The sequence below is a fragment of the Rathayibacter sp. Leaf299 genome, assembly GCF_001423055.1.
Lineage (GTDB): Bacteria > Actinomycetota > Actinomycetes > Actinomycetales > Microbacteriaceae > Rathayibacter > Rathayibacter caricis.
Genome location: NZ_LMNT01000001.1, coordinates 1,183,678 through 1,237,501, shown reverse-complemented (window position 1 = coordinate 1,237,501; position 53,824 = coordinate 1,183,678). Strand labels below are relative to the sequence as shown.

The window sequence follows — 53,824 nt, the reverse complement described above, 5'->3', positions numbered from 1 at the left end:
CGTCTTCCGCCGCGGCGAGGCCGCCCTGCCCGACTACTACGTGGTGCTCGAGCCGGAGTCGGCGCCGGCGAACTGGAAGCACTGGTGGCTGGGCGTGCTCCCGCACGCGGCGCCCGCGCGAGTGCTGCCGAGCTCGTCCGATCCCGGGGCCGTCCGCCGGCTGCTGGGCCGGCTCCCCCAGGGGCGGCCGTTCCCGGACCCGGCGTCGTGGCTCCCGGACGTGCGCTTCAGCGTTCCGGACCGCATCGGGCTCGTCTGACCGTTGCCCGCCTCCGCCGCCGGGTATTGACTGATCGCGATCGCACCCCGAGCAGGAAGAAGGACACCGTGGCCACCAGTCTCAGCCCCTACATCGGCTTCGCCGGCAACGCCCGCGAAGCGATGGAGTTCTACCGCTCCGTGTTCGGAGGCGAGCTGCAGGCCAGCACGTACGCCGACTTCCAGGCGAGCGAGGACCCCGCCGACCAGGACCGCCTCATGCACTCGCAGCTGACTCTGCCCAACGGCCTGCTGCTGATGGCCTCGGACAGCCCGAGCGCCATGCCGGCGTCGGAGGGCAGCCGGATCCAGATCGCTCTCTTCGGCGAGGACGACGCCGAGCTGAGCCGCTGGTTCGCGGCGCTGGCCGAGGGCGGCGAGACTCCGATGCCCCTCACCGACTCCCCCTGGGGCGACCGCTTCGGCATGCTGGTGGACCGCTACGGAGTGGAGTGGATGGTCAACATCTCGCCCGCGTCGGACTGAGCGTCCCGATCGGCCTCCGCGCAGGCGCAGAATGGAGGGACCGCTCGGCTCCGGTCGAGAGCGGTCCCCTCTTGACTGACGAAGGCTGCAGATGACGATCACGCTCGGGTACAAGGCGTCGGCGGAGCAGTTCGGAGCACGGGAGCTCGTCGAGCTCGCCGTCGCCGCCGAACGGCACGGATTCGAGAGCGCGGTGGTCTCGGACCACTTCCAGCCGTGGCGCCACACCGGCGGCCACGCTCCGTTCTCGCTCGCGTGGCTCGCTGCGGCCGGCGAGCGGACGTCGACCATCCGGCTCGGCACCTCCGTCATGACACCGCACTACCGCTACAACCCGGCCGTGATCGCGCAGGCGTTCGGCACCCTCGGGGTGCTCTACCCCGACCGCATCATGCTCGGCGTCGGCACGGGCGAGGCCCTGAACGAGGTCGCGACCGGCTACCAGGGCGCCGGCGAGCAGACCTGGCCCGACTTCAAGGAGCGCTTCGCGCGGCTGCGGGAGGCGGTGCGTCTGATGCGCGCGCTGTGGGCGGGCGACCGCGTCTCGTTCGACGGCGAGTACTACTCCACCCACGAGGCGTCGATCTACGACAAGCCCGAGAGCGGAGTGCCGGTGTACATCGCCGCGGGCGGACCGGTCGTCGCGAAGTACGCGGGACGCGCCGGCGACGGCTTCATCTGCACGTCCGGCAAGGGCATGGAGCTGTACACCGAGAAGCTGCTGCCCGCCGTCGAGGAGGGCGCGGCGGCCGGCGGACGCGACTCCTCGACGATCGACCGGATGATCGAGATCAAGCTCTCCTACGACCCCGACCCGGCGCTCGCGCTCGAGAACACCCGCTTCTGGGCGCCGCTCTCGCTGACTCCCGAGCAGAAGCACTCGCTGACCGATCCGGTCGACATGGAGCGCGCCGCCGACGAGCTGCCGATCGAGCAGGTCGCCAAGCGCTGGATCGTGGGCTCCGACCCCGACGAGACCGTGGCGCAGATCAAGCCCTACGTCGACGCGGGCTTCACCCACCTCGTGTTCCACGCCCCCGGCGACGACCAGCAGCGCTTCTTCGACGCGTTCGAGCGCGACCTCGCGCCGCGCCTGCGCGCGCTCTGAGCACCCTCCCTCCCGCCGGCACCGCGCCGGCCGACCCCTCCGGAAGAGCCGCCACCCGCATGACCTCCTCCCCCACGGCCACCGTCCTCGACCGCCTCGCGCACGGCGAGCCGATCACCCGGGCGAGCGCCGAGCTCCTGCTCGGAGCGCGCGGCGACGACCTCGAGCTGCTGCTGTCGGCCGCGGGCGCGCTGCGCGACGAGGGGCTCGCCCGGCGAGGCCGCTCCGGAGTGATCACGTACTCGCGCAAGGTGTTCGTGCCGCTGACGAAGCTGTGCCGCGACCGCTGCCACTACTGCGTGTTCGTCGAGACGCCGGGCGGCCTCGCGGCCAAGCGCGAGTCGACCTTCATGGAGCCGGAGGAGATCCTCGAGGTCGCGCGGGCGGGGGCGGCGCTGGGCTGCAAGGAGGCGCTCTTCACCCTCGGCGACCGGCCCGAGGACCGCTGGCCGATCGCCCGCGCCTGGCTCGCCGAGCACGGCTACGCGTCGACCCTCGAGTACGTCCGCGCGATGGCGGTGCTGGTGATGAGCGAGACCGGCATGGTCACGCACCTGAACCCCGGAGTGATGTCGTGGGCCGAGCTGCAGCGTCTGCGCTCGGTCGCCCCGTCGATGGGCATGATGCTCGAGACCACCGCGACGCGCCTCTGGTCCGAGAAGGGCGGCGTGCACTACGGCTCGCCGGACAAGGACCCGGCGCTGCGCCTCCGCGTGCTCGAGGACGCGGGTCGCAGCCGCGTGCCGTTCACCACCGGCGTGCTGCTGGGGATCGGCGAGGACGACGCGGAGCGGGCGGACGCGCTGTTCGCGATCCGCGAGTCGCACGAGCGGTGGGGCCACGTGCAGGAGTGCATCGTGCAGAACTTCCGCGCGAAGCCGCGGACGGCGATGCAGAACGAGGTCGACCTCGAGCTGCAGGAGTACGTGGCGAACGTGGCCGTCGCGCGGCTCGTGATGGGCGCCGACACCACGATCCAGGCGCCGCCGAACCTCACGGACGAGCAGGAGCTCGGACTGCTCGTGCGCGCGGGCATCGACGACTGGGGCGGCGTGAGCCCGCTGACCGCGGACCACGTGAATCCGGAGCGACCCTGGCCGAACATCGACGACCTCGCGCGGCTGACCGCGGCGGCCGGGTACCGCCTCCGGGAGCGGCTCACCGCGCATCCGCAGTACCTGCGGGAGGCGGCGACCTGGATCGACCCGCGGGTGGCGCCGTACGTGCGGGCCCTCGCCGATCCGGAGTCGTGGCTCGCCGACGAGGCGGCGCCGGTGCTCTCCCGGCCGTACCGCGAGGAGTTGGATCCGCCCGCGCGCGCGGTCCCCTCCTCCGCTCTCGCCCCGGTCCTGGCGCGGGCCGCCGAGGATCCTGCGGGGCTGTCGGACGACGACTACCTGGCGCTGCTCGCGGCGGACGGCCACGACCTCGACGCGCTCGCCGCTCTCGCCGACGACGTGCGCCGCTCGGTCGTCGGCGACACCGTCTCGGTCGTCGCGAACCTGAACATCGACACGTCGCTCTGGCGCTCCGGCCTCGACGAGGAGGCGCTGCGCGAGCTCGCCGACGAGGCCGTCTCGTTCGGAGCCACTGAACTGTGCCTCCAGGGGGCGCTCGCCCCGGGACTCCCGGGGGACGATCTCCTCCTCATCGCGCGGACCCTGCACGAGCGGCAGCCGTCGCTGCACCTGCACGCCTTCCGCCCCGCCGAGATCCTCGACGCCGCGGAGCGGACCGGGCGCACCGTGCCCCAGATGCTCGACGCGCTGCGCGAGGCCGGAGTCGCGAGCGTGCCGGGCACCGCGGCGCGCATCCTCGACGACGGCGTCCGCGCGGTCCTCAGCGAAAGAACGGATCCGAGCGTCGCCGCGTGGCGCGAGTCGGTCACGACCGCGCACCGCCACGGCCTGCGCTCCACCGCGACGATGGTCTACGGCCACGTCGAGACTCCGCAGCAGCAGATCGCGCACCTGCGCACTCTCGCCGCGATCCAGGACGAGACCGGCGGATTCACCGAGGTCATCGCGATGCCGTTCGTGCCGGCGGAGGCGCCTCCCGCGGTCGTCGCGCTCACCCGCGGCGGCCCGTCCCTGCGCGAGACGCGGGCGGTGCACGCGGTCGCGCGGCTGCTCCTGCACGGTCGGATCCACCACGTGCAGACGGCGTGGACCAAGGTCGGGCTGCACACGGCGCAGGTGCTCCTCCGCGGCGGCGCGGACGACCTCGGCGGGCTGCTCCTGGACAGCGTGCTCCGACCGGAGTCGGGCGCCGAGGCGCACCGCTCGCTCGACATCGCGACGGTCGACCGGGTGACGCGCGAGATCGGGCGCGGCTGGCGCCAGCGGACCACCGACTACGGCGTCGTCGACCCGGCGCGCGCGGTGCGCCTCGACGCCCCGGCGGCCGGCGCACCGGTGCGGGTCCGGCTCCCGCTGCGCGAGGCGCGACGCGCCTCATGACGTGCCGGGACTCATGAGCCGTCGAGCGGCGTTCCTCGAGCGGCAGGCGTCGCTCGTGGCGGAGTCGTCGGTGCTCGTCGGCGGGCGCACGGTGCGGGTGTGGACGGCCGGGAGCGGGCCCGCCGTGCTGCTGCTCACCGGTCCGGGCCGGGGCGCGCGGGCGGATACGGCGCTGCTGCTGCCGATGCTGGCGCGCCGGCGCCGCATCGCCGCTCTGGAACTCGCCGACCTCGCCGATCCGTGGGAGGACGGACCCGCGGCGGTCGCGGCCGTGCTCGATCTGCTGCAGGTCGAGGAGGCGGTCGTCGTCGGCCACTCGCTGGGAGCGGCGGTCGCCGTGCGGGCAGCGGAGTCCGATCCGCGGATCCGTGCGCTGGCCCTGGTCGCCGGGTGGGCCGCTCCGACCGAGCGGCTGATCACGAGCGCGCGCCTCTGGGAGTCCGTCGACGCGGCGGCGCGCGCCGACCTCTCCCGCGTGCTCGCCGTGCGCTCGCTCGCGGAGCTGGGCCCGGAGCGGACGCCGCCGTTCGGGCCGGAGGCGGACGTCCTGCTGGCCGCGGCCGTCCGCGCCGACGTCTCCGACGCCGCCGCGCGCCTCCGGGTGCCGGTGCTCGTCGTCGGCTGCACGGCCGACTCCGTCGTCGGGATCGAGGGGGCGCACGCCCTGCTCGGCACGATCGACGACGCCCGCTTCGCCGAGGTCGACTCCGGGCACGCGGTGCTCGCCGAGCGCCCGGCCGAGCTGCTCGCCCTGCTCGAGCACTTCCTCGCCGATCCCTCGGGCGACGCCCCGGGCTCGGTCCTGCCCCGGAGGAGCGTCTGATGGCCGAGGAGGTCGACGTCCTCGTCGTCGGGGCGGGCTTCGCCGGCATCGGAGCCGCAGCACTGCTCGCCCGCCGCGGCGGTACGTCGTTCGCGGTCCTCGAGCGCGCCGATCGGGTCGGCGGGACCTGGCGCGACAACCACTACCCGAACGTGTCGTGCGACATCCCCTCGCACCTCTACTCCTACTCGTTCGCCCCGGAACCGGACTGGTCGGCGCTGTACGCGCCCGGCGCCGAGATCCAGGCGTACCTCGAGGCGGTGGTGGCGCGCGAGCGCCTCGAGGCGCACCTGCGGCTGGGCACGGACGTGCTCGCGATGGACTTCGACGAGGAGTCGGAGCGGTGGCGGGTGCACACGTCGCGCGGCGACTGGTCGGCGGCCGTGCTCGTGGTCTGCGCGGGCAGGCTGTCGGAGCCGCGCCTGCCCGCGATCCCGGGGCTCGACGCGTTCCCTGGCACGGCGTTCCACTCCGCCCGCTGGCGCGACGACGTCGAGCTCGACGGCGCGCGGGTCGGACTCGTGGGGTCGGGTGCCTCCGCGGTGCAGATCCTGCCGCACCTCGCGGAGCGGGCGTCCGACGTGGTGCTGTTCCAGCGCTCCGCGCCCTACGTGGTGCCGCGGCGGAACCGGGAGTACCCGCTCGCCGAACGGCGGGCGCTGGCGCGCGTGCCCGGGGCGGTGCAGCGGCTCCGGGAGGAGCTGTTCTGGCGGGCGGAACTCGGCTTCGCCGGTCGCGTGGGCGTCCCGGCGGCGATCGACCGCCTGCGCGCCGAGGCGCTCGACTACCTCGCGGCGCAGGTCGCGGATCCCGCCCTGCGCGCGGTGCTCACCCCCGACTACGAGATCGGCTGCAAGCGCGTGCTGCTCTCGGACGACTACTACCCCGCGCTCGCGCAGGACCACGTGCACGTCGTGCCGAGTCCGCTGCGCCGCCTCGACGGCTCCGCGGCGATCGGCGACGACGGCCGGGCGCACGAGGTCGACGTGCTCGTCTTCGCCACGGGCTTCCACTCCACCCGGCCCCCGTTCGCGCGGCGGATCCGCGGCCGCGGCGGCCTGCTGCTCGCCGAGCACTGGGCCGACGGGATGCGCGCCTGCGACTCGACGGCCGTGCACGGGTTCCCGAACCTGTTCGTCGTGAACGGCCCCAACGCGAGCCTGGGCCACAACTCGGCCGTGCACATGATCGAGACGCAGATCGCCTACGTGCTCGCCGCGCTCGAGCACCGCGACCGCTCGGGCGGCGCTCTGCTGGAGGTCAGCGCCGAGGCGGAGGCCGCCTCCGTCGCGCGGATCGACGAGCTGAGCGCCGACACGGTGTGGACGAACGGCGGCTGCGAGAGCTGGTACGTGGACGCCGAGTCGCGGCGGCTGACGCTGCTCTGGCCGGACTTCGCGTTCGCGTTCCGCGAGGAGCTCGGCCGCTTCGACCCGGCGGCGTACGCGGGCTGAGGGTGCTCGCGCGGAACCTCGGCTGGGAACGGTCGTCGCGCACGATGGCGGCTGAGGGTCGTCCTCAGCGGAGGTTCTGCACGTCCGTCCCTCTCCTCCACACGCCTGATCGGGACCGCGCGCGAACCGAGCCGCGGGATCGATGCGGCGGGTGCCGCGGCGGAGGGAGGATCATGGACGCACCCGATCCCTCCGCACGACAGGACCCCGCCATGCCGGTCGATCCCGCCTCCTCCGTCGCCCCGCCGCCGCCTCCCGCGCTCGATCACGGCCGCGCCCGCGACCTGCTGCGCGAGCGGTACGGCGTCGAAGGCTCGCTCCGCGATCTGGGGAGCAACCAGGACCGCAACGTGCTCGTCGAGAGCGACGGGAGCCGGCTGCTCCTCAAGGTCGCGAACCCCGCGACCCCGCGCGCCACGGTCGCGGCGCAGACGGAGGCGGTCGCCCGGCTCGTCGAGGAGCTGCCCGGTCTGCGCCTGCCCCGTGCGGTGCCCGACCGCGACGGCCTGACCTTGCAGGAGCTGCGGCTCGGCGAGGCGGTGTGCACCGCGCGGGTGCTCGAGTTCGTGCCCGGTCGGACCCTGTCGGGATCCGGGTACCTCTCCCCCGCCGTCGTGCGGGCGATGGGCGCGCTCGCGGCGCGCGTCGACACCGCGCTGGCCGAGCATCCGCTCGAGGGCCTGGAGGATCCCGGTCAGTGGGACCTCCGGCGAGCCGGCGCGGTGGTCGAAGCCCTGATCGGGCGGGTGCCCCGGCGCGCCGGCCGGGTGATCCGCGCCGCGGTCGAGCAGGCGCTCGCCGTCGTCGAGCCGCTCGCTGCGGAACTGCCGGTGCAGCTGGTGCACGGCGACCTCACCGACGACAACACCGTGGCGGGCGAGGGCGGGGCGCCCGACGGTGTGATCGACTTCGGCGATCTGGGAGCCGGATGGGCGGTGGGCGAGCTGGCGATCACGCTCTCCTCGCTCCTGCACCACGCCGACGCCGACGCGACGACGGTGCTGCGGGCCGCGGCCTCCTACGATGCCCTGCGCCCCCTGTCCGACGCCGAGGTCGAGGTGCTCTGGCCGCTCGTCGTGCTGCGGGCGGCCGTGCTCGTCGTCAGCGCTCACGAAGTGCTCGCGGGCGACCCGGGCAACTCCTACGCCGCCGAGAACCTCGAGCACGAGCAGCTGATCCTCGAACGGGCGCTCGCCGCGCCCCTGCCCGTGCTGCAGGCGCTGGTGCGGCGCTCCCTCGGGCGCGGCGGACCGGCCGGGCAGACTCCGGTGAGCACGCCGGCACTGCCGATCGACGCAGCCGTCCTCGACCTCTCGCCCGAGAGCCCGCTGCTCGACGCCGGGCGGTGGCTCGAGCCGGACGTCGAGGAGGCGCTGGTCGGCGAAGCGCTGAGGAACTCCCCGGCCGCGGTCCTCCGCCACGGCGAGCGCCGCCTGACCCGGGCCCGGCCTCATTCGGCGCACGAGCCCGAGACGGTCGCCCTGCACGTGGCGGTGCACCTCGCCGAGCCCGCCGTCCCGGTCGCTCCGTTCGACGCGGAGGTCGTGGCGGGTCCTCCGGGCGTCCTCGTGCTGCGGGGCGCCGAGGTGCGGCTGCTGCTCGAGGGCGTCGAGGACGCCCCTCCGACCGGGACCCTCGTCGCGGCCGGCGACCCGGTCGGCCGGATCCCCTCGGCCGTGCGGGCGCAGGCGCTGCCGCGTGCGCTCGACGGGGTCGAGCCTCCGCTTTTCGCCCGCCCCGCCTGGGCCGACGCCTGGCTCGACGTGCTGCTCGACGCGACGCCCCTGATCCTGGGGCACGCCGTCCCCGTGCCCGAGCCGGACCGCGAGGTCCTCCCCCGCCGGCTCGCGCACCTCGCCGACGTGCAGGAGCACTACTTCGAGGAGCCGCCGACGATGCTCCGCGGCTGGCGCGAGCACCTCGTCGAGGACTCCGCGCGCGTGCACCTCGACGTGCTCAACAACGTGACCTCGATCGGGCACGGGCACCCCCTGCTCGCCGAGCGCGTCGAGCGCCAGTGGCGCCTCCTGAACACCAACTCGCGCTTCTCCTACCCCTCGGTCGGCGTCTTCGCCGAGCGCCTGGCGGCCCTCCTCCCCGACGGGCTCGACACCGTCCTGCTCGTGAACAGCGGATCGGAGGCGGCCGACCTCGCGCTGCGCCTGGGCCGTGCGTGGTCGGGTCGCGACGACGTGCTCGCGGTCCGCGAGGCGTACCACGGCTGGACCGCGCTCTCGGACGCGGTCTCCACCTCCGTCGCCGACAACCCGGGAGCCCTCGAGACCCGGCCGTCGTGGGTGCACACCCTCGATGCGCCCAACAGCTACCGCGGAGTCCACCGCGGTGCCGAGGCGTTCCGGTACGCCGAGGAGGCGGTCGAGCGGATCCACGCCCTCGCCGCCGAGGGAGCGGCGCCCGGGGCCCTCATCGCCGAGACCTACTACGGCAACGCAGGCGGCATCCCGCTGCCCGACGGCTACCTCGCCGCCGTCTACGCCGCCGTCCGCGAGCACGGCGGGCTCTGCATCGCCGACGAGGTGCAGGTCGGCTACGGCAGGCTCGGCGAGTGGTTCTGGGGCTTCGAGCAGCAGGGAGTGGTGCCCGACGTGGTGGCCGTCGCGAAGGCGATGGGCAACGGGCATCCGCTCGGCGCCGTGATCACGACGCGCGCGATCGCCGAGCGCTACCGCTCGCAGGGCTACTTCTTCTCCTCCGCGGGAGGCAGTCCTGTCAGCTCGGTCGTCGGGACGGCCGTCCTCGATGTGCTCGAGGGCGAGGGACTGCAGGAGAACGCCCGTACGGTCGGAGCGCACCTCCGCGGCCGGCTCGAGGAACTGGCCGAGCGGCACCCGCTGATCGGCGCCGTGCACGGGCACGGGCTCTACCTCGGGCTCGAGCTCGTGCGCGACCGCGAGACGCTCGAGCCGGCGACGGAGGAGACCCGCGCGATCTGCGAGCGCCTGCGCGAGCGGGGCGTGATCGTGCAGCCGACCTCGGATCGCCAGTGCGTGCTGAAGATCAAGCCGCCGCTGTGCTTCACCCGCGAGAGCGCCGACTTCTTCGCCGACCAGCTCGACGAGGTGCTGACGACCGGCTGGTGACGACGTCCTCGTCCGCAGCGGCGACGCGATCGGGATCCGACGGCGGCTCCGAGCGACGCCTCAGCCCAGCGGCTTCCGCATCCGGTGGTTCACGAGCACCACGCCACGGCGCACCGGATGACGCCGCTCGACGACCACGAACCCGTGCCGCTCGAAGAAGGGCTGCGCGGTGAGGCTCGCGTCGGTGCCGAGCGCGACGGCGCGCTCCCCGCGGGCGAGCGACTCGACGTGAGCGAGAAGCGCTGCCGCGAGTCCGCGCCGACCGTGCTCCGGTGACACGAACAGCATGTCGATCCAGCCCTCGGCGTCGACGTCCGAGAACCCGGCCACTTCCCCGCCGACGACCGCGACCACGGTCGCCCGCGCACTGCGCGCGCGATCCCAGTCGACAAGATCGCGATCCTCACGGCGCGCCCAGGCCTCGATCTGCTCGGGCGAGTAGTCGGCGGAGGCCGTCCGGGTCACCGCGTCGAGGAACACCTGCAGCGTCGCCGAGGCGTCGGAGGAGCGGTAGGGGCGGATCACGACCGGCACCCGCCCAGTATCGCGGGAGGCGTCGCGCACCGGCCCCACCGCGGTCGGGATGTCCGTCGCCGGCGCGCTCGCCTCCCTCGAACGCGGGAGCACCTCGGCTCGGACGGCGACGCGAGGATCACCTCGATCGGGCGGGACGGCAGCGCCGGGTCGCCCTGCCGCTCAGAGCCGGGGATAATCGACTGCGATGCGTGAAGACGACGATGTCGACCTGGTGATCGACGCCTGGGCCGAGGCCCTGCCCGACCTCGACTTCGCGCCCCTCGACGTCGTCTCCCGGCTCCGACGCCTCAGCCCGCGGGTGCAGGAGTTCCGCCGCCAGGCCTTCGCGGTCAGCGACCTCGCGCCGTGGGAGTTCGAGCTGCTCTCGATGCTCCGGCAGAACGGCGCGTCCGGGCTCACGCCCTCGGCGCTCGCCGCCCGCCTGGGCATCTCGAGCGGCAACCTGGCGAACCGTCTCGACCGGCTCGCAGCCCGCGGCCTCCTCGTCCGCGAGCAGAACGCCGCCGACTCGCGGAGCAAGATCGTGTCGCTCACGCCCCGCGGCACGAAGCGCGTCGACGAGGCCATGCGGCACCTGGTGCACGCCGAGGGCGAGGTGCTCGCCGACCTCGACGCGAAGCAGATGGCCGTCCTCATCCAGTGCCTGCGCACGATCAGCGAGACGCTCGACCGGCTGGAGTGAGCTGCTAGTCCGGGCGCCCCGAGAGGTCAAGCCCGTGGGAGCTCGCAGCCGTCCGACGTAGCGTGAGGCATGCGCGGTGAGGCGAGAGCCGGACGCGCTACGACACGCGAAAGCGGAGAGCACCATGACACAGACACCCATCATCCAACCCGCGCGATGGAGCCGGAACGGAGTCCGGATCGTCGTCGTCCCCGGGGCGGAGCTGCCCCGGTTCCGGCTCGAGATCGACCGCCGCCTCATCACCGACCCCTTCGTCGCCACCGGCCCCTTCGCCTCGGTCGAGGAGGCCGAGCGCGCCGCCGAGATCGCGGCCTCCGCCCTCCGCCGGAAGATCCCGGCCGCCTGATCCCGTCTCCGTGCGCGCACTGCTCCTGAGCGGGGAAGGCCGCTACAGCGACCCCTGGCACGCATTCGGCGAGACCAGCGCCGCCGTCGCGGACCTGCTGACGTCCCGCGGGCACCGCGTCGAGGTTCGAGGGGACGTCGAGGAGGCTCTCGCGGAGGAGCTTCAGGGGCTCGTCGTCGTGAACGTCGGCCTCCCCCGCGACGGGAGCCCCTCTCCCTCCTCGACGACGGCGCACGACGGTCTCGCCCGACTGCGCGACTCGACCCTGCCGGTCCTCGCCCTCCACGTCTCGTCCACGAGCTTCGCCGATGCACCGGAGTGGACGGAGCTGCTCGGCGGCCGCTGGGTGCCGGACGTCACTATGCACCCGGACTTCGGCCCGGCGCGGATCCGGGTGCGCCGCGACCGGCCGGCGGTGCAGGACGTGCCCGACTTCGACGTGGAGGACGAGCGCTACTCCTGGCTCGAGGTCGCGGACGGCACCGAGGTGCTCGCCGTGCACGAGCACGACGGAGTGGAGCATCCGCTCGTCTGGGCCCTCGAGCGCCCGAGCGGCGGACGCACCGTCTACGACGCCCTCGGCCACACGGCCGAGTCGTACCGCTCGCCGGGGCACCGGGCCCTGCTGGCCGCGGCGCTCGACCATCTCGGGGCCTAGACCAGGTCCTCGAGGGCGCCGGTCGGCAATGCGATCCAGCCCTCGGCCTGGGCGGCGTCGCGGTGCTCCGGAGGGATCGGCAGGGTCGCGCCGAGCGCGTGGGCGCGCGCGTTCAGCGCCGCGACGACCGCATCGAGTGCGTCGTTCGACCGCTCCATCAGCGCGAACGCGTCCGCCGGCCCCTCGAGCCACGGAGCCGCGCGGCGCAGGGCGGCGACGGCCGCCGGCACGGCCTCGGGGCGGGTCTTGTAGCCGGTGGTGTCGATCCGCCAGTGGCGCAGCGCCGCCGCCGGGTAGACCTCGACGAGGCGTCCGCCTCCCGACCGGTCGACGTCCTCGCCGGCGGCCTCGAAGGCCTCGAGCAGCTCGGCGCAGCGCATCGCTGTCATGCCCAGTCGGTCGGTCGAGACGCTCAGCGGCCAGCGCCCGGTCGCCTCGCGTGCGGCGCGGTCGGTCTCGCGGTAGGCGAGCCGGCGGCGCCAGTCGCGGCCGGCGAGGGTCCGCGGAGCGACCTCGCGCCAGGTGTGCGCCTGCACGAACGCGGCGAACTCGAGCGGCCAGCCGAACGCGCAGTCGATGCCGACCGCACGGGCTCCGCGCGAGAGCTCGACGATGTCGGCGTCGGAGGAGTCGAGCGCCACGGTGCGGACGACGGCGCGCCCCTCCGCCCACTCCACAGCGGCCCGGGCGGTGCGGCCGGGCTCCGCCGCGAGGTCGACACCGATCGTGAGCACCTCCCGAGGCTAGGGCCTGGTGACCACGATCTCGCGTGCTCACCGGGACCCTGCCTCGGACGACTACCCTCGACCCCAGCGGCGCCGCGTCGCCCCCGAAGGAGCGCCATGAGACCCGCCGTCGCCGTCGTCCGGATCCTCGCCGCCCTCACGGTGCTGACCGCCGTCATCGCGACCGCTCTCGACACCGCGTCCCGGACCCCGCTGAACCCGCTCAACTTCTTCGGCTTCTTCACCATCCAGGGCAACATCCTCCTCGCGGTGATCCTGCTGATCACCGCCGGGCTCTCGCTGGCGCGACAGCCGCAGGGATCGGGCCTGGTCCTCGCGCGCGGCGCGGCCACCGGCTACATCGCGATCGTCGGAGTCGTCTACAACCTGCTGCTCGCGGGCCTGGCGGGCGGCGTCACCCTCCCGTGGGCCAACACGGTGATGCACGTGCTGTTCCCGCTCTACGGAGTGCTCGACTGGCTGCTGATCGGCGACCGGCCGCCGCTGCCCTGGCGCCGCCTCTGGGTCGTAGTCGTCTATCCGATCGTCTGGCTCGTCGTCGTGCTCGTGCGCGGAGCGACCGACGGCTGGGTGCCGTACCCCTTCCTCGACCCGGCGAACGGCTACGGCTCGGTGGCCGCCTACGTGGCGGCGATCGCGGTGGCGTTCGTGCTCGCGGGTGCACTGGCCTGGGCGGTCAGTCGCGTGCACGTGCTCCGGATCCCTGCCACGCGCTGAGGAAAGTGCATTCCGGCCGTTCTGGGGTCAGGGCCGCATGACGCTTCCGAGGTCCCTGGACCTAGCGTCGACCTCGGCGGCCCCCGTCGCCTCCGACCGAGAGCGATCCCCATGCCGCGCCACTTCCTCCCCCGTCCGCCCCGATCCGCCCGCCGGAGCCGCCTCGCCGCCCTGGCCGCCGGTGCCGTCCTCGCCCTGACCGCCGCCCTCGTGCCGGCGAGCGCCGCCACCGCCGCGACTCCCACGCTCAAGGTCCTCGCGCTCGGCGACTCGATCACGCGCGCCTACGGCACCTGCGGGTCGCTCGGAGACTGCCCGAGCAACAACTGGTCGACCGGCACCTCCTCCTCGGTCAACTCCTTCACCGCACGGCTGCGTGCGGCGAAGCCCGGCACCACCGTGACCTCGGCAAACTTCGCGAAGACCGGCGATGTCATCGCTCAGGTCCCCGCGCGCATCGCCGCGGCCGCCGCAGCCGGAGTGAAGCCCGACGTCGTCACCCTGCTCATCGGCGGCAACGACCTCTGCTCCCCTGACAACAAGGTCGCCGCCGACGGGTACACCATGACCCCCGCCTCCACCTTCAGCGCCTCGGCGACCACCGCGATCTCGACGATCCGCACCACGTGGCCGACCGCGAAGATCGTGCTGTCGTCGATGCCGAACGTGGCCTCGGAGTGGTCGGTCGTCCGCAGCGGTGTCGGTGCGGTCGTGTGGTCCTCGGCCAAGCTCTGCCGCACCACCCGCGGTGTGAGCTCGACGGGAGCGCGCTTGAGCACGACGGCCGCCGCGGCCTCGGCCGCCGCCGCGAAGACCCGCACGGCGCAGTACAACACGGCGCTCAAGAACGCGTGCACCGCCGCCGGTCCGCTCTGCGACTACGACGGAGGCGCGCTGACCGCCACGCCCGTCACCAGCTCGCTGATCGGCAAGGTCGACTACTTCCACCCCAGTGTGGCCGGCCAGGCGAAGATCGCCTCGATCCAGTGGAACGCGTCGAACTTCGCGACGACCGGCTGAGCGGACCGCGCTCAGCCGTCCTGCGGGCGCTCGCCCTCGAGGCGGCGCCGCTGCTCCTCGGCGAGCCGCGCGTAGTGCGCCTCCTCGCGCTCGAGATCCGCGAGCTGCTCCTCCGTCGACTTCTGCGGCGGACGCACGACGATCGTCTGCGGGGAGGCGGGTCGACGGCGCTGACGCGGGGCCCTACCTCCAGGGATGAAGGAGCCGCCCTCCCCGCGCTTCCACTCGTGACCGAGCAGGAACCAGATCGTGACGCCGATCAACGGGATGAACACGATCAGCAGGATCCAGGCGATCTTGGGCAGGTTGCGGACGACGTTGTCCGGCTGGCGCACGACGTCCACGAGCGCCAGGACCATCAGCACGACGGTCAGAAGCGAGAAGAGAAACCCCATGCTGAGAGGGTACGTGCCCGGGGGCTGGGGGCCACCGGTTCCCCAGCCGGTGCGTGGCACGATCGGAGGATGAGCGAGCCCCGAGACCGCCCGAGCACCCGTCGCCGTCTCACTCCGCGACGCCTCGCGGCCCTCGCGGCGGGTGTCGTCGCGCTCGTAGGACTCGCGCTCCTGGCGCTCGTGCCCCTGCAGTACGCGACGCTGGCCGGCGCGGGCTTCGACTCCGTCTGCCGGGCGAGCGTCGGGCGGGTGCCCGCGGAGGAGGGCGAACTTCTGCGCGGCGCGTGGTCCTGGTGGCCGCTCGGCACCTCGTGCGAGTGGACGCTGCTCGACGGCACGGTGATCGAGGTCCTGCCGGACTGGTCGACGACGGCGGTCGCGATCACGGGCGCGGCGCTGCTGCTGCTCGGCATCGCGGGCGCGGCCACCGCACTGCTCGTGCGGCGCCGCACCCGCGGCTGAGGATCAGCGGTCGAAGAACGACCCCAGGTCGCCGAGGTCGGGCATCGAGAAGTCCGAGACCTGCTCGCCGAGACCGGACACCTGCTCGCCGACGCCCGACACGACGTCGCCCGCCGATCCCGTGATGTCGCCGAACTCGCCGAGGTCGCCGAAGCCGGCGAGCCCGTCGAGGTCGACGCCCTGCAGGAGCGAGCCGCCGACGCTGCTGAGCACGGCGCCGCCGGCGACCGCGGCCAGCAGTCCGCCCGCGGCTCCGAGGCTCAGGCCCGCCGCGGCTCCGACACCGGCGCCCGCGAGGGCCCCGCGCGTGCCGGGCTTCGAGAACATCTTCTTCAGGAATCCGGGGTTCTGCGCCTCGCCGCGGGTGGCGGCCCTGGCGAGGTCGTCCGGGGCGGAGGAGCGCGGCTGCTCGTTCGCGGGCAGCTCGTCGCGCAGTCGCGCCTCGACCTGCGAGCGCTGCTCGGGCGTCAGCTTCGCGAACGCGTCACGGTGCACCTGCTCGAGCTGCTCGGGGTCGGCGGTGCGGAGGAGGTAGTCGTAGCGGGCGATGGCGGCGCGGTCCTCCGCCGTGACCACGGGCCGACCGGGACGCGCGTCCTGCGGGCGCGTGGAGGGACGGTGCTCGGGAGCGCCGTACTGCGGCGCCGGACGGGAATCGCCGGTCACCTTGTCGGCGGCGGTGCGGACCAGATCGCGCCAGTCCGTCCCTCCGCTCGAGGACGCGGGGCGCGCGGTGGAGCTCGAGGAGCTCTTCGAGTCGAGCGCCTTCGACGCCATGCTGAGGATGCGCTTGAGAGTGCTCACAGAAGACCTTCCGTCGGGTGTCAGCCTCGATCATCCCGGGGCCGCCTGAGCGAAGGCCCCGGGAACGCTCTCGACGAGCCCGGAATCGCACGCCCCGGCTGATCGGTCGGAACCCCCGGTGGTCCGGTCGGGCGCCGTGCGCGCCGTCACGCCATGCTTCCCTCATGACCTCGACCGCCTCCGTCCCCGTCGTCCGCCCCGAGCCGACGGCCCAGCGGCTCCCCGTCATCCCCCTCGTCGTCCTGATGCTCCTCAGCTTCCTGCTCGTCACCGCCGAGTTCCTGCCGAACGGAGTGCTCACGGAGATGGCGGCCGGTCTCGGCGTCACCCCAGGTCAGGCCGGGCAGACGGTCACCGTGACGGCGTTCGTGGGCCTCCTGGTCGCCCCGACCATCGGCTTGATCGTCCCGGGGCTCGACCGCCGCACCCTCCTGGTCTGGACCGCCGTCGCCGCCGGAGCGTCGAGCGTGCTCGCCGCCCTCGCGCCGACCCTCCCCCTGGTCCTCCTCTCGCGGATCCTGCTCGGAGCGGCCATCAGCGCGTTCTGGTCGATGTCGATCACGGTCGTCGCCCGCGTCGCCGGACCGGAGCGGGTGGGCCGGGCGACCATGTTCACGAGCGCGGGGCTGTCGCTCGCGACCGTCGCCGGAGTGCCGCTGGGCGTGATCCTGAGCGAGCTGATCGACTGGCGCGCGGCGTTCGTCGTGATCGGCGTGCTCACCGCGCTGCTCGCCCTGCCGCTGCGACTCCTCCTGCCCCGCGTGCCCGCCGCCGCGTCCGCCGGGCTGGGCGTGCTGCTCGACACCGTGCGCCGCCCGGGGGTGCGGCAGGGCTTCGCGGGCCACGTCCTCGTCGTCCTCGGCCACTTCCTCGCGTACACCTACATCCGCCTCGCTCTCGAGCGCACCGACGCCGACGCGGCGACCGTCGTCGGCCTGCTGGCGCTCTTCGGGGTCGGGGGGCTGCTCGGCAACATCGTCATCGGCTCCGTCATCGACCGCACCTTCGCGGTCTTCGGGATCGTAGCGCCCGTGGCCATCGCGATCGCCGTCGGAGGCGTGCTGCTGCTCCCCGGGTCCGTCGTCGCGATCGCGGTGGCCGTGGGCGTCTGGGGCTTCTTCTTCGCCTCGTGGCTGATCATCGTGAACGCATGGGTCGGCCACCGGATGACCGACCGGCTCGAGGCAGGCGGGAGCCTGGTGGTCGTCGGGTTCCAGGCCGCGATCGTCGTCGCGGCGGGACTCGGCGGGGTCCTCGTGGACTCGGTCGGGATCGAGGCCGACTACGCGATCGGCGCGGTGCTGCTCCTCGTGGGAGCGGCCCTCTTCGGCTCGGCGGCCCGGCGCGAGGCCTGAGCGCCTCAGGCCTCCTGACGGGTCGCCCGCCACAGCGACGGCACGACGCCGGCGTGACGGCGGAAGGCCCGGCTGAACCCGTCGTCCGAGGAGTAGCCCAGCGCTCGGGCGGCCTCGGACACGCTCCGTCCCTGCTCCAGCAGCTCCTTCGCGCGCCGCATGCGCACGTCGGCGACGTAGTCGGCCGGAGTCCTCCCGAACGCGGCGCGGAACCGCTCGGTCAGAACGGTGCGCGACATCGCTCCGGCGCTCGCCAGCCGGTCGACGGTCCACTCCCGCCCGGGGTCGTCGGCGACGGCCGCAGCCACCCGGTCCAGGTGGACGTCGCCGGTGAGCGGACGCGGTCCGCCGTCCTCGCCGGACGCCCACGCCCGCACCACCGAGAGCAGCACCGTCCGCACCATCAGCCGGCAGATCACCGGGTCGCCCGAGCGCGCCGATCCGCCCCGGGGCGGGCCGAGCTGCGCCGCCAGGGCGGCCGCAGCGGGCTCGAGCCGGGCGAAACCGGGGGCGAGCACCAGACCGGGCAGCGGCCGGAGGCACGCCTCGGGCTCGAGCCGCAGCTCGACGACCATCAGTCCGGCGCCCGAGGTCGACGCGAGCGCCGCCGCCCGCCGCCCGAAGCTCAGCAGTGCGTCGCCCGCCAGCAGAGTGCGCGGCAGCGGGGCCGCCACCGCGTCGCCCGCCGCGAGGTCGAGCTCGCAGGCGGCGCCGGCCGGGGCGAGGGCCGTCAGCTCGCCGTCGACGACGTAGACGAGCACGACGACGCCCTCGGCGAGCACGAGCCTCTCCCCCGGCGCGAGCGTCCGCCGCCGGAGCTCGCCGAGCGTCACGTCCAGTGAGGAGAGGACGTCCTCGAGCACTGCGGGTTCGATCGTCATTCCCGAAGCAACGCGCGGCGCTCCGGAGCCATTCCTGTGGCGCCGGACATCGGGTCTCTGACGGGGTCGCAGTCGCGCACCCATCACCTTCTGGCACGAGTAGGTTAGGTAAGGCTAAGCTGTGCGGCGCTCCTGCTCCCCGTCCTCCGGAGGCTCCGTGTCCTGTGACCGCGCTCGGGCGCTCGCGGACGTCCGACCCGCCCTGATCAGCACCCGCGGGCTCGCCGTCACCCACGAGGGTGCCGAACGCCCGTCCCCCTGCGCCGTCGATCTCGACGTCCGCCCCGGCGAGGTGCTGCTCGTCCTCGGCCCGTCCGGCTCGGGCAAGTCGACCCTGACGCTCGCGCTGAACGGGCTCGTGCCGCACTCGGTCCCGGCCGCACTCGACGGCACCGTCTCCATCGGAGGCCGCTCGAGCGTCGATCTCCCGGTCGCCGAGGCCAGCCGCACCGTGGCGATGGTGTTCCAGGATCCGGACGCGCAGATCGTCACCGGCTCCGTCCTCGACGAGGTCGCGTTCGGACCCGAGAACCTGCTCGTGCCCGCCGCCGAGGTCCTCGAGCGGGCCGAGCGGGCGCTGCGACGCGTGGGGCTGTGGGAGCGGCGCGCGGAGGACCCGGACCGCCTCTCCGGCGGCGGACGGCAGCGGCTCGCGATCGCGTGCGCCCTGGCGCTCGGCTCCCCCGTCCTGGTGCTCGACGAGCCGACCGCCAACCTCGATCCGGTCGGCACGGAGGAGGTCTACGCGATCCTCGCGGAGCTGGTGCGGGAGAGGGCGGTCGCGGTCGTCCTGGTGGAGCACGATCTCGATGCGGCGGTGGAACTCGTCGACCGGGTGCTCGTCCTCGACCGCGACGGGCGACCGGCTCTGGAGGGCACGGTCGACGAGGTCCTCCGCGACGGAGCCGACACGCTCGCCGCCCTCGGGGTCTGGCTCCCGACGGCCGCGCTCGCCGCGCTCCGGCTGCGGTCGGCCGGAGTGCGCCTCGCCCCGCTGCCGCTGACAGCTCGCGAGCTCGCCGCGGCGCTCGACGCGGTGGAGTCGCTTCCCGCGCCGGCCCCCGCCGCGCCGCCCCGCGCGGCCGCCGAGCCGCTCCTCCGGGTCCGCGGCCTGTCCGTGGTGAAGCGCGGAGCGACGTTGGTGCGCGAGGTCGACCTCGACGTGGCCGCCGGTGATCTGCTGGCGATCGTCGGAACGAACGGCGCCGGCAAGACCACGCTCCTGCAGGCGATCGCGGGCGTCGTCCCGCCGCCCCGGCGGACGGTCGAGATCGCCGGGCTCGACCCGTCCCGCGCCGACCCGCGCACTCTGGCCGCGACCGTCGGCTTCGTCTTCCAGAACCCCGAGCACCAGTTCGTCCAGCCCACCGTCGCCCTGGAGCTCGCGCACGGCCTGCGGATCAGGGGCGTCGACGTCGATGAGACCCGCGAGCGCGTCGACGGGATGCTCCGCCGCTTCGGGCTCCTCGCCCTGCGCGACCAGCACCCCTTCCTGCTGTCGGGCGGCCAGAAGCGCCGGCTCTCGGTCGGCACGGCGCTCATCACCGGAGCCCCCGTCCTCGCGCTCGACGAGCCGACGTTCGGCCAGGACAGGGCGCACGCCGGCGAGCTGCTGGACGTGCTCGAGCAGCTGCGCGACGAGGGCACCACCGTGCTGGTCGTGACCCACGACCTCCAGCTCGTCGCCGACCGCGCGGACCGCCTCGCGGTCATGGGCGGCGGGCGGCTCCTCGGCGAGGGTCCCGCGGCGGACGTCCTCGCGAGCGGCCTGCTCGAGTCGGCCGGCCTCCTCCGCCCGCCCCTCGCCCGCGCGATGCGGAGTCTCGAGCGGCACCCGGCGTGGCGCGGGATCACGCGCTTCCGCGACCTGCCCGGGGTCCCCGGATGAGCGCCGCAGCGCTCGGCCCCTCCCTCGCGCTCCCGAGCCGGGCGCGCTTCCTGCACGGGCTGAACCCGCTGAGCAAGGCCGTCGCCCCGCTGCCCGCGATGGTGGCGCTCGTCGTCGTGCGCGACGCCGCGACTCCGCTGGCGTTCCTCCTCGTCGCGATCGCGCTCCTGCTCGTCGGCGCCCGGATGAGCCGACGGGCCGTCACCGCCGTGCTCCTGGGCTTCCCGATCGCCGTCGCCGTCCTCACCGTCAGCTTCACCGGCTGGGTCGATCCCGCGCGCGTCGACGACTCCGCCGTGCTGCTCGAGGTGGGCGGGCTGCAGGTGCGCGCGGGGGCCCTGCAGATCGGGCTCGCCACGGCGCTGCGCCTCGCGAGCCTGTCCGGCCTCGCGCTCCTCGGCGGGCTGACGACCACCGGTCCGGATCTCGTGCGCGCGCTCGTGCAGCAGCTGCACGTCCCGTACCGGATCGGCTGGACCGCGCTGGCCGCCTACCGCTTCGTGCCGCGCTTCGCCCACGAGCTCGCCGTCATCCGGGCCGCCCACCGCGTGCGCGGGACCGTCGCCGGACGCGGGCCCGTCGCCCTGCTGCGCCGGTGGCTCGGGTACGTCGTCCCCCTGCTCGCGAGCGCGGTCCGCCACGCCGAGCGGGTCGCCCTCTCGATGGACTCGCGCGCCTTCGGGGCGCATCCGACCCGGACCCAGCGGTACCCGGTGCCGTTCCGGGCCCGGGACGTCGTCTTCGTCGTCGTCTTCTGGGCCGGCACCGCCGCGCTCCTGCTCACCCTCCCCTCCTCGGGGATCCTCACGATCGGAGTCCCATGACCGTCCGCCGCCGCGCGAGCACGCGCTACCTCCTCACCTGCGCCGTCCTGGGCGTCGCCGGCGGTCTGCTGACCGTCGGGATGAACTACGCGAGCCTGGCGCTGTCCGTCCTCGCCCCCGCGTTCGTCGCCGTCACGATCGGCGCGTGGATCCTGCCGTCGATGACCGGTCTCGCGCTGCTGCAGCGTCCGGGGGCGGGGTTCCTGATCGCGCTGCTGGCGGGCCTCGTGAACGCTCCGCTGACTCCGTTCGGCTTCGCCCAGCTGCCGACGGTCGTCATGGCGGGCGTGCTGTCGGAGCTGCCGTTCCTCATCACCCTCTACCGGAACTGGAGCGCACCGGTGTTCTTCGTCGGCTACGGCGTGCTGATCACCGCGTTCTCGACGCTCTGGTTCGTCTACATCGACGCCGTGATGAGCGTTCCGTGGCTCCTCGTCGTGCTCTATGCGCTCACCGCCGTCGTCTCACTCGGCTTCGTGCAGCTGGCGCTGATCCTCGCGCGGAGGCTGCGCGCCGCCGGAGTGGGACGCTCGAGCGCCGCCCCGCAGCGCACGGCGGGAGCCGCCCGTGGCTAGGGGCATGGTGCGCCGCGTCGAGCCGTCCGAGAAGACGATGCTCCTCGCCCACGTCGCCTCGTCCGAGAAGGTCAGCGCCTCCTTCCAGCGGGTGACGATCACCGGGGAGTCGCTCGAGCACTTCACGGCTCTCGGCTTCGACCAGTGGTTCCGCCTCTTCCTCCCGCAGCCCGGCCACGACGACATGCGCCTGCCGAGGAACATCGGACTGCTGGGCTACGCGAGGTTCCTGACGATCCCCAAGGCCGAGCGCCCGGCGCTGCGCAACTACACCGTCAGCGCGTTCCGGCCCGCGTCCGTCGGGTCCGCGGCCGAGCTCGACATCGACTTCGCGCTCCACGGCGACGACGGATTCGCGTCCCGCTGGGCCGCGCACGCCCGCGTCGGCGACCGGGTCGCGATCCTCGACGAGGGGATCCTCTTCGTGCCGCCCGCCGGCACCCGCCGCCACCTGATCGTCACGGACGAGACGGGCCTCCCCGCGCTCGCGGGCATCGGCCGCTCGCTGCCGCCGGACGCGGTCGGCGACGCGGTGCTCGAGGTGGTCGACGCCTCCGATGCGGCAGCGCTGACCCTGCCTCCGGGTCTCGTGCTGCACCTGCTGATCCGCGCACCCGGAGTCGCGCCGGGAACGCTCGCGCTGGCGCATCTCGAGGCGATGACCCTCGAGACCGACGGCCTCTACGCCTTCGCGATCGGCGAGTCCGCGCTCGCGACGGGCGCGCGCCGCCACCTCGTCGGCGAGCGCCGGGTGCCCAAGGGGCACGTCACGTTCTGCGGGTACTGGAAGGCGGGGCACTGAGGCGGGCGCGGCCGGTCGTGTGACGCGATGTGTCCCCTCCGTTCGACCGGCGCCGAGGTCCTGCCTACGGTGGCCGCATGACGATCACCACCTCCTCCATCCTCGACTCCTCCCCCGCGCTCCGTGCCGAGCGCCTCGACGCCGCCGGCGCGGCCTGGGGCGATCGGATCGACGCGAACCGCTCCTCCGCGCGCCTCACCTACCGCGTGCAGGGCACGGGCGAGGGCTCGGTCGCCAGCTTGATCACCGCCGGGCGCCACAGCTTCCCCGTCGACGAGCCCGCCGCGCTCGCGGGCGACGACATCGCGGCGAGCCCGGTCGAGATCGCGCTCGGCGCCCTGATCTCGTGCCAGGTGGTCGTCTTCCGCCTCTACGCCCACGCACTGGGCATCCCCTTCGACACCATCGACGTGCGGGCGGAGGGCGACCTCGACGCCGCGCGCCTCTTCGGCAAGGACGAGGGCGTGCGCGCGGGATTCACCGCCGTCCGCCTCGCCGTGACGCTGACCGGCCCGGAGAGCGAGGAGCGCTACGAGCATCTCCGCAGCGCCGTCGACGCGCACTGCCCCGTTCTCGACCTGTTCGCGAACGAGACGCCGATCAGCACCTCGGTGCACAAGGGCGCCTGACCGGTCACGCCGACGTCGCCTCGGGCCGCGCGCCGAAGCGGCGCCGGTACCCGGACGGCGTGCTTCCGAACACCCGGCCGAAGTTCTGCCGCAGCGTGACCGGGTTCCCGAAACCGCAGTCGGCCGCGATCCGGTCCACCGGCAGGGCGGTCGTCTCGAGGAGCCGTCTCGCCTCGTCCAATCGCCGCGAGCGGACCCAGGCGGCAGGAGTGGTGCCCGTCGCGTCGCGGAAGGCCCGCACGAACGAGCGTCGGCTCATGCGGGCGGCCTCGGCGAGGCGATCGACACCGAGCTCCTCACCCAGGTGCGCGAGGGCCCAGGCGGAGGCGCGGGCGATCCGGTCGTCCGCGGGCTCCTGCGGCACCGGCCGCTCGATGTACTGAGCCTGGCCTCCTTCGCGGTGCGGGGCCACGACGAGACTGCGGGCGACCCTGGTGGCCGCGTCCGCGCCGAGGCGATCACGGACCACGTGCAGGCACGCGTCCAGACCCGACGCGGTGCCGGCCGAGGTGAGCACGTCGCCCAGATCGAGGTAGAGCGCGGAGGGGTCGACCGACACCGTCGGATGCCGCGCAGCCATGCCCTCGGCCGCCTGCCAGTGCGTCACCGCCGCCCGCCCGTCGAGCAGTCCGACCTCCGCGACGACGAGCGCGCCGAGGCAGAGGCCGGCGATCGCCGCCCCGCGGTCGTGCGTCTCGTGGAGCACGCGGGTGAGCACGGGGCCGGGGCTCCGTCCGTCGTCGATCCAGGAGGGGACGACGACGAGGTCAGCGGCCGCGGCCGCCTCCGGACCCTGGACGCCGCCGATCGTGTAGCCCTCGGCGGTGCGCACCGAGCCCGGCTCCTCCGCGAAGAGGACCGTCCGCCACGGGGCGAGACCGAGCCGGCTCACCTCGTCGAAGACCATCTGCGGCACCGCGAGGTGGAACATCGTGACGCCGTCGAGGGCGTGGATCGCGATCCGCACGGTCCTCCCTCCGGAACCGGTTGGCCCGGATCCATCGTAAAGGTGCCCGCGTGCCAATGGCCGCGGACGCCGGAGCGCGCCAGCATCGGAGCACCGCATCCGATCTCCCGGAGGAGACACCATGACCGCACCCCGCCGCGCCCTGATCCTCGTCGACGTCCAGCTGGAGTACTTCGCCGGACCGCTCGAGATCCGCTTCCCCCCGCACGCCTCCTCGCTCAGCGCCATCACTGCAGCGCTGGACGCCGCGACCGACGCCGGGATCCCCGTCGTCGCCGTCCAGCACAGCGCGGGCGAGGGCGCGCCGGCCTTCGCTCCCGGTACCGCGGCCTTCGAGCTGCACCCCGAGATCGAGAGTCGCCGCCGCGACGACTGGAAGTCGATCACCAAGCAGTACGGCACGGTGTTCGCCGGCACCGACCTGCTCGCCTGGCTGCGCGAGCACGACGTCGACACGATCACCCTCGTCGGCTACATGACCAACAACTGCATCCTCGCGTCGGCCGCCGAGGCCGAGACGCACGGGCTCTCGGCGGAGGTGCTCTCGGACGCGACCGGCGCCATCGCGATCTCGAACGCGGCCGGCTCCGTCGACGCCGAGACCCTGCACACCGCCCTGCTCGCGCTGCTGCACTCCCACTTCGCCGCGGTCGGCACGACCGCGGAGTGGACCGCGGCTGTGGCCTCCAGTTCGGCGCTGGCGGGGAGCGACCTCGGCAGCTCGGCCGTCGCCGGCGCGGCCCTCCCGAGCCGCTGACACCCATTGCCGCCTCCGCCGAGCACTCCGGCCACATGGACTTGCCGGCACGAGGTCCGAGGACTGGTCCCTTGGTGCCCTTGTCGCCGGAGTCGCGCAGCGGGATGATGACCGCGACGAAGGAGTCGGTCTCATGACGCAGCGGATTCGTGCCCGGGTACTCAGCGCAGCGCTGGTCGGTGTCGTGGCGATCGGAGCGGCACTCGTGCCGAGCGGGGCGGCGGTCGCGCTGACGCCCCCGCCGTCCGCCTCCGGCAGCGGGACGACCGGTTCGGTCCAGCTGACTCCCGTCCTGTCCGCGGGTGAGACCGCCACTCCGATCAGCCTCGGCCTGGGGCGACCGACGGTGGTCCTCCAGGGGTTCCCGGCCGGGAACGGCGGTCGTTCGGGCATCACGAGTGGAGACGGGAACGTCGTCGTCCAGGGCCAGGTCGAGATCGCCGGGGACACGCTCCTCCGGGTCGACGTCGAGGCCGCCGACGACTCGGTCCAGCTCCGCACCGAGCTGACCTGGATCGAGCCGCGCGATCTCGACCCCTACGACTTCGCGACCATCGAGGGTCCCGGCACGAGCGACCGCTACGACCTCGCGCGACCCTTCGACGGCCTGTGGCTGATCGACGTCTACCAGGTGTCCGGCCCCGCGGGCGTGCCCGTCGACGTCCGGACGACGACCGCGAAGCCCGAGGCGCCGCTCACCCTGTCCCCCGCGACCGTGTCCGCCGCGAACCCGACGGTCACGGCGAGCTGGTCGGGCCTCGCGCCGAACCAGACGTACCTCGCCGGTGTGCTCTGGGCCGGCGCGAGCACCTCGTCGGTGGTCGAGGTGACCACCGGGACCGGCCGGCCGGTCCCGACCACCACCACGGCCCGGCTCTCCACGCCCCTCCAGCTCCCGACGAACTCGACGACGCTCCTCACCTCCGTCCGAGCCGCCGACGGCAGTGCCGGGCCCGGCGTGCTGTCGCTGAAGATCGACGGAGTCGTCCGCTGGAGCGGCACGGTGGTCACCGGCGCCCCCGCCGTCCGGCTCACCGTGCCGAAGCTCCCCCTCGGACTCCACTCGGTCCAGACGGAGTTCCGCCCGTCCGGATCCTCGCTGACGCCGTCGACGAGCACCGCACTGCGCCTGCTCTCACTCGCGAAGTAGGTCGGGAACGCCCGGATCAGCGCCGGATCGAGACGGCTGCGCTGCGTCCTTCGTCGCCGTCCGCGTCCGAGGCACCTCGGTGACGCTGGAGCCGCCCGTCCGATCTCCGGACGTCGCGACCGCCGACCGCAACGTCCGGTCCACCGCCTTCCCGGCCCGGTGAGCGCCTCCGTCCGCCGCGACGGCGCGAGTTCACAGACCCGCCGGCTTCTCCGGAGTGATGAGCCACGCCTCGAAGAAGGCCGACAGATCCTGTCCCGAGACCTCCTCCGCGAGCTCCTGCAGATCGGCGGTGCTGACCGTCGAGTAGCGGTTCTCCGTCGCCCAGCGCTTGAGCAGCACGGCGAACGCCTCCGCTCCGATCTCCTCGCGCAGCTCCACGAGCGTCAGCCCTCCGCGGGCGTAGACCGGGCCGTCGAACAGTCCGGTCGCCCCGGGGTCCGCCACCGCGGTGGCCCAGAACGGGTCGTCCGCCGGGATCGCGGCGACCTGCGCCGCGGAGTCCGCGACACTCGTGCCGCCGGAGTGCTCCTCCCAGAGCCACTCCGCGTAGGTCGCGAAGCCCTCGTTCAGCCAGATGTCCGACCAGACGCCCGGAGTGGCGCTGTTCCCGTACCACTGGTGCGCGATCTCGTGCGCCACCGTCGACTCGTCCGCCCCGCCGGAGTAGAACGAGCGCCCCTGGGTCTCGAGCGCGTAGCCGATCTCCTCGTCGTCGACCACCGCGCCGCCCGATCGGAAGGGGTACGGGCCGAACACGGTCGAAAAGTAGTCGATGATGTCACCCTGCTTCGCCAGCGCGGCCTCGGTCCCCGCCCGGACGTCGCCCGTGATGTCGCGATCGATCGCGTCGATGGTCACGATGCCGCCGCGGGTGGAGCGGACCAGGTCGTAGTCGCCGATGTTCACCATCGCGAGGTAGCTCGCCATGGGGCTCGTCTCGACCCAGCTCGACGTGGTCCAGCCCTTCGAAGTGGTGGGCGACCCCACCGGCACGCCGTTCGCGACCACGGTCCGCCCCTCCGGGACCGTGATGGTGAAGGTGTAGCGGGCCTTGTCGGCCGGGGAGTCGTTGACGGGGTACCAGGTGGACGCGCCGTTCGGCTCGCTCGCGACGAGCGCGCCGTCGCTGGTCGACCACCAGCCGAACGGAGCGCCGGTGTTGTCCACGGGGTTCCCGGTCGTGCCCGCGTACTCGATGTTCACGAGGGTCGGCGCGCCCTTCTTCAGCGAGCGCACCGGAGTGACGATCAGCTCGGCTCCCCTCTGCACGAACGCCGCCGAGCGCGTGTTCACCGTGACCTTCGACACCGTCAGCCCTGTCAGGTCGAACGACAGCGACCGCAGATCCTGGGTCGGAGCGAGCGTCACGAGCGCGCGCCCGCCGAGCGCGCGGGTGGCCGGGTCGTACTTCAGCACGAGGCTGTAGCTCAGGGCGTCGAACCCCGTGCTGCCGAGGCCGGGGAAGTACGGGTCGCCCGCGCTGGTGCCGCCGTCGACGGCGCGTGCCGTCGATGAGGGCGCCGCAACGGCGGCGGGAGCGAGGAGGAGCGAGGACACGACCAGCGCGCCGAGCGCGTGGGCTGCACGGAGTCTCATGCGCCGACGATACCCGCCGCAGGTTTCCTGCCTGTTTCTCCGGAGCGCCGACCGGAGTCAGCCCGTGAGCGAGGCGATCGAGGTCACGACGAAGACGACGCCGATGAACGCCAGCCCGATCCCCGTGACGAGCACCGACCCGGGCGTCTGCGCCGACGCGTAGCGTTTCGAGTCGGCCCCCCACGTCCGGCGGATCATTCGTGCGTTCCACCGCGCGTACGCCTTCCGCTCGATGATCAGGATCACCGCGACCACCACCGCGACGACGCCGATGATGAGCTTCACCCGCTGCTCGTCCACTCCCCCGCCGTTCTCCGCCCGGGGACGCTGATGCCGTCGGGCGGACCGTCTGCTCCGCTCCACGGGCACATCACGCTGTGGTGCCCCTGGAGGGACTCGAACCCCCAACCTGCTCCTTAGGACGGAGTCGCTCTTCCATTGAGCTACAGAGGCTGGCCGAGCCAGTGTACCCGTCGGCCGGGCCGAGCTCGCAGCCCGCGGTTGACAGCACCCGACAGACCTGCTTGGTTAGTTACTGCACCAACTAACCACCGAACCACCGCCCAGCAGGAAGGAGCACCGATGGACGACTCCCGGCCGATCTTCCTGCAGATCGCCGAGCAGATCGAGAACGACATCATCGCGGGGGCGCTCCCCGAAGAGACCCAGGTCCCCTCGACCAACGAGTTCGCCGCGTTCCACCGCATCAACCCGGCCACGGCCGGCAAAGGCGTGAACCTGCTCGTCGACGACGGGGTCCTCTACAAGAGGAGAGGCATCGGGATGTTCGTCGCCGAGGGCGCCCGCGACCGGCTGGTCGAGAAGCGCCGTACCCAGTTCCGCGACCAGTTCGTCGCTCCGCTGCTCGCCGAGGCCGCCAAGCTCGGCCTCACCCGCGAGGAGCTCGCCACCATGATCAGCGAAGGGGGATCGCGATGAGCGCGGTCATCGAGGTCGCCGGCCTCAGCAAGCACTACGGCAGCATGCACGCGGTCCGCGACGTGAGCTTCGCGCTCGATGAGAACCGGATCCACGGCCTCCTCGGCCGCAACGGCGCGGGCAAGACGACGCTCATGTCGTTGCTCACGGGTCAGGAGTTCGCCAGCTCCGGCGACATCCGCGTCTTCGGGGCGCCTCCGGTCGAGAACGCCGGCGTCCTTTCCCGCACCTGCTTCATCAAGGAGAGTCAGAAGTACCCCGAGGACTTCCAGGTGAAGCACGTCCTGCGCAGCGCCCCGTGGTTCTTCGAGGGCTGGGACGACGCCTTCGCACGCGAGCTCGTCAGCGACTTCCGCCTGCCGCTGAACCGGCGGGTCAAGAAGCTCTCGCGTGGGCAGCTCTCGGCGGTCGGAGTGATCGTCGGCCTCGCCTCGCGCGCCCCGCTCACCTTCTTCGACGAGCCGTACCTGGGCCTGGACGCGGTCGCGCGCCAGCTCTTCTACGACCGCCTGCTCGCCGACTTCGCCGAGCACCCCCGCACCGTCGTGCTCTCCACGCACCTGATCGACGAGGTCAGCTCCCTCCTCGAGCACGTCCTCGTCATCGACGAGGGCCGGCTCGTCGTCGACAGCGATGCGGAGGAGCTGCGCGGCTCGGCCGCGACCGTCGTCGGCACCCGCAGCGCGGTCGACTCCTTCACCGCCGACCGCGAGGTCCTCTCCCGCAGCGGAGTAGGCGGCCTCGCCTCCGCGACGCTCCCCCGCCTCGACGCCTCCGGACGCGCAGAGGCGGCCGCCTTCGGGCTCGAGCTCGAGCCCGTCTCCCTCCAGCAGCTCGTCGTGCAGCTCACGAGCACCACCCCCTCCGGGAAGGACGCCTCATGACCACCACCGCCCCTGCGCACGGCCTCGGCACCTCCGACCGCCTGCTCCGCATCGTCCGCCTGCACTTCGCCAACCCCGCGACGCTGCTCTACACGCCGCTGGGCATCCTCGCCGCGATCTTCCTCGGCAGCCTCGCGATCTTCTGGGTGGTGCTCCGCACGATCGGCGTCGACAGCGCCGGCGGCGAGTCCGGCGTGCAGGTCTCAGGTCCCGGCGCGTTCATCTTCATCTACATGCTCGTCGTCGCGATCCAGGCGGTGAACATCACCTTCGGACTGGCGCTGGGCTACGGATCCACGCGGCGCGACTTCTACTGGGGCAGCGCCCTCACGTTCGTCCTCCTGTCGGCGGCCTGGACGCTGCTCTACACCGTCATGGCCGCGATCGAGTCGGCGACGAACGGCTGGGGCATGGGCGGGATCCTGTTCCGGGTCGTCGACTTCGGCGGCATCTCGTGGGTCGAGCGGGCCTTCGGGGTCTTCGTCCTGTTCCTGTTCTTCTTCTTCGTCGGAGCCGCCACGGCGTCCGTCTACGTGCGCTGGCGGGGAGTCGGCATGACGGTCTTCTGGATCGGACTGGCCGCGCTGGCCGTCGCCGCGGTCGCGCTGATCAGCCTCACCGACTCGTGGGACTCCGTCTGGCTCGCCCTCGAGGCGGTCGGCACCACCGGCGGATTCGCGCTGCTCCTCGTGCCCACCGCGATCGCGGCCCTCAGCGGCTGGCTGATCCTCCGCCGCGCCACTCCCCGCGGCTGAGCGCTCCCGAACGGCACCCCGCATCCGACCGTCCCGAGCGCGAGCGCCGCAAGGCCCTACCGCGCGGGGCGGTCGGATGCGAGCGTGGCGTCATGGCCGCATCCTCGATCACCGCGCTCCCCTCCGCCTCCGAGCACACCTGGGCCGCCCGCGACGCGGACGCCCCGCTGACGTCGGAGACCCTCGAGACCGTCGACGCCTGGTGGCGCGCCGCCAACTACCTCGCCGTCGGCCAGATCTACCTCCTCGCGAACCCGCTGCTCACCGAGCCGCTCACCCGCGATCACATCAAGCCGCGCCTCCTCGGTCACTGGGGCACGACTCCCGGCCTCAACCTGATCTACGCGCACCTCAACCGCGCCATCCGCGAGCGCCGCCAGTCGACCCTCTACATCACCGGTCCCGGCCACGGCGGCCCCGGCATGGTCGCGAACGCCTACCTCGACGGCACCTACAGCGAGATCTACTCGCACATCGACGAGTCCGAGGACGGGCTGCGCACGCTCTTCCGCCAGTTCAGCTTCCCCGGCGGCATCCCCAGCCACGCCGCTCCCGAGACCCCGGGCAGCATCCACGAGGGCGGCGAGCTCGGCTACGCGCTCAGCCACGCCTACGGAGCCGCCTTCGACAACCCCGACCTGCTCGTCGCCGCGGTCGTCGGCGACGGCGAGGCCGAGACGGGCCCGCTCGCCACCAGCTGGCACTCGAACAAGTTCGTGAACCCGGCCACCGACGGAGTGGTCCTGCCGATCCTGCACCTGAACGGCTACAAGATCGCGAACCCCACGATCCTCGCTCGCATCCCGTACGAGGAGCTCGAGAGCCTCCTCCGCGGCTACGGGCACGAGCCCTTCCTCGTCGAGGGCGGCTTCGACGGCGAGGACCCCATGCGCGTGCACGAGCGCTTCGCCGAGGTGCTCGACACGGTGCTCGACCGCATCGCCGCGATCAAAGAGCGCGCCGCCGCTGGGGATCTGACACGGCCCGCCTGGCCCATGATCGTCCTGAAGACCCCGAAGGGCTGGACCTGCCCCGCCGAGATCGACGGCGTGCAGGTCGAGGGCACCTACCGCGCCCACCAGGTGCCGCTCGCCAACGCCCGCGACACCGAGGAGCACACCCGCCTGCTCGAGGACTGGCTCCGCTCCTACCGCCCCGAGGAGCTCTTCACGGAGAGCGGAGGGATCGCCGAGCGCGTCCGCTCCCTCGCTCCCGAGGGCGAGCTGCGGATGAGCGCCACGCCGCACGCCAACGGCGGCCTCCTGCGGCAGACCCTGAACCTGCCCGACTTCCGCCGCTACGAGGTCGTCGTCGAGTCCCCCGGCGGCACGGTCGCCGAGGCGACGAAGGTGCTCGGCGAGTGGCTCGCCGACGTCATCCGCGCCAATCCCACCAACTTCCGGATCTTCGGACCCGACGAGGTCGCGAGCAACCGCCTGCAGAGCGTCTACGCCGCCACCGACAAGCAGTGGGAGGGAGAGCTCAGCCCGCTCGACGACCACCTGGCCCGCGCGGGCCGGGTCATGGAGGTCCTCTCCGAGCACCAGTGCCAGGGCTGGCTGGAGGGGTACCTCCTCACCGGCCGCCACGGTCTCTTCACCTGCTACGAAGCCTTCATCCACATCATCGACTCGATGTTCAACCAGCACGCGAAGTGGCTGAACGGCACCCGCGAGATCGAGTGGCGCCGCCCCATCGCGAGCCTCAACTACCTGCTCTCGAGCCACGTCTGGCGCCAGGACCACAACGGCTTCAGCCACCAGGACCCGGGCTTCATCGACCACGTCGTCAACAAGAAGCCGGAGGTGGTGCGCGTCTACCTGCCGTTCGACGCCAACACGCTGCTCTCGGTCTACGACCACTGCCTCCGCAGCGTCGACTACGTCAACGTCGTCGTCGCCGGCAAGCAGCCCGCCCCGGCCTGGCTGACGATGGACGAGGCCGTCGCCCACTGCACCCGCGGCCTCGGCATCCTCGAGTGGGCGAGCAGCGAGCGGCAGGGCGAGTCGCCGGATGTCGTGCTCGCCTGCGCGGGCGACGTCCCGACCCTCGAGACCCTCGCCGCCGTGAGCATCCTGCGCGAGAAGCTCCCGGACCTCGCGATCCGCACGGTCAACGTCGTCGACCTCATGCGCCTGATGTCCGAGTCCGAGCACCCGCACGGCCTCTCGGACCGCGAGTTCGACGCGGTCTTCACCCCCGACCGCCCCGTGGTGTTCGCGTACCACGGCTACCCGTGGCTGATCCACCGCCTGACCTACAAGCGCACCGGTCACCAGAACCTGCACGTGCGCGGCTACAAGGAGAACGGCACCACCACCACTCCGTTCGACATGGTGATGCTGAACGACCTCGACCGCTACTCGCTGGTGATCGACGTCATCGACCGCACCCCCGGACTCGGCTCCCGCGCCGCCGGACTCCGCCAGGAGATGCAGGACGCCCGCATCCGCGCCCGCGCCTACACCCGCGAGTTCGGCGAGGACCTCCCCGAGGTCGCCAACTGGACCTGGTCCGGCGAGCGCTCCGGCAACGCCAGCACCGCCACCGGCGGCGACAACGAGTAGGAGTTCGTCGCCTCTGTCTTCTGACGAAGCGAGGGCGCTTCGATCGCAAGGCGGAGGAGGAAGCGATACCGGCGGTATCGCGCCCGACGACAACGCCGCGAGCGGAGTGCCCTCGCCCCCTCTGTCTTCTGACGGGGCGAGGGTGCTTCGATCGCAAGGCGGAGGAGGAAGCGATACCGGCGGTATCGCGCCCGACGACAACGCCGCGAGCGGAGTGCCCTCGCCCCGTCAGGCGGCAGGGGCCAAGTAGCCGTTCCACTCGGGTTCCATCCGCTCCGCACCCCGCACCAGCCAGGAGCCGGCCCGCGGCACCCGCGGTACCGTCCGCAGGTGCCATCCCATCTCGGCGGGCGTGCGGTCGCTCTTGGTGTTGTTGCAGCGGTGGCAGCAGGCGACGAGGTTCTCCCAGGTGTCCCGTCCGCCCCGCGACTTCGGCTGGATGTGGTCGATGGTGTTCGCGTGCATCCCGCAGTAGCCGCAGCGGTGGTTGTCGCGCCGCAGCACCCCGCGCCGCGAGACGGGCACCGTCCGCGAGCTCGGGATCCGCACGTAGCGGGTCAACAGGATCACGGACGGCCGCACGTAGTCGCCGGTCGCCCCGTGCACCGGATTGTCCTCGTCGGCCGCGATGACGGTCGCCTTCTCCGTCATCAGCAGGACGAGTGCCCGCTTGAACGAGACGACCGCGAGCGGCTCGTAGCCGGCGTTGAGAACCAGAGTGCGCATCAGGGACCTCCGAACAGACGTCGTCCGTCGCACCTCGGCAGCACCCCGGACGCGAAGAAGGGCGCCGTCGCGTGGACGGCGCCCTTCTGGGCCGCGGCTGAGCACCGCGTCGAGTCGTGGTGGCGTATCCGAGTGTCGGAGGAGTGCACCGAGGCGGAGAGGATCCCCGCCCGGATCGAGTCGGTCCGCCGCACGCGCGAACGCAGCCCCACGCAGTGGTGCCCGTTCCGCTCGGTCATCCCGGCACTCCGTCCCTCGACGAACCGCTCCGCTGGTACGGCGGAGTGGGGTTCAGAGTATTCCTTCCGGCGCGAAACACCAGAGGTTCGCCGGAATTCGTCATCCGCATTTCACACCGCGTTCCCCGCGAACGCGAACGAGCCCGCCCCCGGAGAGGGAACGGGCTCGTCGACGGGCGTCCGGGCTCAGCCCGGGATGCGCACGATGTAGTAGTCCGACGTCCAGATCGGCTGCACGCGGACGCTCGCACCGGCGTAGGGCGCGTGCAGGATGTTGCCGTTGCCCGCGTAGAAGCCGTCGTGACCGGGCATGATCACGAGGTCGCCGGGCTGCGCCTCCGACACCGGGATGCGAGTGCCCATCGCGGCCTGACCCGCGGCCGAGTGCGGCATCGAGATGCCGTACTGCGCGAAGACGTACATCACGAGGCCGGAGCAGTCGAAGCCGCTCGGGTCCGCTCCGCCGAAGACGTAGGGCACGCCCTGGTACTGCAGGGCGGTGTTGTACACGGCCGAGAGGCTGTACCCGGTGGTCGGCGCCGACGCGGCGAGCTCGGCGGCCGACGCTCCGTCGTACGAGTTGAACGTCTCGGCGGTCTCCGCGCGGGCGGTCTCGACGTCCGAGGTGTCGGCGACCGGCTCGACGACGGGCTCGGGCTCGGGGGGCGGCGGGGGCGGAGGAGCCGCCTCGGCCGAGAAGCCGTCGCGCGCGATCGCGGCCTGCACGACGCTGCCCGCGACGGCGACGGTCTGCGCCTCGCCCTGACGGAGGAGGTCGGCCTGCGACGCCGCGAACGGGCTCGCGCTGTCGGTCCCCGGGGAGAACGCGTAGGCGGGGAGCGCCATGGTCGCGACGAGCGCGCCGGCGAACCCGACGATCGCGACCTTGCCGAGCTTCCGGCCGCGGTGCCGGCGCGGGGTGCCGGCGGGCGACGGGACGAAGTCGGTCACGTCGCGCTGGCGAGCCGGAGCGGTCGGGACCGCACGGCGGGCGACGGGAGCCTCGGAGTGGAACCGCGCGCGCACGACGGGCGGCTGGTTCTCGAAGGAGGCGGTGCTGCGGGGGCTGTTCGGGTGGGTGGAGCGGTACCGGTCGGGGCTGCCGGTGGTGTCGTTCTCGGCCAAAGGGGTGGACCTCCGCGTCCCGTCAGCCCAGGCGGCTGTCCCGTCTCATGCACGAAGCATCGATGTTCACGGTGGTCCGAGACGGGCAGGGGGACGTCGGATTCCGCGCCCTGGAACCGGGGTCCGGATGCAGGGCTCCCCAGAGCGTATGCGACCGTTACCGATTTGTCACCATTCGACGCGGCCCGATCACGACAACGGCGTGCGAGCCGTCCCGGGATGCGCTAGGAGTGCATCCAGCGCTCGCCCAGGGGCCGCTCGGTGATCCGTCGTCAGACGACGAGGAAGATGTGCGCCGCGACCTCGTTGGGAAGCTCGATGCCCGCCTCCGCGCCGTCGATGCGCACGAGGACGTAGCCGTTCAGGGCCGAGAACTCGCCCTCTGCTCCCGGCATGACGCCCGACTGCTTCAACTGGAGCAGCAGCTCGGGATCGACCTGCGCCGGCTCACCGAGACGACGCACCACTCCGCGCTTGGGCTCGGTCGATCCGGCGACGAAGCGGGGCAGGCTGATCACGCCGTCCGCGAAGCGCGACGCCGGGGTGTCGCCGAGCTCGTCGAGACCCGGGATCGGGTTGCCGTAGGGCGACTCGGTCGGGTGGTCGAGCATCTCGAGGAGTCGGCGCTCGACCTGCTCGCTCATGACGTGCTCCCAGCGGCAGGCCTCCTCGTGCACGAACTCCCAGTCGAGCTTGATGACGTCGTGGAGGAGCCGCTCGGCGAGGCGGTGCTTGCGCATGACGTGGATCGCCTTGCGGCGCCCGTCGGTGGTGAGCTCGAGGTGGCGGTCTCCGGAGACGACCACGAGACCGTCGCGCTCCATGCGTCCGACGGTCTGCGAGACGGTCGGTCCCGAGTGGCTCAGACGCTCCGAGATGCGCGCACGGAGGGGGATGATGTTCTCCTCCTCGAGCTCCAGAATGGTGCGCAGGTACATCTCGGTGGTGTCGATCAGATCCGTCATCTCAGCCTTCCCGTCTCGGCGCGCTCAACCTTACTGGGCGCCGTGTCGCAACTTCCGCGAAGCCGCACGGCGCCAGGCCTTCGTCACTCGAAGGAGGGGGCGAGCCGGGAACCCTAGTATTAACGCATGCCGGACGTCACCATTCCTCGCGAGCTCCTCCCCCACGACGGACGATTCGGCTGCGGCCCGTCCAAGGTGCGGCACGACCAGCTCGCGCACCTCGCGACCGAGGGCGCGCACCTCCTCGGCACGTCGCATCGGCAGGCGCCGGTCAAGAACCTGGTCGGCCGAGTGCGCGAGCACCTCGCGACGCTGTTCGACGTCCCCGAGGGCTACGAGGTCCTGCTCGGCAACGGCGGCTCGACCGCGTTCTGGGATTCGGCCGCCTTCTCGCTCATCGAGCGCCGCGCCGAGAACCTGACCTTCGGCGAGTTCGGCCAGAAGTTCGCGAAGGCCGCGTCCGCGCCGTTCCTCGAGCCGGCGCACGTGATCTCGGCCGCGGCCGGCTCGCGGAGCGAGGTCGAGGTCCTCGAGGGCGTCGACGTCTACGCCTGGCCGCACAACGAGACCTCGACCGGAGTGATGGCGCCCGTCACGCGCGTCCACGGTGACGAGGGCGCGCTCACCGTGATCGACGCGACGAGCGCCGCCGGCGGCATCGACTTCGACGCCTCGCAGGCCGACGTCTACTACTTCGCGCCGCAGAAGAACTTCGCCAGCGACGGCGGCCTCTGGTTCGGCCTCTTCTCCCCCGCCGCGATCGAGCGCGTCGAGCGCATCGCGGCGAGCGGGCGCTACATCCCCGAGTTCCTGAGCCTCAAGAACGCCGTCGACAACTCGCGCCTGAACCAGACGCTCAATACGCCCGCGCTCGCGACGCTCCTGCTGATGGAGTCGCAGCTCGACTGGATGAACGGCAACGGCGGCCTCGCCTGGGCGTCGGCGCGCACCGCCGAGTCCTCGTCCGCGATCTACGACTGGGCCGAGGCCTCGTCCGTCGCGACCCCCTTCGTCGAGGTGCCCGAGCACCGCTCGCAGGTCGTCGCCACCGTCGACTTCGACGCGTCGATCGACGCCGCGCTGATCGCGAAGATCCTCCGCGCCAACGGCATCGTCGACACCGAGCCGTACCGCAAGCTCGGGCGCAACCAGCTGCGCATCGCCACCTTCACCGCGATCGAGCCCGACGACGTCCGGTCGCTGCTGAGCTGCATCGACCACGTCATCGAGCGCCTGGCCGACTGAGGGGCGGGCGGAGGATGCGGTTGTGGCTCCGCGAGGAGGAGCGTCGACCGAGCCCTCCGCCCTACCCGAGCGACGACGCCCGGGCGCTGCTCGTGGGCTGCCTCGTCTGGGTCGCGGCGCTGATCGGCGTCCTCGTGGCGGCCTCGGTCGGCGTCGACGTGCCTCCCCTCGTGCTGTCGACCGTCGTGATCGGCGTCGTGCTCGGCACCATCGGCCTCTTCTACAGCCGCAACCGCCGCTGAGGGCTCAGGAGGCGTCCGTCTCCATCGTGAGCGTCGCCGCGACCGGATCGACGGACAGCTCCACCGAGACGGCGCCGAGTTGCGCGAGGCTCGCGACGTGCGTTCCTCCGCACGGGATCGACGCCTCGCCGGCGGCGAGCAGGCACCGCCAGGTCCGACGGGAGCCGAGCAGCTCGTCCTCGCGCTCGACGGCGACGGAGGCGTCCTCCGCCGTCCACTCCGCCAGCAGGGCGTCGATCCGCTCCTCGATCTCCGGCAGAGCCTCCTGCAGCCGGGCGGTGTCGAAGCCGCTGCGACGCAGGCTCTTCCCGAGCCGGTAGACGTCGGTCGAGCCCGAGGGGCGGATCAGCGACGACTGGATCGCGGCCTGATCGAAGTCGGGGCTGCCGAGCGAATCGGTCCGCACCGGCTTGCTCCAGAAGTCGGCGAGCGCCGCGTTCAGGGCGAGCGAGGCCAGATGGCAGGCCGTGTGCCCGCGCGAGAACTCGTCGCGGCGGGCGCGGTCGACCTCGACGCGGATCCGCTGCCCCTCGGCGAGCGCGGACGCGTCGGCCACGACGTGCGCGACGACGAAGACCCAGCCCTCGGTGCCGAGGCGGACCGGGAGCCGGTCGCCGAGGTGCAGGGTGCGCCCGTCCCACGCTGCGATGCGGCAGTCGAGCAGGCGGTAGCGCACGCCTTCGGCCACGAGGATGCCCTCGTCGGGCCCCTGGTCCGGCCAGGTGGGATCGACGGGATGAGCGGCCGTCGCGTCGAGGACGACCGCCCAACGGCCCTCCTCCAGTATCTCGACGTGGACGATCTCCCCCTCGGAGGAGGTGGCGCCGTCGGGGTAGGAGACGAGCGTGTCGATGCCGATCACGCCGCCCCCTCCCCCGCTGCCACCACGGGAGGCGCCGACTCAGCGGTCGTCGTCATCCCGGTCGTCGTCGTCCTCGGACTCGTCGTCTGACTCGTCGTCATCGTCGGAGTCGTCGTCGTCATCCGACTCGTCGTCGTCATCCGACTCGTCGTCGTCATCCGACTCGTCGTCGTCATCCGACTCGTCGTCGTCATCCGACTCGTCGTCATCGTCGTCGTCGAGAACGACCTGATCGTCGAACTCGTCCTCCGAATCCGGAGCGTCCTCGTCCGCCTCGTCATCGTCGTCGTCAGCGTCGTCCTCGTCCGAGTCGTCCGACTCCTCGCCTGCCGCGTCCTGCGCCGCGCGGTAGTCCGCCAGGCGATCCGTCCACGGCACCCAGTCCGGAGCGAGCACCGCTCCCTCGCCGGGCAGCAGCTCGACCTCGAGCACGTTGACGTCCTCGGTCTCGTCGATGCGCGACAGCGTCGCCGTCCAGAGCCATCCCGGGTAGCCCCGCATGAGGTTCGCGAACTGGAGCGAGACCACGTGCTCGCCCTGCGCCAGCGTCGCGACCAGCGGCCCGATCGTTCCGGGCGGAGCGACGTCGGCGAGCGCCTCGCGGGCCCGCTCCTCGCAAGCGGCGAGCACGGCGTCGAGCTCGTAGACGGGCTCGACCGCCTCGTCCTCGACGACGTCCTCGTTCCCCGGCTCGGAGCCGTCGACAACGACGTCGGCCTCCGACTCGGATCCCCCGGTCGCGCTCTCGACGTCCGACTCCTCCACGGCGGCCGGGAGCCCGGACTCCGCATCGGACTCGTCCCGAGGCTCATCGAGCTCGGTACCGGCTCCCGGAGTCGGCACATCCCCTTCGGTGGACGATTCCGCGATCACGATCGACGCCTCCGCCTCGACGGTCGACAGGTCGACCCCCTCGGCGCCGGTGACGTCGTCCGCGGCAGCATCGGCGGTGTCGGTTGGCAGGAGGGACTCCGCCCCTTCGGACGACGCGAGGTCGCCGGTCGTGCCGTCGGCGTCAGGCATCCAGCTCGTCCGCCACCCGGCGCAGCAGCGCCGCGATCTTGCGGCCGTGGGCCTTGTCGGGATACCGACCGCGCTTGAGGCCCGTGCCGATGCCGTCGAGCAGCTTGACGGTGTCCTCGACGATCACCGACATGTCGTCGGCCGACTTGCGGTTCATCTTCACCATGCTGGGGGGCGCCTCGATGACGCGGGCGGTCAGGGCCTGGGCCCCGCGCTTACCGTCGGCGATGCCGAACTCGAGGCGTGTGCCGGGCTTCACCGCGGTCCCCGAGGGCAGCGCGGAAGCGTGCAGGAAGACCTCCTGGCCGTCATCAGTGCTGATGAAGCCGAAGCCCTTCTCCTCGTCGTAGAACTTGACCTTGCCGGTAGGCATGCAGAACCCCTCCTGGAATCGAAGCAACCACCAGTTTAGAGGCTCTCCGGTGCGGCCTATCCTTGGGGGGTGAAGCCACAGCAGCCGGCGGGCATCGGACGCGCCGAGCGCACCCTCGCCTACATGTTCATCGCGATCATCGCCGTGACGGTGCTCGCGTTCCTCGCGATCCTCCTCGCGCCCCTCCTCGGAGTCGAGCGGTACGAGGGTCCGCTGTGGCAGTTCGTCTTCGCGGTCCCCCTCGTCGGCCTGCCCATCGCCTTCCTGATGATGATCGCGATGCTGGTCGTCGGAGTGCGTCGACGCCGCGCGTCCTGATCGCACCGACGGCACCGGGGCGGTGTCGAGCCACCCACCACTCGGCTCCCAGATTCCGTTCAGGCAACGCGCAGAAGATGTCCTCATGGACGGACCCCGCATTCTCATCGTCGACGACGAGCCCAACATCAGAGACCTGCTCACCACGAGCCTCCGCTTCGCCGGCTTCGCCGTGCGCGCGGTGGGCAACGGCGCGCAGGCCATCTCGGCCGTCCTCGAGGAGGAGCCCGACCTGATCATCCTCGACGTCATGCTCCCCGACATGAACGGGTTCGGCGTCACGAAGCGTTTGCGCTCGGCCGGCTACACCTCCCCCATCCTCTTCCTCACGGCGAAGGACGACACGGAGGACAAGATCACCGGTCTCACCGTCGGCGGCGACGACTACGTCACCAAGCCGTTCAGCCTCGACGAGATCGTCGCGCGCATCAAGGCGATCCTCCGCCGCACGATGCACGCCGAAGAGGACGCGGTCATCCGCGCCGGCGAGCTGACAATGGACCAGGACACCCACGAGGTCCTGGTCGGCGACGAGCCGGTCGAGCTCAGCCCCACCGAGTTCAAGCTGCTGCGCTACCTGATGCTCAACCCCAACCGCGTGCTCAGCAAGGCGCAGATCCTCGACCACGTGTGGGAGTACGACTTCAACGGCGATGCGGGCATCGTCGAGTCCTACATCTCGTACCTCCGACGTAAGCTCGACACGCATTCGGAGGAATCGCTCATCCAGACCAAGCGAGGATTCGGATACATGCTGAAGGTCGCGAAGGCCTAGCCTCCGGGTCCTGATCGACGTCGCGGAGCCCGGAGCTCCGCACCCCGGCGGTCGCCCCCTCGCGGGGCGGCCGCCGTTCCGCCATCGAGGGAGTCCCACCGCCATGCACCAGACCCTGGCCGAGCGGTGGAACTCCATCTCCCTGCGGACCAAGATCACCGCGGTGACGGTCCTGCTGCTCACGCTGGGGCTCCTCGTCTCCGGCATCGGGACCATGACGATGCTGAAGCCGCAGCTCATCTCGCAGCTCGACGACTCCCTGGCGAAGCAGGCCCAGGTCGTGGCCACGTCGCTGGGCACGATCGGTGAGGCCGGCTTGAACGACTCGAACACGACGTACTTCGGTGCCGTGTACGACTCGGCCGGGATTCTGGACAACACCACAGCCATCGGTCCGAATGCTCCTGACTTCCCCGAGACGTTCGCAATCGACGAAGCTCTCGAGTACGACGGGAAGCCGAAGGAGCTTCGCAGCGAGAACGGCAAGATCGAGTATCACTTCATAGCGACGACCTACTCCAAGGGCAATCAGGTCGCGACGCTGCTGCTCGCCACCTCGACGCGGAGTGTCGATGTCGTGATGACGGCCTACCTCACGATCTTCCTGGGGTTCGGAGTCGCGATCGTCGTGATCGGCGCGATGCTCACGCGCCTGCTCGTCACCACCACCTTCGCGCCGCTGCGCGAGGTGGAGCGCACCGCCGCCGCCATCGCCGACGGCGACTTCAGCCAGCGGCTCGACGGCACCACGCCCAACACCGAGGTCGGGCGGCTGAACCGCTCGCTCAACGCCATGCTCGGCCGGATCGACACCGCGTTCCGCGACCGTGCGCGCACGATCGATCAGATGCGCCGCTTCGTCGGCGACGCCAGCCACGAGCTGCGCACGCCCCTGGTCTCGGTCCGCGGCTACGCCGAGCTGTACCGGATGGGCGCCCTGCAGACGCCCGAGGCCGTCGGCCAGGCGATGGAGCGCATCGAGAAGGAGGCGATCCGCATGGGCGGTCTCGTCGAGGACCTGCTCGAGCTCGCTCGTCTCGACGAGACGAAGCCGCTCGCTCTCGCCCCCGTCGACTTGATGCCCCTCGCGCGCGACGCCGCCATGGACGCGATGGCCTCCTGGCCCGACCGCGACTTCGGCGTCGAGACCCGTGACGACACCCCCCTCGAGACGCCGGCCCTCGACGACGACGATCTCACCGGAGCCGCGACGCAGCCGCTGCAGACGGCAGCCGCCGGCCTGACCGGTCCCATCGCCGCCGCCGGCGCCCGCCTCGCCCGACTCCGCCGACGCCCCAGCCGGGTGAAGGCCGAGGAGATCGCCGCAGGGACGGCCGAGCCCGCTCCCGAGGAGGCGGGACTCCCCGCACTGGTCATGGCCGAGGAGAACAAGATCCGTCAGGTGCTCACGAACCTCATCGGCAACGCCGTGCGGTACACCCCCGAGGACACCCCCATCGAGATCGGAGTCGCGGTCGACCGCGCGCGCCGTCTGGCGTTCCTCGAGGTGATCGACCACGGCGAGGGCATCCCGCCGCAGATCCGCGAGAAGATCTTCCAGCGCTTCTGGCGCGCGGACACGTCCCGCACCCGCGAGACAGGCGGCAGCGGTCTGGGGCTGGCGATCGTCTCCTCCATCGTGGCCGCGCACAAGGGCCGCGTCGACGTCGTCGAGACCCCGGGCGGCGGAGCGACCTTCCGCGTCGCCCTGCCCCTCCTCACCGTCGGCCCGAACGGCGAATCCTCCCCAGCCTCGGTCTGAGGGCCCGCGGCCGAGACGGCGCGAGTCCTACCGTTCTCGCACGCGCCGATCGGCGCTGACCGGAACGAGAGGACTCCCCCATGACCCGCTACCAGACCGACATCGACGCGATGATCACGATGACCGGCACCGCGCACGGCTACATGGACCGCATCCAGACCGAGGTGTCGGGGCTGCTCGCGCAGCTGACCGGGCTCGAGGCGGTCTGGCAGGGCCAGGCCTCGAACGCGTTCCAGGGCGTCGTCGGAGTCTGGCGGTCGACGCAGGCGCAGGTCGACGAGGGCCTGGCCACGATCACGCTCGCACTCGGCACGGCCGCACAGCAGTACGCCGACACCGAGCAGGCCAACGCGCGTCTCTTCGGCCCCTGAGCGGCGAGCACGAGGGAGCCGTCGTCCGCGCGCCGCCGGGGCCACCCGGAACGCACGGAAGGCGGCTCCCCCGGAGGGGAACCGCCTTCAGCGTGTGGTGCGGGTCGGACTAGAAGTCCATGCCGCCCGTGGGGTCACCGGCCGGAACCGGGTTCTTCTCGGGCTTGTCGGCGACGACGACCTCGGTGGTGAGGAAGAGGCCGGCGATCGACGCCGCGTTCTGCAGCGCCGAGCGGGTGACCTTGACCGGGTCGATGATGCCAGCGGCGATCAGGTCGACGTACTCGCCGGTCGCGGCGTTGAGGCCGTGTCCGGTAGGCAGCTCGCGGACCTTGGCGGCGACGACACCGGGCTCGAGACCGGCGTTGAGCGCGATCTGCTTGAGCGGCGCCTCGATGGCGACCTTGACGATGTTCGCGCCGGTCGCCTCGTCTCCGACGAGCTCGAGCTTGTCGAACGCGAGCTTGCCGGCCTGGATGAGGGCGACGCCACCACCGGCGACGATGCCCTCCTCGACGGCGGCCTTCGCGTTGCGGACGGCGTCCTCGATGCGGTGCTTGCGCTCCTTGAGCTCGACCTCGGTCGCCGCTCCGGCCTTGATGACCGCGACTCCACCGGCGAGCTTCGCGAGGCGCTCCTGGAGCTTCTCGCGGTCGTAGTCGCTGTCGGTGTTCTCGATCTCGGCGCGGATCTGCGCGACGCGACCGGCGATGGCCTCGGCGTCGCCGGAGCCCTCGACGATGGTGGTCTCGTCCTTGGTGATGACGACCTTGCGGGCCGAGCCGAGGAGGTCGAGGGTGACGTTCTCGAGCTTGAGGCCGACCTCCTCGGAGATGACCTGGCCGCCGGTCAGGATCGCGATGTCCTGGAGCTGGGCCTTGCGACGGTCGCCGAAGCCCGGGGCCTTGACGGCGACGGACTTGAAGATGCCGCGGATCTTGTTGACGACCAGGGTCGCCAGCGCCTCACCGTCGACGTCCTCGGCGATGATCAGCAGCTGCTTGCCCGCCTGGATCACCTTGTCGACGACGGGGAGGAGGTCCTTGATGTTCGAGACCTTGGAGTTGACGATGAGGATGTAGGGGTCCTCGAACACCGCCTCCTGGCGGTCGGGGTCGGTCACGAAGTACTGCGACAGGTAGCCCTTGTCGAAGCGCATGCCCTCGGTGAGCTCGAGCTCGGTGCCGAAGGTGTTCGACTCCTCGACGGTGACGACGCCCTCCTTGCCGACCTTGTCGATCGCCTCGGCGATGATCGCGCCGATCTCGGGGTCCGCGGCCGAGATGGAGGCGGTCGCCGCGATCTCGTCCTTGGTCTCGATCGCCTTGGCGCCGGCGATGAGCTCGGCGGTGACCGCCTTGACGGCCTTCTCGATGCCCTTCTTCAGGGTGATCGGGTCGGCGCCGGCCGCGACGTTGCGCAGGCCTTCGCGGACCAGGGCCTGGGCGAGGACGGTCGCCGTGGTGGTTCCGTCGCCGGCGACGTCGTCGGTCTTCTTGGCGACCTCCTTGACGAGCTCCGCGCCGATCTTCTCGTAGGGCTCGTCGAGCTCGATCTCCTTGGCGATCGAGACGCCGTCGTTCGTGATGGTGGGAGCGCCCCACTTCTTCTCGAGCACGACGTTGCGGCCGCGCGGGCCGAGGGTCACCTTGACCGCGTCGGCCAGAGTGTTGAGTCCACGCTCGAGGCCGCGGCGGGCTTCTTCGTCAAAAGCAATGATCTTGGCCATGTGTGTTTCTCGTCCCTCCCGGACGTCAAGAAAGTTTCATTCCTGGCACTCGGATGAACCGAGTGCCAAGAGCGATTCTGGCACTCGCGGGTGACGAGTGCAAGCGACGCGACGCGGGGAGGAACGACAGGAGCCGCCGTCCGCACGGGGCGGGCGACGGCTCCTGGAACGAGCGCCGGGTCAGACCAGGCGCACCGCTTCCGCCTGGGGTCCCTTCGATCCGGTGCCGACCTCGAAGGCGACGTGCTGGCCCTCCTCGAGGACCTTGTATCCCGACATGTCGATCGCGGAGTAGTGGACGAACACGTCCTGCCCGCCGCCGTCGACCGTGATGAAGCCGTAGCCCTTCTCAGCGTTGAACCACTTGACGGTTCCGTTCGCCATTTCCACTCCCAAGTACTGTGCTGCCCTCGACACGAGCGATGCGCGCGTGCCTCCGAGTCGAGATACTAATCCGCGGTACGGGCCCGGAAACGGCGCGATCGCGCGTTCGGGAAAGAGTTGTCCGCGATTCAACACGGATTAAACGTGCCGGAAACAGAAGACCCGGTGACGGCGGGGTTCGCCCGCGTCCGAGCGAGATCCCGAGGCTCAGCCGACGGGGTAGTCGGCGCCGAGGACCACGACGAGATCGCCGGTCTCGACGAACTCGTCCCCCTGCACCAGGGCCCCCAGTCCGAGCGACTCGACCAGGCCGAGCGCGGCTCCCTGCAGCGCGGGATCGGAGTAGTAGACGGTGGTCGCCGCCTGGTCCTCGGAGCTGGCGTTCGCGACCGTCGGCACCGTCCAGCCGTCCGTCGTGAGCACGTCGCCGGCGCTGGCAGCGAGCCCGGCGGTCGGGGTGCCGTTGAGCACCGCGATCTCGAGGGACGGATCCACGGTCGGAGCGACCTCCGGCGTCGCGTCGGCGATGCCGGTGGGAGCGGTGAAGACGTCGTCGAACTGCACCCGGTCGTCGATCACGAGGAGACCGATGAAGCCGAGGAGGACGATCACTCCGGTGGCCAGCGCCGCCCAGGCGAGGGCGATGAGGCGGGCGTGCGGAGCGGGCGGCCGACGGTGCGCGCCGACGCGGCCCTCCGTCGCGGGGATCTCGTCGAAGCGGTCCTTCGGGTGCGTGTTCGACATCGAGGTCGGAGCCGGCCTTCCGTTGCGGTCTGCGCGAGCAGCGGGTCTACTCGGGCCGCCCGAGGCGCCGCGCGGCGCGGGCACCGGAGCGCCCGTCGCGGATGCGCAGGAGGCGCTTCACGAGCATCGGGTCGTGGGCGAGGGCCGCGGGAGAGGCGAGGACCGCGCCGAGGACCTGATAGTAGCGGGCGACCGAGAGCCCGAACCTGGATCGGATCGCGTCCTCCTTGTCCCCGGAGCGCGAGGTCCAGTCGCGCTCGAAGTCGAGCACCTCGCGGTCGCGCTCGGAGAGGGGAGCACTCGGCGCGCTCGTGCTCCGCGCCGTTCCCGTCGTCCCGTTCATCCGTCCAGGGTAGGCACGCCCGCCGCTGTCTCCGCGGAGGCGCTCCGGTACATGCTCACGTGGGTGATGCCCGCCTCCTGGTACTCGTCGCCGAACGCGACGAAGCCCGAGCGCGCGTAGAGTCCGGCGACGTGCGACTGGGCGTGCAGGAGGATCGCCTCATCGCCGTAGCGCCGGATCACCGCCTGTACGAGCGCATGCGCGAGCCCCTCCCCCCTCCTGTCGGCGCGGGTGACGACGCGGCCGATGACGCGGTGCGCGTCGGCGTGCTCCGGCTCGGCGTCGACGAGGGTGCGGAGGTAGGCGGCGGTCCCGCGCCCGTCGGCGATCCACCAGTGCCGTGCGGTCGGCTCGAGATCGCGGCCGTCCAGCTCGTCGTCGTCGACGCGCTGCTCCCGGAGGAACACGTCGGTCCGCAGCCGCGCGAAGGCGTACACCTCCTCGGTCGAGAGTTCGCTCCACGCTTTCGAGATCACGGAATTCGCCTGCACGGCTGGGAGTTTACGAGAGAGGAGGGGAGCGACCTCCCCCGTAAACTGGCGAGGAATCCTAGGGAGACCCATGTCGTCGTATTCCGTGAACAAGACCGACGCCGAGTGGCGCGAGGAGCTCGACCGCGAGCAGTACGCCGTCCTGCGCGAAGCAGCCACCGAGCGTCCGTGGACCGGCGAGCTGCTCGACGAGCACCGCTCCGGCCTCTACACCTGTGCCGCCTGCCACGCGGAGCTCTTCCAGAGCGGCACCAAGTTCGACTCCGGCTGCGGATGGCCGAGCTTCTACGAGTCGGTGAACCCCGATGCCGTTCAGCTGATCGAGGACAGCACCCTCGGCATGGTGCGCACCGAGGTGCGCTGCGCGAACTGCGGCTCGCACCTGGGCCACGTGTTCCCCGACGGCTTCGGCACCCCGACCGGCGACCGGTACTGCATGAACTCGATCGCCCTCGAGTTCCAGGCCGAGAGCGAGTGACCGTGCCCACCCCGGTGCTCGACGCCGTCCTCGCGCGACGATCGCGGTCGAAGGTGACGGCGGAGGCACCGGGCCACGACGAGATCGCGACGTACGTCTCGGCGGCGTCGCGTCTCGCCGACCACAGCTCGCTGCGGCCGTGGCGGGTCATCGAGATCCGGGGCGCCGCCCGCGACCGGATCGGCCGCAGCTTCGCCGCGGCGTCGGGGGCCAAGAAGGACCCGCGGAAGTACATCGAGAAGACGCACCGCGCCTCCCTGCTGCTCGCCGTCGTGGTGAGCACGAAGAAGTCGAGCGTGCCGGACTGGGAGCAGGAGGCGGTCGCCTCGGGCGTCGCGCACCTGCTGAGCCTGCTGCTCGACGAGGCGGGCTGGGGCGTCTTCTGGCGCACCGGCTCCTACACCCGCGCGAAGGCGGTCCGGAAGGCGCACCGCCTCGAGAAGGGCGAGGAGCTGCTCGGCTGGCTCTACGTCGGCCGGCCCGACGGCAAGATCGGCGGACCCAAGCGCCCCACCCCCGCCGAGAAGCACCTCAGCGTCCTGCAGCCGTGACGCCCGCGGGCGCCGTCCCGATCGCGGTGCGGCGCCCGCGATAGTCTGTCCCGGTGCCTCCGGGCGCACCTGCCGACGTGGCGCAATTGGTAGCGCACCCGACTTGTAATCGGGCGGTTACGGGTTCGAGTCCCGTCGTCGGCTCCACGTCCCGCCTCCCGTGCGGCCTTCCGGTTCCGCTGTCGCAGCGCATCCGCGCGCTGTCACCGGCGCGCACGAGAGAAGGGCACGTCCGGTCGAACCGGGCGTGCCCTTCTCTCGTGCGCCTGTGGTCAGCCCGCGGCAGGAGTCGGCGTCGGCGTCGCGGAGGAGTAGGTGTCGGCCGCCGCGGCGAGCACGAACGAGCTGAACGCCTCGGGGTCGGTCAGCGAGCCGGAGTACGCCTCGCCGTTCACGAGGACGGTCGGAGTGCCCGAGACCTTCTCGACCTCGGAGCCCGGCAGCGGTCCGGAGGTGGCGCGCTCGGTCGCCGCTTGCACCCAGCTCGTGAAGGAGCCGTCGTCGATGCAGGAGTCGACCGCGGCGGTGTCCTCGACGCCGGCCTCGGCGGCGTAGCCCTTGAGCTCGTCGTCGGACAGCCCGTCGGTCCCCTCGGCGGGCTGGTTCTCGAAGAGGAGGGAGTTGAAGTCGAGGAAGGAGTCGGGCGAGGAGTCGGCGACGCAGGCGGCGGCGTTCGCGGCGCGCTCCGAGTACTTGGTGCCGTTGGAGCGCGGAGTCAGAATCGCGATCGGATGGATCTCGACGGTGGCGGCTCCGCTGTCGACCCACTCCTCGATCTGCTCGCCGTTGGTCGTTTCGAACTCGCCGCAGTACGGGCAGAGGTAGTCGACGTAGACGCGGATGTCGACGGTGCCGGTCGAGGTGTCGAGAGCGCTCGGGCTGGGAGTGCCGCTCGCCGGGACGGGGTCGGAGGTCTGCGCGACCAGGCCCTCTCCGACGACGAGGCCGTCGCTGGCCATGTTCGCCGGGCCCGGGCCGACCTCGGCGGGACGGAGGTTCGGAACGAGGACCAGGGCGACGATCGCGACGACGGCGATCACGACGACGGCGAGGCCTCCCTGCAGCAGCAGGCGGCCGGCGCGGTCGCGGCGCTTCTGCTGCTCACGGAGCCGTCGGGCCTTCTCCCTCGCTGCCTCTCGACGCTGGTTCTTCGAGAGACGGTCGTTGGCTCCGCCGTTGGTCATGACAAGGACACTCCGAGAAAGAGAGGGGGAAGTCGTCGCCGGGTCGCGACTCGCCGGAATCCTACGCGCGAGCCCTGGGAATCCCCCAAACGGCGGATACGCGACGGTCTCGCGGAGGCGACCGGGCCCGCGGTGGCGAGTTCCCGACGCGTGGCATACTGTGACGGTTGGCCGACGTCGTCCACACGACGATGACCATCATCAATTCCATTCACTCGGATCGTCCGGCACGTACCTGCCGGTGAAGGAGCAAGAACAATGGCGTCCGTAACTTTCGACCACGCGTCCCGCGTCTACCCCGGGGCCACGCGTGCCTCCGTCGACAAGCTCAACCTCGAGGTGGGCGACGGCGAGTTCCTCGTCCTCGTCGGCCCCTCCGGCTGCGGAAAGTCGACCTCCCTGCGCATGCTCGCCGGCCTCGAAGAGGTCAACGAGGGACGCATCCTGATCGGCGACCGCAACGTCACGGACGTGCCGCCGAAGGACCGCGACATCGCGATGGTCTTCCAGAACTACGCGCTGTACCCGCACATGTCGGTCGCCGAGAACATGGGCTTCGCGCTCAAGATCGCCGGCATCAACAAGGACGAGCGCGCCGCGCGGGTCCTCGAGGCCGCGAAGATGCTCGACCTCGAGCCCTACCTGAACCGCAAGCCGAAGGCCCTCTCGGGTGGTCAGCGCCAGCGTGTCGCGATGGGCCGCGCCATCGTCCGCAAGCCCCAGGTCTTCCTCATGGACGAGCCGCTGTCGAACCTCGACGCCAAGCTGCGCGTCTCGACCCGCACCCAGATCGGCACCCTCCAGCGCCGCCTGGGCATCACCACGGTCTACGTCACCCACGACCAGACCGAGGCGCTCACCATGGGCGACCGCATCGCGGTCCTCAAGGACGGCCTCCTCCAGCAGGTCGGCAGCCCGCGCGACCTGTACGAGAACCCGAACAACGTGTTCGTGGCCGGCTTCATCGGCTCGCCCGCGATGAACCTGTTCCACGCGGACGTCACCGACGGCGGCGTCAAGTTCGGCGACACCGTCCTCCCGATCGCCCGCGAGGCGCTCGCGAAGACGAGCCAGAAGGTCGTCACGCTCGGCGTGCGTCCCGAGGACGTCACCGTCTCCACCCAGCCCGGCGGCCTCCCCATCGAGGTCGACCTGATCGAGGAACTCGGCTCGGACGGCTACCTCTACGGCCACACCGAGGTCGAGGGACGCCGCACCGACATCGTCGCGCGCGTCGACGGCCGCGTGCACCCCACCGCGGGCGACCGCGTCTACGTGACCGCGAACCACCGCGTGCACATCTTCGACGCGGAGTCGGGCGAGCGCCTCTCCTGAGGCTCCCCCTCCGCGCACACGCTGCCGCCGTCTCCTCCGGGACGGCGGCAGCGTTCGTTAGCGCTCCTCCCCCGCCCGACTCCGACACGAACGGCGCTCCATGTCCGGATCCCTGAACATCACCTCCGCCACCGTCGACCCGGCCCTCCTCGACCTCCCGTGGAACCTCCGCCTGAACGACTGGCCCGACGAGTACATCGCCGCGCTGCCCAAGGGCATCTCCCGTCACACGGTGCGTTTCGCCCACCTCTCGGGCCACGTGGTCGCCGTCAAGGAGACCACCGCCGAGATGGCGCGCCGCGAGTACGAGATGCTCAAGACGCTGCAGCGCCTCGACGTCCCCTGCGTCGTGCCCGGCGCCGTCATCGCGAACCGCACCGACGACGAGGGCGGCGAGCTGCCCGCCGTGCTGGTGACGCGCCACCTCAAGTTCTCGCTGCCCTACCGCGCCCTCTTCTCGCAGACGCTGCGGCCCGATACGGCGACCCGCCTCGTCGACGCCCTGGCGCTCCTGCTCGTCCGGCTGCACGTCATCGGCTTCTTCTGGGGCGACGTGTCACTCTCGAACACGCTCTTCCGCCGCGACGCCGGCGCGTTCGCCGCCTACCTGGTCGACGCCGAGACCGGTCAGCTCTACTCGGGCGGGCTGTCGAACGGCCAGCGCGAGAACGACCTCGAGATCGCGCGCGTCAACATCGCCGGCGAGCTCCTCGACCTCGAGGCCGGTGGGCGCGTCGACGAGGACCTCGATCCGATCACGGTGTCGGACGGGATCGTCGCGGCGTACCGCAGCCTCTGGAAGGAGCTGACCGGCGTCGAGTCGTTCGCCACCTCCGAGCGCTGGCGCATCAACGACCGGGTGAACCGCCTGAACGACCTCGGCTTCGACATCGAGGAGCTGGCGATCAAGACCGACGACGCCGGATCGACCGTGCGGATCCAGCCGAAGGTCGTCGACGCCGGTCACCACCAGCGCCGCCTCCTCCGCCTGACCGGGCTCGACGCCCAGGAGAACCAGGCGCGACGGCTCCTGAACGACCTCGACTCGTACACCGCGACCTACGGCAAGCAGGGCCTGGACGAGGAGATGGTCGCGCACGAGTGGCTGGCGCAGGTGTTCGAGCCGGTCATCCGCTCGATCCCGCGCGACCTCAAGGGGCGCCTGGAGCCGGCCGAGATGTTCCATCAGCTCCTCGAGCACCGCTGGTTCATGTCGCAGCAGCAGGCGCGCGACGTCCCCCTCGCCGAGGCGGTCACGGCCTATGTGAACGACATCCTCCGCCACCGCCGCGACGAGGCGACGATCATCGCCCCGCCGACCGAGGCGCTGACGCTGCCCAACCTCGTCATCGACGAGGCGGGCGACGCCGAGCTGACCGACGAGGACGCCGACGTCGACTGGACCAAGAACGTCTGACCCGGATCGACGAAGGGCCCGTGCGGATCGCTCCGCACGGGCCCTTCGTCATTCGTACGCTTCTACTTCTGTGACGCCCGGAGCTTGGAGATCTCGTAGAGGGCGACCGAGGCCGCGATGCCGGCGTTCAGCGACTCGGCTGCCGAGCTGATCGGGATCGAGACGATCGCGTCGCACTGCTCGGTGACGAGCCGGGACAGGCCCTTGCCCTCGCTGCCGACGAGCACGAGGAGCGGCCGGTCGGCGAGCTCGAGGCCCGGCAGCATCGTGTCGCCGCCGCCGTCGAGGCCGATGACGAAGACGCCGTCGCGCTTGAAGTCCTTGATCATCGCGGTCAGGTTCGACGCCATCGCGACGGGGACGCGCGCGGCGGCTCCGGCCGAGGTCTTCCACGCGGCCGAGTTGAGCCCGACCGAGCGGCGCTGCGGCACGATGACGCCCTGGCCGCCGAACGCGGCGACGGAGCGGATGATCGCGCCGAGGTTGCGCGGGTCGGTGATGCCGTCGAGCGCGACGAAGAGCGGCGTCTGCGCGCGCGAGATGCTGCGCTGCAGCAGGTCGCTCGGGTGGGCGTACTCGTACGGCGGCACCTTGAGGACGAGGCCCTGGTGCACCGAGTCGGGGCCGGCGAGGCGGTCGAGCTCGGGGCGCATGATCTCGAGGACGGGCAGGCCGCGCGCGGTGGCGAGCTTCAGCGCCTCCTTGACCCGCTCGTCCATCTCGATGCGCGTCGCCACGTAGAGGGTCGTCGCGGGGATCTTGGCCCGCAGCGCCTCGAGGACGGAGTTGCGCCCGGTCACCATCTCGGACTCGTCCGCACTCTTGGGCTTGCGCGACGGAGCGGGCCGACCCGATCCTCCGCGCGCGGCCGCCGACAGCGTGCTGCCGGGACGTCCCTTCCCGCCGGCGGCGACGAAGCGCTCGCGCGCCGCCTTCGCCTTGCCTGCGGGGTGGTACGGCCGATCCTCGGCCTTCGGCGTGGGCTTCTTGCCCTCGAGGGCCTGACGGCCCTGACCGCCGGAACCGACGGCCTTGCCCTTGCTCTTCTTGCGGACCGCTCCTGGGCGGCCGGGCTTATTCGCCATCGAGACTCCAATGCGCACCCGTCTGGGTGTCTTCGATCGTGATTCCCGCCGCGGCGAGATCGGTTCGGATGCGGTCGGCGGCCGCCCAGTCGCGCTGCTCCCGCGCGGACTGGCGCTCGAGGACCAGACGGTCGACGAGGACGCTGAGGGCCCGGTAGGAGGGCTCGTCGTCGGAGCGCGCCCACTCGGGCGCCTCCGGGTCGATGCCGAGCACCGACGCCATGGCGAGGACCTGCGTGCGCAACGCCGCGACGGTGCCCAGATCCTCGGCGTCGAGGGCGGCGTTGCCGGCCCGGACGGTCTCGTGCAGAACGCCGACGGCCTGCGGGACGGAGAGGTCGTCGTCCATCGCCTCGGCGAACTCGTCCGGGACGAGGGGCTCGCCGACGGAAGCGAAGCGGGTGCCCTCGAGGCGACGGCGCGACCGGTCGAGGAAGCCCTCGATCCGCTCGAGCGCGGCCTCGGCCTCGTCGAGCGCACCGTCGTGGAACTCGAGGGTGGAGCGGTAGTGCGCGGAGCCGAGGTAGTAGCGGACGACGAGGGGCCGAGCCGCGTCGAGCAGCTCGGACGCGAAGACGGAGTTGCCGAGCGACTTGCTCATCTTCTGCCCCGTCACCGAGACCAGCCCGTTGTGCAGCCAGTAGGAGGCGAAGGCGTGCCCCGCGGCGCTGGACTGCGCGAGCTCGTTCTCGTGGTGCGGGAACCGGAGATCCAGACCGCCGCCGTGGATGTCGAACTGGGTGCCGAGATACTTCGTCGACATCGCCGAGCACTCGATGTGCCAGCCCGGACGCCCCGGGCCCCACGGGGACGCCCACGACGCCGACTCCGGCTCCTCGGGCTTGACACCCTTCCACAGGGCGAAGTCGTGCGGATCGCGCTTGCCGCGCGGGTCGGCGTCGGTCGCCGCCTCCATGCTCTCCAGGCGCTGGTGCGTGAGGGCGCCGTAGTCGGGCCAGGAGCGGGTGTCGAAGTAGACGTCTCCGGACTCGTCGGGCGCGGGGTAGGCGTGACCGAGCTCGATCAGGCGCTCCACCAGAGCGATCATCTCGGCGATGCTCGCCGTCGCCCGCGGCTCGTAGGTGGGCGGCAGGATGCCGAGGGCGTTGTAGGCGGCGGTGAACTCGAGCTCGACGCGGTAGGCCAGCGCCCACCACTGCTCGGAGGGCTCGCCCTCGGGGGCCGCTCGTCGCGACTCCTCGGCGATCGCGAGGATCTTGTCGTCGATGTCGGTGACGTTGCGCACCAGGGTGACGTGGAAACCGCGGTAGCGGAGCCAGCGCCGCAGCTGGTCGTAGACGAGGGCGGAGCGCAGGTGCCCGATGTGCGGGGAGGACTGCACGGTGGGTCCGCAGACGTACATCCCGACCTCGTTCGCGCGGAGGGGGACGAAATCGACGAGGGCCTGGGCCTTCGAGTCATGCAGTCG

The 53,824-nt window shown here is 71.9% G+C and carries 57 protein-coding genes and 2 tRNA genes (2 of these 59 running past the window's edge); 36 read left to right on the top strand and 23 right to left on the bottom strand.

Annotated elements, in window-relative coordinates; translation table 11 throughout:
- The 7 genes from ASF48_RS19325 to ASF48_RS05880 all read left to right on the top strand — a co-directional run.
- On the top strand, positions 1–259 hold the 3' portion of the coding sequence (locus ASF48_RS19325) for a hypothetical protein (protein ID WP_055787843.1). Its footprint begins 257 nt before the window's first position; only the last 259 of its 516 coding nucleotides appear in the window; the start codon falls outside the window, past its left edge; the stop codon is at positions 257–259.
- A 68-nt stretch (positions 260–327) separates the two neighbouring features.
- Positions 328–744 (top strand): VOC family protein, encoded by a 417-nt coding sequence (locus tag ASF48_RS05905; protein WP_055787840.1) that lies wholly within the window; start codon positions 328–330, stop codon positions 742–744.
- A gap of 91 nt (positions 745–835) precedes the next feature.
- Entirely contained in the window at positions 836–1,852 is a 1,017-nt protein-coding gene (gene fgd / locus ASF48_RS05900) for a glucose-6-phosphate dehydrogenase (coenzyme-F420) (RefSeq protein ID WP_055787837.1), read from the top strand.
- A 59-nt stretch (positions 1,853–1,911) separates the two neighbouring features.
- Positions 1,912–4,311 (top strand): 7,8-didemethyl-8-hydroxy-5-deazariboflavin synthase CofG, encoded by a 2,400-nt coding sequence (gene cofG / locus ASF48_RS05895; RefSeq protein WP_082481005.1) that lies wholly within the window; start codon positions 1,912–1,914, stop codon positions 4,309–4,311.
- A gap of 13 nt (positions 4,312–4,324) precedes the next feature.
- On the top strand, positions 4,325–5,134 hold the full coding sequence (locus tag ASF48_RS05890; protein ID WP_157603067.1) for an alpha/beta fold hydrolase: 810 nt from the start codon (positions 4,325–4,327) through the stop codon (positions 5,132–5,134).
- Entirely contained in the window at positions 5,134–6,588 is a 1,455-nt protein-coding gene (locus tag ASF48_RS05885; RefSeq protein WP_055787831.1) for a flavin-containing monooxygenase, read from the top strand. The genes ASF48_RS05890 and ASF48_RS05885 overlap by 1 nt, the downstream gene beginning before the upstream one ends.
- 173 nt (positions 6,589–6,761) lie before the next feature.
- Complete coding sequence (locus tag ASF48_RS05880; protein WP_200930969.1) at positions 6,762–9,689, top strand: aminotransferase; 2,928 nt, start codon at positions 6,762–6,764, stop codon at positions 9,687–9,689.
- Between the two features lie 60 nt (positions 9,690–9,749).
- On the opposite strand, the gene ASF48_RS05875 is transcribed toward ASF48_RS05880, so the two are convergent.
- Complete coding sequence (locus ASF48_RS05875; protein ID WP_055787824.1) at positions 9,750–10,223, bottom strand: GNAT family N-acetyltransferase; 474 nt, start codon at positions 10,221–10,223, stop codon at positions 9,750–9,752.
- 187 nt (positions 10,224–10,410) lie between these two features.
- Between ASF48_RS05875 and ASF48_RS05870 the strand changes: the two genes are divergently transcribed.
- The 3 genes from ASF48_RS05870 to ASF48_RS05860 all read left to right on the top strand — a co-directional run bounded on the left by ASF48_RS05870 (position 10,411) and on the right by ASF48_RS05860 (position 11,912).
- Positions 10,411–10,908 carry a MarR family winged helix-turn-helix transcriptional regulator gene (locus ASF48_RS05870; RefSeq protein WP_055787822.1) on the top strand — a complete coding sequence of 166 codons (498 nt, stop codon included), beginning with the start codon at positions 10,411–10,413 and terminating at the stop codon, positions 10,906–10,908.
- A 124-nt stretch (positions 10,909–11,032) separates the two neighbouring features.
- On the top strand, positions 11,033–11,254 hold the full coding sequence (locus tag ASF48_RS05865) for a hypothetical protein (protein WP_055787819.1): 222 nt from the start codon (positions 11,033–11,035) through the stop codon (positions 11,252–11,254).
- Positions 11,255–11,264: 10 nt separating this feature from the next.
- On the top strand, positions 11,265–11,912 hold the full coding sequence (locus ASF48_RS05860) for a ThuA domain-containing protein (RefSeq protein ID WP_055787816.1): 648 nt from the start codon (positions 11,265–11,267) through the stop codon (positions 11,910–11,912).
- Here the strand turns inward: ASF48_RS05860 and ASF48_RS05855 are convergent.
- Positions 11,909–12,646: a DUF429 domain-containing protein gene (locus tag ASF48_RS05855; protein WP_055787813.1), complete on the bottom strand. Its 738-nt coding sequence runs from the start codon at positions 12,644–12,646 to the stop codon at positions 11,909–11,911. The genes ASF48_RS05860 and ASF48_RS05855 overlap by 4 nt on opposite strands.
- A 108-nt stretch (positions 12,647–12,754) precedes the next feature.
- Between ASF48_RS05855 and ASF48_RS05850 the strand changes: the two genes are divergently transcribed.
- Together ASF48_RS05850 and ASF48_RS05845 are read left to right on the top strand one after the other, a co-directional pair.
- Positions 12,755–13,375 carry a Pr6Pr family membrane protein gene (locus ASF48_RS05850; protein ID WP_055787810.1) on the top strand — a complete coding sequence of 207 codons (621 nt, stop codon included), beginning with the start codon at positions 12,755–12,757 and terminating at the stop codon, positions 13,373–13,375.
- 111 nt (positions 13,376–13,486) lie between these two features.
- On the top strand, positions 13,487–14,395 hold the full coding sequence (locus ASF48_RS05845) for an SGNH/GDSL hydrolase family protein (RefSeq protein ID WP_055787807.1): 909 nt from the start codon (positions 13,487–13,489) through the stop codon (positions 14,393–14,395).
- Positions 14,396–14,406: 11 nt separating this feature from the next.
- On the opposite strand, the gene ASF48_RS05840 is transcribed toward ASF48_RS05845, so the two are convergent.
- Complete coding sequence (locus ASF48_RS05840; RefSeq protein WP_055787805.1) at positions 14,407–14,790, bottom strand: PLD nuclease N-terminal domain-containing protein; 384 nt, start codon at positions 14,788–14,790, stop codon at positions 14,407–14,409.
- Positions 14,791–14,859: 69 nt separating this feature from the next.
- Here ASF48_RS05840 and ASF48_RS05835 point away from each other — a divergent pair, with 69 nt between their 5' ends.
- A complete protein-coding gene (locus tag ASF48_RS05835; protein ID WP_055787802.1) occupies positions 14,860–15,252 on the top strand; it encodes a hypothetical protein in 393 nt (130 codons plus the stop codon).
- 3 nt (positions 15,253–15,255) lie between these two features.
- Here ASF48_RS05835 and ASF48_RS05830 read toward each other — a convergent pair whose 3' ends face one another.
- Positions 15,256–16,056: a hypothetical protein gene (locus ASF48_RS05830; RefSeq protein ID WP_055787799.1), complete on the bottom strand. Its 801-nt coding sequence runs from the start codon at positions 16,054–16,056 to the stop codon at positions 15,256–15,258.
- A gap of 164 nt (positions 16,057–16,220) precedes the next feature.
- Between ASF48_RS05830 and ASF48_RS05825 the strand changes: the two genes are divergently transcribed.
- Positions 16,221–17,411, top strand: coding sequence for an MFS transporter (locus ASF48_RS05825; protein ID WP_055787796.1), 1,191 nt, complete (start codon positions 16,221–16,223; stop codon positions 17,409–17,411).
- 5 nt (positions 17,412–17,416) lie between these two features.
- Here the strand turns inward: ASF48_RS05825 and ASF48_RS20010 are convergent, their stop codons facing one another.
- Complete coding sequence (locus ASF48_RS20010; protein WP_055787793.1) at positions 17,417–18,292, bottom strand: helix-turn-helix transcriptional regulator; 876 nt, start codon at positions 18,290–18,292, stop codon at positions 17,417–17,419.
- Between the two features lie 157 nt (positions 18,293–18,449).
- Between ASF48_RS20010 and ASF48_RS05815 the strand changes: the two genes are divergently transcribed.
- From ASF48_RS05815 to ASF48_RS05795, 5 genes are all read left to right on the top strand, one after another.
- The gene (locus ASF48_RS05815) at positions 18,450–20,180 is read left to right on the top strand and encodes an ABC transporter ATP-binding protein (protein WP_055787790.1); all 1,731 of its coding nucleotides are present in this window, start codon (positions 18,450–18,452) and stop codon (positions 20,178–20,180) included.
- Positions 20,177–21,004: an energy-coupling factor transporter transmembrane component T family protein gene (locus ASF48_RS05810; RefSeq protein WP_055787786.1), complete on the top strand. Its 828-nt coding sequence runs from the start codon at positions 20,177–20,179 to the stop codon at positions 21,002–21,004. The genes ASF48_RS05815 and ASF48_RS05810 overlap by 4 nt, the downstream gene beginning before the upstream one ends.
- Positions 21,001–21,579 carry an ECF transporter S component gene (locus tag ASF48_RS05805; RefSeq protein WP_055787783.1) on the top strand — a complete coding sequence of 193 codons (579 nt, stop codon included), beginning with the start codon at positions 21,001–21,003 and terminating at the stop codon, positions 21,577–21,579. Before ASF48_RS05810 ends, ASF48_RS05805 begins: the two co-directional genes overlap by 4 nt.
- A 4-nt stretch (positions 21,580–21,583) precedes the next feature.
- On the top strand, positions 21,584–22,381 hold the full coding sequence (locus tag ASF48_RS05800; RefSeq protein ID WP_055787780.1) for a siderophore-interacting protein: 798 nt from the start codon (positions 21,584–21,586) through the stop codon (positions 22,379–22,381).
- 77 nt (positions 22,382–22,458) lie between these two features.
- Positions 22,459–23,010: an OsmC family protein gene (locus ASF48_RS05795; RefSeq protein ID WP_082481004.1), complete on the top strand. Its 552-nt coding sequence runs from the start codon at positions 22,459–22,461 to the stop codon at positions 23,008–23,010.
- Between the two features lie 4 nt (positions 23,011–23,014).
- On the opposite strand, the gene ASF48_RS05790 is transcribed toward ASF48_RS05795, so the two are convergent.
- Entirely contained in the window at positions 23,015–23,977 is a 963-nt protein-coding gene (locus tag ASF48_RS05790) for a GlxA family transcriptional regulator (RefSeq protein WP_055787777.1), read from the bottom strand.
- Between the two features lie 121 nt (positions 23,978–24,098).
- On the opposite strand from ASF48_RS05790, the gene ASF48_RS05785 reads away from it, so the two are divergent.
- Both ASF48_RS05785 and ASF48_RS05780 read left to right on the top strand, forming a co-directional pair.
- The gene (locus ASF48_RS05785) at positions 24,099–24,734 is read left to right on the top strand and encodes an isochorismatase family protein (RefSeq protein WP_055787774.1); all 636 of its coding nucleotides are present in this window, start codon (positions 24,099–24,101) and stop codon (positions 24,732–24,734) included.
- 133 nt (positions 24,735–24,867) lie between these two features.
- On the top strand, positions 24,868–25,884 hold the full coding sequence (locus ASF48_RS05780; protein ID WP_055787771.1) for a hypothetical protein: 1,017 nt from the start codon (positions 24,868–24,870) through the stop codon (positions 25,882–25,884).
- 192 nt (positions 25,885–26,076) lie between these two features.
- Here the strand turns inward: ASF48_RS05780 and ASF48_RS05775 are convergent, their stop codons facing one another.
- The 3 genes from ASF48_RS05775 to ASF48_RS05765 form a co-directional block, all read right to left on the bottom strand.
- A complete protein-coding gene (locus tag ASF48_RS05775) occupies positions 26,077–27,483 on the bottom strand; it encodes a M1 family metallopeptidase (RefSeq protein WP_055787768.1) in 1,407 nt (468 codons plus the stop codon).
- Positions 27,484–27,540: 57 nt separating this feature from the next.
- The gene (locus ASF48_RS05770; protein WP_157603066.1) at positions 27,541–27,768 is read right to left on the bottom strand and encodes a hypothetical protein; all 228 of its coding nucleotides are present in this window, start codon (positions 27,766–27,768) and stop codon (positions 27,541–27,543) included.
- A 93-nt stretch (positions 27,769–27,861) separates the two neighbouring features.
- Positions 27,862–27,936 (bottom strand) — tRNA-Arg (locus tag ASF48_RS05765).
- Positions 27,937–28,065: 129 nt separating this feature from the next.
- On the opposite strand from ASF48_RS05765, the gene ASF48_RS05760 reads away from it, so the two are divergent.
- The 4 genes from ASF48_RS05760 (at position 28,066) to ASF48_RS05745 (ending at position 32,628) form a co-directional block, all read left to right on the top strand.
- Positions 28,066–28,422: a GntR family transcriptional regulator gene (locus tag ASF48_RS05760; protein ID WP_055787762.1), complete on the top strand. Its 357-nt coding sequence runs from the start codon at positions 28,066–28,068 to the stop codon at positions 28,420–28,422.
- Complete coding sequence (locus ASF48_RS05755; protein ID WP_055787759.1) at positions 28,419–29,306, top strand: ABC transporter ATP-binding protein; 888 nt, start codon at positions 28,419–28,421, stop codon at positions 29,304–29,306. The genes ASF48_RS05760 and ASF48_RS05755 overlap by 4 nt, the downstream gene beginning before the upstream one ends.
- The gene (locus tag ASF48_RS05750; protein WP_055787756.1) at positions 29,303–30,061 is read left to right on the top strand and encodes a hypothetical protein; all 759 of its coding nucleotides are present in this window, start codon (positions 29,303–29,305) and stop codon (positions 30,059–30,061) included. The genes ASF48_RS05755 and ASF48_RS05750 overlap by 4 nt, the downstream gene beginning before the upstream one ends.
- Positions 30,062–30,153: 92 nt before the next feature.
- On the top strand, positions 30,154–32,628 hold the full coding sequence (locus tag ASF48_RS05745) for a phosphoketolase family protein (protein ID WP_157603065.1): 2,475 nt from the start codon (positions 30,154–30,156) through the stop codon (positions 32,626–32,628).
- Positions 32,629–32,856: 228 nt separating this feature from the next.
- On the opposite strand, the gene ASF48_RS05740 is transcribed toward ASF48_RS05745, so the two are convergent.
- The 3 genes from ASF48_RS05740 to ASF48_RS05725 all read right to left on the bottom strand — a co-directional run bounded on the left by ASF48_RS05740 (position 32,857) and on the right by ASF48_RS05725 (position 35,683).
- Complete coding sequence (locus tag ASF48_RS05740; RefSeq protein ID WP_055787753.1) at positions 32,857–33,354, bottom strand: HNH endonuclease; 498 nt, start codon at positions 33,352–33,354, stop codon at positions 32,857–32,859.
- Positions 33,355–33,779: 425 nt separating this feature from the next.
- A complete protein-coding gene (locus tag ASF48_RS05730) occupies positions 33,780–34,718 on the bottom strand; it encodes a C40 family peptidase (RefSeq protein ID WP_055787747.1) in 939 nt (312 codons plus the stop codon).
- Between the two features lie 272 nt (positions 34,719–34,990).
- Entirely contained in the window at positions 34,991–35,683 is a 693-nt protein-coding gene (locus ASF48_RS05725) for a metal-dependent transcriptional regulator (protein WP_055787743.1), read from the bottom strand.
- 126 nt (positions 35,684–35,809) lie between these two features.
- Here ASF48_RS05725 and serC point away from each other — a divergent pair, with 126 nt between their 5' ends.
- Both serC and ASF48_RS05715 read left to right on the top strand, forming a co-directional pair.
- Complete coding sequence (serC, locus tag ASF48_RS05720; protein ID WP_055787742.1) at positions 35,810–36,928, top strand: phosphoserine transaminase; 1,119 nt, start codon at positions 35,810–35,812, stop codon at positions 36,926–36,928.
- 14 nt (positions 36,929–36,942) lie between these two features.
- Positions 36,943–37,170: a hypothetical protein gene (locus tag ASF48_RS05715; RefSeq protein WP_055787739.1), complete on the top strand. Its 228-nt coding sequence runs from the start codon at positions 36,943–36,945 to the stop codon at positions 37,168–37,170.
- A 4-nt stretch (positions 37,171–37,174) separates the two neighbouring features.
- Here the strand turns inward: ASF48_RS05715 and ASF48_RS05710 are convergent, their stop codons facing one another.
- The 3 genes from ASF48_RS05710 to ASF48_RS05700 are packed head-to-tail and all read right to left on the bottom strand — an operon-like array spanning position 37,175 to position 39,428.
- On the bottom strand, positions 37,175–38,032 hold the full coding sequence (locus ASF48_RS05710; RefSeq protein WP_055787737.1) for a hypothetical protein: 858 nt from the start codon (positions 38,030–38,032) through the stop codon (positions 37,175–37,177).
- A 39-nt stretch (positions 38,033–38,071) separates the two neighbouring features.
- Positions 38,072–39,055, bottom strand: a complete 984-nt coding sequence (locus tag ASF48_RS18900; protein WP_082481002.1) for a DUF3027 domain-containing protein — start codon at positions 39,053–39,055, stop codon at positions 38,072–38,074.
- Complete coding sequence (locus ASF48_RS05700; protein ID WP_055787734.1) at positions 39,048–39,428, bottom strand: cold-shock protein; 381 nt, start codon at positions 39,426–39,428, stop codon at positions 39,048–39,050. Before ASF48_RS05700 ends, ASF48_RS18900 begins: the two co-directional genes overlap by 8 nt.
- Positions 39,429–39,497: 69 nt before the next feature.
- Here ASF48_RS05700 and ASF48_RS05695 point away from each other — a divergent pair, with 69 nt between their 5' ends.
- The 4 genes from ASF48_RS05695 to ASF48_RS05680 all read left to right on the top strand — a co-directional run bounded on the left by ASF48_RS05695 (position 39,498) and on the right by ASF48_RS05680 (position 42,654).
- A complete protein-coding gene (locus ASF48_RS05695; RefSeq protein WP_230671768.1) occupies positions 39,498–39,746 on the top strand; it encodes a hypothetical protein in 249 nt (82 codons plus the stop codon).
- 85 nt (positions 39,747–39,831) lie between these two features.
- Positions 39,832–40,521 carry a response regulator transcription factor gene (locus ASF48_RS05690; protein ID WP_055787731.1) on the top strand — a complete coding sequence of 230 codons (690 nt, stop codon included), beginning with the start codon at positions 39,832–39,834 and terminating at the stop codon, positions 40,519–40,521.
- 103 nt (positions 40,522–40,624) lie between these two features.
- Positions 40,625–42,283 carry a sensor histidine kinase gene (locus tag ASF48_RS05685; RefSeq protein WP_055787726.1) on the top strand — a complete coding sequence of 553 codons (1,659 nt, stop codon included), beginning with the start codon at positions 40,625–40,627 and terminating at the stop codon, positions 42,281–42,283.
- Between the two features lie 80 nt (positions 42,284–42,363).
- Positions 42,364–42,654, top strand: coding sequence for a WXG100 family type VII secretion target (locus ASF48_RS05680; protein ID WP_055787723.1), 291 nt, complete (start codon positions 42,364–42,366; stop codon positions 42,652–42,654).
- 109 nt (positions 42,655–42,763) lie between these two features.
- Here the strand turns inward: ASF48_RS05680 and groL are convergent, their stop codons facing one another.
- From groL to ASF48_RS05655, 5 genes are all read right to left on the bottom strand, one after another.
- Positions 42,764–44,383 carry a chaperonin GroEL gene (groL, locus tag ASF48_RS05675; protein WP_055787720.1) on the bottom strand — a complete coding sequence of 540 codons (1,620 nt, stop codon included), beginning with the start codon at positions 44,381–44,383 and terminating at the stop codon, positions 42,764–42,766.
- Between the two features lie 180 nt (positions 44,384–44,563).
- Positions 44,564–44,767 (bottom strand): cold-shock protein, encoded by a 204-nt coding sequence (locus ASF48_RS05670; protein WP_055787717.1) that lies wholly within the window; start codon positions 44,765–44,767, stop codon positions 44,564–44,566.
- A gap of 207 nt (positions 44,768–44,974) precedes the next feature.
- Positions 44,975–45,511, bottom strand: a complete 537-nt coding sequence (locus ASF48_RS05665; protein ID WP_055787714.1) for a LytR C-terminal domain-containing protein — start codon at positions 45,509–45,511, stop codon at positions 44,975–44,977.
- A gap of 46 nt (positions 45,512–45,557) precedes the next feature.
- On the bottom strand, positions 45,558–45,854 hold the full coding sequence (locus ASF48_RS05660) for a DUF3263 domain-containing protein (protein ID WP_055787711.1): 297 nt from the start codon (positions 45,852–45,854) through the stop codon (positions 45,558–45,560).
- A complete protein-coding gene (locus ASF48_RS05655; protein ID WP_230671775.1) occupies positions 45,851–46,345 on the bottom strand; it encodes a GNAT family N-acetyltransferase in 495 nt (164 codons plus the stop codon). The genes ASF48_RS05660 and ASF48_RS05655 overlap by 4 nt, the downstream gene beginning before the upstream one ends.
- 70 nt (positions 46,346–46,415) lie before the next feature.
- Here ASF48_RS05655 and msrB point away from each other — a divergent pair, with 70 nt between their 5' ends.
- The 3 genes from msrB to ASF48_RS05640 all read left to right on the top strand — a co-directional run bounded on the left by msrB (position 46,416) and on the right by ASF48_RS05640 (position 47,521).
- On the top strand, positions 46,416–46,823 hold the full coding sequence (gene msrB, locus ASF48_RS05650) for a peptide-methionine (R)-S-oxide reductase MsrB (protein ID WP_055787708.1): 408 nt from the start codon (positions 46,416–46,418) through the stop codon (positions 46,821–46,823).
- Complete coding sequence (locus ASF48_RS05645; protein WP_082481001.1) at positions 46,820–47,374, top strand: nitroreductase family protein; 555 nt, start codon at positions 46,820–46,822, stop codon at positions 47,372–47,374. Before msrB ends, ASF48_RS05645 begins: the two co-directional genes overlap by 4 nt.
- Positions 47,375–47,445: 71 nt before the next feature.
- Positions 47,446–47,521: transfer RNA gene (locus tag ASF48_RS05640), tRNA-Thr, on the top strand.
- A 125-nt stretch (positions 47,522–47,646) separates the two neighbouring features.
- Here ASF48_RS05640 and ASF48_RS05635 read toward each other — a convergent pair.
- On the bottom strand, positions 47,647–48,558 hold the full coding sequence (locus ASF48_RS05635) for a DsbA family protein (protein WP_055787703.1): 912 nt from the start codon (positions 48,556–48,558) through the stop codon (positions 47,647–47,649).
- A 258-nt stretch (positions 48,559–48,816) separates the two neighbouring features.
- On the opposite strand from ASF48_RS05635, the gene ASF48_RS05630 reads away from it, so the two are divergent.
- Both ASF48_RS05630 and ASF48_RS05625 read left to right on the top strand, forming a co-directional pair.
- Positions 48,817–49,893, top strand: a complete 1,077-nt coding sequence (locus ASF48_RS05630; RefSeq protein ID WP_055787700.1) for an ABC transporter ATP-binding protein — start codon at positions 48,817–48,819, stop codon at positions 49,891–49,893.
- A gap of 100 nt (positions 49,894–49,993) precedes the next feature.
- Entirely contained in the window at positions 49,994–51,310 is a 1,317-nt protein-coding gene (locus ASF48_RS05625; protein WP_055787699.1) for a DUF4032 domain-containing protein, read from the top strand.
- A gap of 62 nt (positions 51,311–51,372) precedes the next feature.
- Here the strand turns inward: ASF48_RS05625 and rlmB are convergent, their stop codons facing one another.
- Together rlmB and cysS are read right to left on the bottom strand one after the other, a co-directional pair.
- The gene (rlmB, locus tag ASF48_RS05620) at positions 51,373–52,395 is read right to left on the bottom strand and encodes a 23S rRNA (guanosine(2251)-2'-O)-methyltransferase RlmB (RefSeq protein WP_055787696.1); all 1,023 of its coding nucleotides are present in this window, start codon (positions 52,393–52,395) and stop codon (positions 51,373–51,375) included.
- A protein-coding gene (cysS, locus tag ASF48_RS05615; RefSeq protein WP_055787693.1) for a cysteine--tRNA ligase crosses the window boundary here: on the bottom strand, positions 52,385–53,824 show its 3' portion. Its footprint extends 9 nt past the window's final position; the window shows 1,440 of its 1,449 coding nt (coding positions 10–1,449); its start codon lies beyond the right edge, outside the window; its stop codon occupies positions 52,385–52,387. Before cysS ends, rlmB begins: the two co-directional genes overlap by 11 nt.

What these genes read in the sequence shown, in the direction of transcription:
- fgd (WP_055787837.1), top strand. Translation starts at nt 836, where the DNA reads ATGACGATCACGCTCGGGTACAAGGCGTCGGCGGAGCAGTTCGGAGCA.
- cofG (WP_082481005.1), top strand. Translation starts at nt 1,912, where the DNA reads ATGACCTCCTCCCCCACGGCCACCGTCCTCGACCGCCTCGCGCACGGC.
- ASF48_RS05890 (WP_157603067.1), top strand. Translation starts at nt 4,325, where the DNA reads ATGAGCCGTCGAGCGGCGTTCCTCGAGCGGCAGGCGTCGCTCGTGGCG.
- ASF48_RS05885 (WP_055787831.1), top strand. Translation starts at nt 5,134, where the DNA reads ATGGCCGAGGAGGTCGACGTCCTCGTCGTCGGGGCGGGCTTCGCCGGC.
- ASF48_RS05880 (WP_200930969.1), top strand. Translation starts at nt 6,762, where the DNA reads ATGGACGCACCCGATCCCTCCGCACGACAGGACCCCGCCATGCCGGTC.
- ASF48_RS05870 (WP_055787822.1), top strand. Translation starts at nt 10,411, where the DNA reads ATGCGTGAAGACGACGATGTCGACCTGGTGATCGACGCCTGGGCCGAG.
- ASF48_RS05865 (WP_055787819.1), top strand. Translation starts at nt 11,033, where the DNA reads ATGACACAGACACCCATCATCCAACCCGCGCGATGGAGCCGGAACGGA.
- ASF48_RS05850 (WP_055787810.1), top strand. Translation starts at nt 12,755, where the DNA reads ATGAGACCCGCCGTCGCCGTCGTCCGGATCCTCGCCGCCCTCACGGTG.
- ASF48_RS05845 (WP_055787807.1), top strand. Translation starts at nt 13,487, where the DNA reads ATGCCGCGCCACTTCCTCCCCCGTCCGCCCCGATCCGCCCGCCGGAGC.
- ASF48_RS05840 (WP_055787805.1), bottom strand. Translation starts at nt 14,790, where the DNA reads ATGGGGTTTCTCTTCTCGCTTCTGACCGTCGTGCTGATGGTCCTGGCG.
- ASF48_RS05835 (WP_055787802.1), top strand. Translation starts at nt 14,860, where the DNA reads ATGAGCGAGCCCCGAGACCGCCCGAGCACCCGTCGCCGTCTCACTCCG.
- ASF48_RS05825 (WP_055787796.1), top strand. Translation starts at nt 16,221, where the DNA reads ATGACCTCGACCGCCTCCGTCCCCGTCGTCCGCCCCGAGCCGACGGCC.
- ASF48_RS20010 (WP_055787793.1), bottom strand. Translation starts at nt 18,292, where the DNA reads ATGACGATCGAACCCGCAGTGCTCGAGGACGTCCTCTCCTCACTGGAC.
- ASF48_RS05810 (WP_055787786.1), top strand. Translation starts at nt 20,177, where the DNA reads ATGAGCGCCGCAGCGCTCGGCCCCTCCCTCGCGCTCCCGAGCCGGGCG.
- ASF48_RS05805 (WP_055787783.1), top strand. Translation starts at nt 21,001, where the DNA reads ATGACCGTCCGCCGCCGCGCGAGCACGCGCTACCTCCTCACCTGCGCC.
- ASF48_RS05800 (WP_055787780.1), top strand. Translation starts at nt 21,584, where the DNA reads ATGGTGCGCCGCGTCGAGCCGTCCGAGAAGACGATGCTCCTCGCCCAC.
- ASF48_RS05795 (WP_082481004.1), top strand. Translation starts at nt 22,459, where the DNA reads ATGACGATCACCACCTCCTCCATCCTCGACTCCTCCCCCGCGCTCCGT.
- ASF48_RS05785 (WP_055787774.1), top strand. Translation starts at nt 24,099, where the DNA reads ATGACCGCACCCCGCCGCGCCCTGATCCTCGTCGACGTCCAGCTGGAG.
- ASF48_RS05780 (WP_055787771.1), top strand. Translation starts at nt 24,868, where the DNA reads ATGACGCAGCGGATTCGTGCCCGGGTACTCAGCGCAGCGCTGGTCGGT.
- ASF48_RS05775 (WP_055787768.1), bottom strand. Translation starts at nt 27,483, where the DNA reads ATGAGACTCCGTGCAGCCCACGCGCTCGGCGCGCTGGTCGTGTCCTCG.
- ASF48_RS05760 (WP_055787762.1), top strand. Translation starts at nt 28,066, where the DNA reads ATGGACGACTCCCGGCCGATCTTCCTGCAGATCGCCGAGCAGATCGAG.
- ASF48_RS05755 (WP_055787759.1), top strand. Translation starts at nt 28,419, where the DNA reads ATGAGCGCGGTCATCGAGGTCGCCGGCCTCAGCAAGCACTACGGCAGC.
- ASF48_RS05750 (WP_055787756.1), top strand. Translation starts at nt 29,303, where the DNA reads ATGACCACCACCGCCCCTGCGCACGGCCTCGGCACCTCCGACCGCCTG.
- ASF48_RS05745 (WP_157603065.1), top strand. Translation starts at nt 30,154, where the DNA reads ATGGCCGCATCCTCGATCACCGCGCTCCCCTCCGCCTCCGAGCACACC.
- ASF48_RS05740 (WP_055787753.1), bottom strand. Translation starts at nt 33,354, where the DNA reads ATGCGCACTCTGGTTCTCAACGCCGGCTACGAGCCGCTCGCGGTCGTC.
- ASF48_RS05725 (WP_055787743.1), bottom strand. Translation starts at nt 35,683, where the DNA reads ATGACGGATCTGATCGACACCACCGAGATGTACCTGCGCACCATTCTG.
- serC (WP_055787742.1), top strand. Translation starts at nt 35,810, where the DNA reads ATGCCGGACGTCACCATTCCTCGCGAGCTCCTCCCCCACGACGGACGA.
- ASF48_RS05715 (WP_055787739.1), top strand. Translation starts at nt 36,943, where the DNA reads ATGCGGTTGTGGCTCCGCGAGGAGGAGCGTCGACCGAGCCCTCCGCCC.
- ASF48_RS18900 (WP_082481002.1), bottom strand. Translation starts at nt 39,055, where the DNA reads ATGCCTGACGCCGACGGCACGACCGGCGACCTCGCGTCGTCCGAAGGG.
- ASF48_RS05700 (WP_055787734.1), bottom strand. Translation starts at nt 39,428, where the DNA reads ATGCCTACCGGCAAGGTCAAGTTCTACGACGAGGAGAAGGGCTTCGGC.
- ASF48_RS05690 (WP_055787731.1), top strand. Translation starts at nt 39,832, where the DNA reads ATGGACGGACCCCGCATTCTCATCGTCGACGACGAGCCCAACATCAGA.
- ASF48_RS05685 (WP_055787726.1), top strand. Translation starts at nt 40,625, where the DNA reads ATGCACCAGACCCTGGCCGAGCGGTGGAACTCCATCTCCCTGCGGACC.
- ASF48_RS05680 (WP_055787723.1), top strand. Translation starts at nt 42,364, where the DNA reads ATGACCCGCTACCAGACCGACATCGACGCGATGATCACGATGACCGGC.
- groL (WP_055787720.1), bottom strand. Translation starts at nt 44,383, where the DNA reads ATGGCCAAGATCATTGCTTTTGACGAAGAAGCCCGCCGCGGCCTCGAG.
- ASF48_RS05670 (WP_055787717.1), bottom strand. Translation starts at nt 44,767, where the DNA reads ATGGCGAACGGAACCGTCAAGTGGTTCAACGCTGAGAAGGGCTACGGC.
- ASF48_RS05665 (WP_055787714.1), bottom strand. Translation starts at nt 45,511, where the DNA reads ATGTCGAACACGCACCCGAAGGACCGCTTCGACGAGATCCCCGCGACG.
- ASF48_RS05660 (WP_055787711.1), bottom strand. Translation starts at nt 45,854, where the DNA reads ATGAACGGGACGACGGGAACGGCGCGGAGCACGAGCGCGCCGAGTGCT.
- msrB (WP_055787708.1), top strand. Translation starts at nt 46,416, where the DNA reads ATGTCGTCGTATTCCGTGAACAAGACCGACGCCGAGTGGCGCGAGGAG.
- ASF48_RS05635 (WP_055787703.1), bottom strand. Translation starts at nt 48,558, where the DNA reads ATGACCAACGGCGGAGCCAACGACCGTCTCTCGAAGAACCAGCGTCGA.
- ASF48_RS05630 (WP_055787700.1), top strand. Translation starts at nt 48,817, where the DNA reads ATGGCGTCCGTAACTTTCGACCACGCGTCCCGCGTCTACCCCGGGGCC.
- ASF48_RS05625 (WP_055787699.1), top strand. Translation starts at nt 49,994, where the DNA reads ATGTCCGGATCCCTGAACATCACCTCCGCCACCGTCGACCCGGCCCTC.
- rlmB (WP_055787696.1), bottom strand. Translation starts at nt 52,395, where the DNA reads ATGGCGAATAAGCCCGGCCGCCCAGGAGCGGTCCGCAAGAAGAGCAAG.